We start from the raw sequence: 56,985 nt of genomic DNA, 5'->3' as shown, positions 1-56,985 counted from the left end.
ACGTCCGCGTGGCGTTCGCGACCAACGACGAGCGCACCGCCAAGCGGATTTCCGAAGCGCTCGGCACCGCAACCGAGATGCGGGCGATGAAGAACTATGCGGGCCACCGCCTTTCACCATGGCTTGGCCATCTCATGGTTTCGCGCAGCGAGACGGCGCGGCCGCTGCTGACGCCGGGGGAAATCATGCAGCTGCCCCCTGACGACGAGATCGTGATGGTGGCCGGACTGCCGCCCATTCGAGCCCGCAAGGCGCGCTATTATCAGGACCCACGCTTCTTGCAGCGGTTGCTGCCTCCGCCGAACTTCCCAGCCCCGGGGCCTGTCGTTCGGACGGCTCCCTGGAACACGTCTCTGATCCCTGCGCCGGAATCGGTCGATGACGCGTTGCTGCGTGATGCATCAGCGCTGGGTGAACCCGTCAGGGAAATGTCCGGCCGGGAAGGAAAGGCAGGTGTGGGGGCGGGGACGGAGGCTGACGCTGAGGCTGAGGCTGAGGGTGGCGAGTCCAGTCCGGACGCGGCGGCTGGTGGCACGGCTCAAGCCGAGGCTGCAGGTCAAGCGGATGGCGGACTGCGACGCGAGCCTGAGATTTTGTCGCCCGATGAAATAGCGCCTCCCGAGCGTCCCGTTCTGAACGAGTTCGACTTTCCTGAAAGCGACGACGATGACGACGCCGTCAGCCTCAGGCGTGCCAGCGATCGTCTGGCGCTGCGCAGTGCCCGCGTAGCCTCGCTCGATCCCGACGACGGCATCGCCTTGTGAAGAAGCCGGCGCTCAAGCGGAGCATCCGTCTTCCCGCCGATCTGGCGCGCCAGCTGGCGGACCATGCGGCCTCTCGCCGGGTTGCGCAGAGCGCGGTCATCGAGGCGGCGCTCGCCTCCCACTTGTCTCCGGACGGGCCTGAGCGGCTCGAGGCTGCCTTCGCGCGGCGGCTCGACCGGATCGGCCGTCAGCTCGACCGGTTGCAATGGCATGTCGAGCTGTCAAACGAGACGCTGGCGCTGTTCATCCGCTTCTGGCTCACGACGACGCCGCCGCTCTCCGAGGCCGCGCTCAAGGCGTCCCAGGCAAGCGGCAAGGAGCGTTGGGAGCGTTTCATCGAAACGCTTAACCGCCGCCTGGAGCTCGGTCCCCGGTTTCGGGACGATGTTGCGCTGGACAAGAATGTCGAACACCCCAAGCGTTGACCCCCGGCACGCAAAAGCAATGCAGAAAATGGTTAATGCGTGTTAACCGATATTGCCATCGTCTGTTGTAACGGTCAGACTTGGGATCTCGGCTGCGCAGCAAATTTACCGGCTTTTTTGGGGACTTGGAAAAGATCCGAGCCCCGAGCGAACACATGGTCGAACGCAGAGCGCTTCTCTGTTTCGTCTGCCAGAGCGTTTGCATTTGAGGCCAACAGGTGCGGCGCTTTCGTGACGGGAACGTGAGGTCGGAGGGGGCGTGCGTGGTGAGACGGTCAGGGGATAGGCGCTCACAAGAGCAAGCCGAGTGCCCTTTACGATTTGCAACGGATCGTTGGTCACGCCGCCAGGCCGCCCGCTTATCCTGGGCGACCCGCACGGTCATCACAGGCCTTGCCCTGCTTTGCTTCTCGACGCAGGTGCAGGCCACGTGCTGGTCGGGCGGCGACGCAGACGTGCAGAGGCTGCAGGCCTCGGTTGACACAAATCCCGGGAGCGCGCTGCCCAGGATCGATTTGGCCCTGACGCGACTGTCGCGAAAGGGGCCTGGCGTCGATCAACGCGCCTGGCTGCTCGCCACGCGGACAGCGGCCCTTGTCGGACTGGTTCGCTACGAGGACGCCGAAAAGACTGCCCGATCCGCTCTGGCCGAGCCGGGGCTCAATCCCACCGTGCGCGCCGAACTGCTCAATCAACTCGTGGCAGTGTCGTTTTCGAGACCCGGACCAGAGCTGAAGGGGCTCCTGGGTGAGATCTCGGCTCTTCGTGCGCGGCAGCCGGTAATGAGCCCGGCCTGGGTCTGCGCTACGAACACCATGTCTATCCTGCAGCGGGCTCTGGGATCGACCGAGGATGCGCTCCAGAGCGCGGGAAATGCCTATCGAGCTGCGAAGGCTGCGCGACTGGACAGCCAGGCGGCCTATATTGCAATCAACCTGTCCGCCTTGATCTTGCAGACAGGCGATCTCGAGCAGGCGGACGACCTCGCGCGCGAGGCCGAAACCTGGGCGGAGCGCAAAGGCTATACGCACCAGTTGTTGCTGGCAGCGTTTATGCGCGCGCAGGCCGCTGCCCACCACAACGCGCCCTTGGCTGCGGCGAGCTTTACCAAGGCGTCCGAACTTTCGCGGCAACTCGGCATTCCCTCCGGAGCGGCCGATCAGGGCGCCTGCGATGCCCTCCTTGCCATGGGCAAGGTCGATGCTGCCGAAGCCGCCTGTCTTCGTGCATCCCACAATTTTGACGCGTCGGATATAATTCCGCGGGTTCTGACGGATCGTCTGATGGGCGACATCGCCATGGCCCGGGGTGATCCCGCCAAAGCGTTGACGCACTATGACACTGCTCTCGCGCAAGCTTCCGTGCCGGCTTTGGGCAAAGTTGCCGACCTCGTGCGCCAGCGCCGGGCCGAGGCCTATGCCAAGCTCGGGCGGTACCAGGAGGCCTATGCCGATCTCAAGCTCGTGAACGCCAATGTCGCCGCGCGGACCGATGCCCAGCGCGCCCGCGACCTTGCCAATGCGCGCGCCCGCTTCGGCTGGGATCGCCAGCGCATTGCCAATGCCGAACTCGAGCGCGATCTGGCGAAAGCCGATGCGCGCGACGCGGCGCGGCGCCTGTGGCTGTGGACCGCCGGGGGGTGGGCAGGGCTGCTCGCCGCAACGCTTACCTGGGTCGTGGTCACCGGCAAACGGCATCGTCGCAAGCTCGAGGGCCTTGCAGAGGAGGCGAAAAGCCTGGCGCGCACCAAGGCGGATTTGCTCGCGAACATGAGCCACGAAATCCGCTCGCCCCTCGGCAGCCTGACGCTCGCCGCAAGCCGGCTGTCGCAATCGCCCGATATCCCACCCGACGGACGAGCGCGTGCCGAGCGCCTTGGGCAGGCTGGTGACCGTCTGATGGCCTTGCTTGACGACCTCCTGCTGTTCTCGCGCATCGATGCGAGGCAACTGCCGATCTCGCCGGCGCCTTTCGATCCCGCTGGGCTGGTTAGGGAAGTGGCAAGCCTCGCCGAACCGAAGGCACAGGCCGTCGGTGCTGTGCTGGCGGTCGAAGTGGGTGCAGCCATGCCAGCGACCGTGGTTGGAGACAGGAACCGGCTGGCGCAGATCCTGACCAACCTCCTCGACAACGCGGTTCGTCATGCCGAGGCCACTCGGATCATGGTATCGCTCGGACCTCTCGGGTCGGATCAGTATCGGATCACGGTTGTCGACGACGGCAAGGGCATCCCACCCGACCGGCGCGAATACATGTTCCAGCGCTTCTCGCAGATCGATGGTGCGACGGCGTCGGCCGAAGGCTCGGGGCTCGGCCTGGCGATTTGCAAGGGCCTTGCTGAACTGCAGGGCGGCAACATCACGATAGAGGACACCGAGCGTGGCGTTCGCGTCTGCCTGACGCTGCCGGTGACGCTGGCGCAACCGCAGTCCTTGGCAATCCTGGCGCAAGCGGCATGAGGAGGAACGAACCAGTGGCGCGCGACCGCGGAGGTCGTGATCGGCGAAGGAAACGCGCCGTTCTCGGAACGCCTGGGCGGATTCCCTGCGACGGGGAGCGCAAGCTTGGAGCGGCATGGGTATGATCCAATTGTCAGAACCCGGACAGACCTTGCCAGCTCCATCTCACTGGTCATCGCAGCCAGTGCTGGTGGTCGACGACGATGACCTCATGCGCGACGAGATTGTCGGCTTGCTAGGCGAGGTGGGTTACGCCGTGCTTGGCTTCGCTGGTGCCGATCAGCTCTTTGCGGCAATGCCCGAACCGACGGGTGTGCTCATTCTAGATCTTCGTCTCAAAGGGCCCAGCGGCCTCTTGCTCCAGCAGAAGCTCCAGCATCGCGCCGATATTCAGCTGATCTTTATCAGCGGTCACGCCGACGTCGAGGATGCGGTGGCGGCAATGAAAGCCGGTGCGTTCGAATTCCTGGTGAAACCTTTTCGACCCCAGGCCTTGATTGATGCTGTTGGCGGAGCTTTCGAGCGATTGGGCAGAGCCAGCGTCGAACGCCGAGAGATTGATGCCGTGCAGGCGGCGTTCGACAGTCTCACTGACACCGAACGCGAGATCGCGATCCTGGTGGCAGGCGGATTGCGAAACAAGCAGGTCGCCTACATTTCCGGCAAGGCCGAAAACACCGTCAAGGTTCACCGGGCCCGCGTATTGCAGAAGATGGGCGTGACCTCGGTCATCGAGCTGTCCCGGCAGCTGCAGCGGCTCGGGATCGCGATCGAAGCGGGCGCCTGACCTCTAACTTTCATATGACGATCTTATGACGAGCCTCCGCACGGGCCTTCCGTGGCGGCGGGAAGGGGCCTGCCCGTCTCTCCGATTGAGCAACATATGCTGCAATGCGTCATAAGTCGCTTGATCTTGGCGCGCGTATCATTTTCAACTGCAACTAACCGGATAGTTGTTCGTTCGGGGATGCAGAGCTTCAAACGCGCCCTATACAGGCAAATGTAAAATCAGGTCGGAGAAAAATAGCGATGTAGATCAAATGATTACAAGGATTTTCGTGAAACAGAATAACTAGTTCTGTTGCGGTGTGCAAGCATCATACCCGATTTCTCACCATTTTGCCTGTTTTATTTTCTGCGAAGCGCCTCGCCGTATTGCGCCATGTTACGCAAGCCCGGTGCGCGGCAACGGTTCGCTATTCCGCTGCAATCTGCGAATAATCCGGGAGTTTGAGGGCGTTTGCCCGCCACATGCGGCGCGCGATGTTCCGCTCTTCCGGACCCATGGCGCCGGCGTAGATCGCCGTGGTGCGCATATCGGCATGTCCAAGCCAACGCTGCACCAGATTGAGCGGGACCTGGCTCTGGATCGCTGAAACGCCAAAACAATGCCGCAGTCCCTTCGGCATTGCATGAAGTCCATTGAGGTGCGCCGACTCCATGACCTTGCGGATCCGCCGATAGGCGGTGACGCGCGAGAACGACCAAAGCTTTGCCGGCACCTTGCCTTGGCCGACATGGCCGCCAAGCTGGTGCACGTCAGTCAACAGATCGATCAGGGCTGCGGGGACCGGGATCGAGCGGTAGACCCCACGACGGCGCTTCTTGAGGCACTCTATAACGATCATGCGATCGTGCCGGTCTATACTGTTTTCCGTTAATGAAAGTGCCTCGGATATGCGGCATCCGGTCGCGGATATGACCCAGCACAAGGTCAATGTGTCGCGTTCGAAGTTCGCAGCTGCGGAAAGAAAGGCACGACGCTCAGCGCTCGTCAGGTATTTTCTCTGGCCATTGGTGCCGTAGATCATCTGTTGCATCGGAATGCGCCCTTGTTCTTGATGTCAACTGATTGGCAGGCTGGCGGCGTAAACCGCAATCGCCCGACGGTGTAACAGAACTAGTTATTCCGTCTCGGCAGGAGGGGGCGGAATCGCCCTCGCAGCCGGGGGCAGCAATGCGGATCGAACGGGTCCCGAACGGGGCATATGAGAGGGGCGGGGTGGCGGATCGGCTGTTCCGCGCCCCGCGTGCGTTCGCCACGCCGTTCATGGATTCCGATGACGCGGTCTTGCTGTTCGCGGTCAGGATCGACAATTTCGACGTGATCTGCGCCTGTTATGGCGCGCCCTTCGCGGCAACAGTTGCTGCTTCGGTCAGATCCTTTTTCGAGTGCCGCTTCGATGAGGCCGATGGCTTCATCGGTGGTGTCGTGCGCAGAGGTGTCGCGGAGTTCGATCTTGTCGCGCGGGGATCTGCTGAGCGCGGCCTGTCCGATATTCAGCCTGAATATGCGCAGATCAGCACATGGCTTGTCGCTTGTGCGCGTTTGCCGGTCTGCGTCGACGGGGCTTCGGTTCACGTTTCACTGTCCTGGGGCTGTGTCGAAACGGACCCTGATTACGGTGATGAAGAGGTTCTCGACCTTCTGCTGCACGAGGCACGGGGGCGCATTCCGGGTCGCGCCCAGTTGCCGCCTACCTGTTCTGACGTGCCGGATCTCGCTGCGCGGGACATGGCGGCGGCGGCGGCATTCTACGCCGAGTTGAATGCCGGAGAGCTGCAGTTTGCGTGGCAGCCGGTTCGCAGCCTCGACAGTGACGCCATTCTCTTTCTGCGGGCCAGGATTGCGGCTCCCGGACGGAGGGGGCAGATCGAGGCGCGGGAGTTGCCCTACCGCTCGCTCGAGCGTGCGGGCGTCGTCCAGGCGTTTGACCAGGCGCTCCTTTGCGAAGCTGTCGAGCATCTTGCGCACAGCGACGCGCCCGCAGTCTGCGTCGCGATTTCCGCGCTAAGCTTTCGCGCATCCGGCTGGTGGGATGGGCTACTGGCGCGGCTTGCCCAGGACAGGTTGCTGGCGGTCCGGCTCTTCATCGCGATCGACTGCGCACAGTCTTTCGTCGTTACCGGCGAAGCCGTCGCCTTTGCCGACCGTCTGCGGCGTCTGGGTTGCCGGGTCGTGCTCGAAGGGCTTGGTTCCGGGCAAGTGGCGATCGCGACCATGATGGCGTTGCGGCCGGACGTTGTCATGCTCGATGCTCTATTTCTGCGTCTGAGCGCGCGGCGCGAACCGGACGAGCAACTCTTCTGCCGTACCGTGAGCCTTGCCGGATCGCTGGCGCCTGTCGTGGTCGCCGACGGCGTCGGCGATCGCGAGCTTGCCACGTTGGCGTTGGATTCGGGCGTCCATTGGGGCGCGGGCGATTTCCTGGGTGAGCCAAGCTGGCGCGGGCATGCTCGTGCTGGCGAACGCTCCGCGCGCATTTCCAGCTTTGCGCCGTTCATCGACCCGCGTCAGCGCAGCGGCGGAGGGCAGTGATGCGCTCGGACCAGGAGTATCTGCTGGACCGGCAGGCAGCGCAGGATCCGGAGGCGTGGCCGGACGAAGAGCCGTTCGGTCTCGTGCGAGGGATCCTGTTCGCGCTTCCGCTGAGCGCGCTGCTGTGGGTCGGCATCTACTTCGCCGTGAAGGCGCTCTGGTGATGGGCGGCTTCCAGGACATCTTCGGGTCGCAATCCGAAGTGCGGTCTCCGGGCCGCGGTGGCGGGGGGAGGGCTGCGCCGCCTGGCAGCGCCAGCTTTTCCCCGTCACGTGCGCATCCTGGCCGGGCCGCCGCCGATGCGGGGCGCGCTGCTGCCGCTTTCAACTCTTCCAGATCTGAATGGAGTGCCTGCGTATGAGGCCTTTGCGCCGGTGGCATGCCCTGTGGCTGCTACCTCTTCTGACCATGTCTGCGGGCGCCATGGCGCAGGCAGGTGGTTCACCGTCGCGATCGGCGGCGGGCACTGGAACCGCTGTTGCGCCGGCGCAACCGGCAGCGGGGCCGGCTCGGCTTTCGGCCAACTACTTCATGGCGCAGGCTATCCAGGTGTCGGAGGCGGCTGCCGGTGGGCTGCTGGAGGGCCTCTACGAAAGTTCTTCGCCGGTCATGAAGGCGGCTCAGGCAAAGCAGGCATTTGTTGCGCAGGTTCGGGATGTCTTGAGCCAGACTGGCTCCGCGACGGGCCGCGATTGGGTCGCGGTCAGGCGAGAGGTCGTCAGCGCAGCACCCGCACCAGGGACGCCGCCTCCCGGTGAATACGTGGTGGTGGTTCTTGGTGTCGAGACCGGGCCGCAGCGGGGCCGGCTCGAAACTATCACCTTCCACCGCGACAGCGACAACCAGTGGCGTCTGTGCGGCTTCGTTGCCGCCGCTGTCGGTCAGCCGGCGCCCACCACCAATCCGAAGAAATAATCGCGCAGGCGCGAGGCCGGGTGCGCACCATCACGCAAGGGGAATCTCATGAACTACAAGACTTATGAGGAGCGCCGGCAGGCGCGGCAGAACAATCATGCGCATTTCGGCAATGCGGTGGGCATTCGGTCCGCGGGCAAGGGGATGCGGCGGCGGATCATGGCGATCCTGCGTATGTCGTCGATGTATGTCGTGTTCGGGAAGCGGGCGCGGGTTGGGGCGCTTGGGGTTGGGGCGGTCACTGCATCAATCGTGGGGATCGGCGGCCTATCAACCGAAGCTTCGGCGCAATTGTTTATCCAAGGAACAACGACTGCAGGCGATACAACCTGTGTAGCTTTACTAGAATCGACGAGTATAACAGTGCAGTCGTCCTCTTCAGCTTGTGATTCATCAAGTCCATCGACGAGAAGTGGCTCATCGTTATTTTATTCTACTAATTATAATAATTCCGTTGATTCTTTGGTTCTTGGTGGGCAGCTTTATGTAAACTCCGGTAAGATAGGTGCAACCGATGTCGTAGGCGGAACCTATTCGCTTCGGATGGGCAGCACTGCGACGCTGGCGGCGACTGCAGGTGCAAATGCAATTGCAATAGGTTCGTCCCAGACGTCGACGAGTAATGGCTCGAGCAGCACAGCGACAGTTGCTGCGGGGGCGAACAGCATTGCGCTCGGCAGTGGCGCCAATGTCGCAAGTACTGCAGCCAATGGTGTTGCGATCGGCAACTCAGCCAAGGCTACAGGCACAAGTGGGACTGCGCTCGGCGTAAACTCCCAGGCATACTCGGGGGCGTTCGCCGGTGGCGACCAGGCGACTGCGACCGCCCAAGGTTCCGTCGCAGTGGGCCAATCGGCAAATGCCTTGGGCGCCCAATCGATAGCGATTGGGCAGAGCGCCTCGATTTCGACGACTGCGTCGTCAGGCATTGGCATCGGTCGGGGAAGTGTGGTCAATGGCCAGTTCGGCGTTGCGCTGGGCGACGCGGCTACTGCAACCGGCAACTACGCCATTTCTATTGGCGCAAACGCAGGAACGCTGGGGTCGGGCGCGGGGTCGACTACCCTGGGTGTAAACTCTGCAGCAGTTGGCCAGAGTTCAGCCGCACTTGGCAATAGCGCCTATGCTGGGGGGGACAACGCGATCGCATTGGGCGTGAATTCAAAGACCGGTGCTGGTGGATACAACACGGCTTTGGGAAACCAAGCTAATGCGAGCGGGACCTCTGCAGTTGCAATAGGCAACACTGCAACTGCAAGTGGCCTGAATGCGACGGCTGTGGGCTACAATCTTACCGCTTCTGGTGATAACTCTTTTGCTGGGGGATCCCAAGCGCAAGCCTCCGGCGCAGGAGCGACTGCCCTCGGCGGCAATGCCACTGCAGGTGCCAAGGCTGGTGCTTCAGATTCCATCGCGATCGGTGGGCAGGCTTCCATCTCGACGACTGCGTCTTCGGGCATCGGCATTGGCCGGGGGAGTGTGGTCAATGGCCAGTTCGGCGTTGCGCTGGGCGACGCGGCTACCGCAACCGGCAACTACGCCATCTCCATTGGCGCGAACGCAGGATCGCTGGGGTCGGGCGCCGGGTCGACTACCCTGGGTGTAAACTCCGCAGCGGTAGGCCAGAGTTCAGCCGCACTTGGCAACAGCGCCTATGCCGGGGGGGACAACGCAATCGCGTTGGGCGTCAACTCAAAGACAGGCGCTGGCGGGTTTAATACGGCTCTGGGGAACCAGGCTAATGCGAGCGGGACCTCTGCCGTCGCAGTAGGCAACAATGCGACGGCAAGCGGCCTGAATGCGACGGCTTTGGGTTACAACCTTACCGCTTCTGGTGATTACTCTTTTGCTGGGGGATCCCAAGCGCAAGCCTCCGGTGCGGGAGCGACTGCCCTCGGCGGCAATTCCACTGCCGGTGCTAACGCTGGTACAGCAGACAGCATCGCGATCGGTGGGCAAGCGTCCGTATCCGGCACAGGAACATCAGGGATAGCTGTTGGCCGAGGAGCCCAAGTTGCCGCCTCCAAGGGAATAGCCTTGGGTGATGGTGCGAAAGTTGGCGCGTCCGCAACTTCAGGTTCTATTGCCCTCGGTAGCGGCAGTAGCGTCAACGCCGCTACCGCCGGTACAGCATATCTGACCAGTCAAGCTGCGCCGGCAAACGGCGAAGCCAACTTCGGTACGCGGCGTCTGACGGGTATTGCCGATGGCGCGGCGAACACCGATGCTGCCACCGTCGGCCAACTCTCTACTGGCCTCAGCACGGCGGGCAGCAGCTTGGCGGCACTGTCCTCGTCGACCTCGTCGGCGTTCGTGGCAACCAACAGCAATGTGACGTCGCTGTCGACCGCGACGGCGAACCTGGGCACGAGCCTAAGCACCACGAACGCGAACGTGGGCAACCTGTCGACGAGCGTGTCGACCGCCACGGCTGGTGTCACATCGCTGTCGACCGCAACCGCGAACTTGGGCACGAGCCTGAGCACGACGAACGCAAACGTCGGCAACCTGTCGACGAGCGTTTCGTCGGCGACTGCCGGTGTTACCTCGCTGTCGACTGCGACGGCGAACCTGGGCACAAGCCTCAGCACCACGAATGCGAACGTGGGCAACCTGTCGACGAGCGTATCGTCGGCGACTGCTGGTGTGACTTCGCTGTCGACGGGCGTGACCTCGCTGTCGACCGCGACCGCGAACTTGGGCACGAGCCTGAGCACGACGAACGCGAACGTTGGTAACTTGTCGACCAGCGTGTCATCGGCGACCGCTGGCGTGACCTCGTTGTCGACGGCGACAGCGAACCTGGGCACCAGCCTCAGCACCACAAATGCGAACGTGGGCAACCTGTCGACGAGTGTTTCGTCGGCGACCGCTGGTGTGACGTCGCTATCGACCGCGACCGCGAACTTGGGCACAAGCCTGAGCACGACGAATGCAAACGTCGGCAACCTGTCGACGAGCGTGTCGTCGGCGACCGCGGGTGTGTCTTCGCTCTCGACCGGTGTGAGTGGGCTCTCCACGGGCGTGACTTCGCTGTCGACCGCAACGGCGAACCTGGGCACGAGCCTGAGCACCACGAATGCGAACGTCGGTAACCTATCGACGAGCGTGTCGTCGGCGACCGCTGGTGTGACCTCGCTGTCGACCGCAACTGCGAATCTGGGCACAAGCCTGAGCACGACGAACGCAAACGTGGGTAACCTGTCGACGAGCGTGTCGACCGCCACGGCTGGCGTGACCTCGCTGTCGACTGCGACAGCGAACCTGGGGACGAGCCTCAGCACCACGAATGCGAACGTGGGTAACCTGTCGACGAGTGTGTCCTCGGCGACCTCGGGTGTTTCATCGCTCTCGACGGGCGTGAGTGGGCTCTCCACGGGCGTGACTTCGCTGTCGACCGCAACGGCAAATCTGGGCACGAGCCTGAGCACGACGAACGCAAACGTCGGTAACCTGTCGACGAGCGTGTCGTCGGCGACTGCTGGTGTTACCTCGCTGTCGACCGCGACGGCGAACCTGGGGACGAGCCTCAGCACCACGAACGCCAACGTGGGCAATCTGTCGACGAGCGTGTCTTCGGCGACCACGGGCGTGAACTCGCTGTCGACGGCGACGGCGAACCTGGGAACGAGCCTCAGCACCACGAACGCAAATGTCGGCAACTTGTCGACGAGCGTGTCTTCGGCGACCACGGGCGTGAACTCGCTTTCGACGGCGACGGCGAACCTCGGCAGCAGCCTGAGCACGACGAACGCGAACGTGGGCAATCTGTCGACGAGCGTGTCTTCGGCGACCGTGGGCGTGAATTCACTGTCGACCGCGACGGCGAACCTCGGCAACAGCCTGAGCACCACGAACGCGAACGTGGGCAATCTGTCGACGAGCGTGTCTTCGGCGACCGTGGGCGTAAACTCACTGTCGACCGCGACGGCGAACCTCGGCAACAGCCTGAGCACCACGAACGCGAACGTGGGCAATCTGTCGACGAGCGTGTCTTCGGCGACCGCGGGCGTGAACTCGCTGTCGACCGCGACGGCGAACCTCGGCAACAGCTTGAGCACGACGAACGCGAACGTCGGTAACCTGTCGACGAGCGTGTCGTCGGCAACTGCCGGTGTGGCCTCGCTCTCGACCGGCGTGAGCGGGCTCTCGACGGGTGTTACTTCGCTGTCGACCGCGACGGCGAACCTGGGCACGAGCCTCAGCACCACGAACGCAAACGTCAGCAATCTCGCGGCCAGCGTGTCGACCACGAACGACAGCGTAAGCTCACTGTCCACGGGGCTGGCGACCACCAACAGCCAGCTCACGTCCTTGTCCTCGACAGTGTCGTCGGCTGCGAGCGCTGCCGCTGGTGATCGTATCGCCATCGGTGCGAACTCTGCGGCGCCGACTGCCGCTGGAAACCAGGCCGTAGCTGCCGGTGACGCGGCCTCGGCCGGTGGCACGCAGTCGGTTGCTCTCGGGTCTGGCGCGACCGCTTCGAACACAAAGGCGATCGCGATTGGCGCTGGTGCCAAGGCATCCGGCGTGCAGTCGATCTCGATCGGCGACGGCGAGGTGACCGGGGACAACTCGGGCGCGTTTGGCGACCCCAGCACCGTTTCCGGCTCGGGCAGCTATTCGGTTGGCAACAACAACACCATCGAGGCTGACAACGCCGGTATCTTCGGCAACAGCGGCACGATACCGCTCGGCGCGAACGGTGCGCGGATTGTCGGCAATAACTCCTACGTGGGTGCCGCTGCCACCAATGCGATGGTTCTCGGCAACAACGCGAGCGTCAGCGTCGCGGATGGTGTGGCCATCGGGTCTAACAGCGTCGCCAACGTCGGAGCGGGTGCCTACGGGTGGGATCCGTCCACCGGGGCCATTACGACCACCGGCACTGGGCCGGCTTGGCAGAGCAGCTATGGCGCGGTTTCCGTTGGCAGCGATCTGACCGGCACCCGCCAGATCATCAACGTGGCGGCCGGCTCCAACCCGACCGACGCGGTCAATGTCGCCCAGTTGAGCACGTTGGCATCCGCTGGCGCGAGCAGCCTGGCCTCGCTTTCGACCGCTACGGCAGCGAGCCTGAGCACTGTGGGCAGTGACATTGCTTCGGTGTCTTCGGCAAGCTCGTCGGGTCTGGCCTCGCTCTCGACCAGCACGACGTCGCTGTCGACGGGTCTGACATCGCTTTCGACCGCTACGGATAGCGGGTTGGCGTCCGTTTCGAGCGCGACGTCCAGCGGCTTGGCCTCGCTCTCGACCAGCACAACTTCGCTGTCGACGGGCCTGACCTCGCTTTCGACCGCTACGGGCAGCGGCCTGGCGTCGGTGTCGAGCGCGACGTCCAGCGGTCTGTCGTCGCTGTCGACGAGCACGGCAGCGAGCCTGAGCACGGTGTCGAGCGATGTGGCTTCGGTGTCTTCGGCAAGCTCGTCGGGTCTGGCATCCTTGTCGACCAGCACGACGTCGCTTTCGACCGGCCTGACCTCGCTTTCGACCGCTACGGGCAGCGGCCTGGCATCGGTTTCGAGTGCGACGTCCAGCGGTCTGTCGTCGCTCTCGACGAGCACGGCAGCGAGCCTGAGCACGGTGTCGAGCGATGTGGCGTCGGTGTCTTCGGCAAGCTCGTCGGGTCTGGCGTCCTTGTCGACCAGCACGACGTCGCTGTCGACGGGTCTGACTTCGCTTTCGACTGCCACGGATAGCGGCCTGGCTTCGGTTTCGAGTGCGACGTCCAGCGGCTTGTCGTCGCTCTCGACCAGCACAACGTCGCTTTCCACGGGGCTGACCTCGCTTTCGACTGCCACGGACAGTGGCCTGGCGTCCGTTTCGAGCGCGACGTCCAGCGGTTTGTCGTCGCTCTCGACGAGCACGGCAGCGAGCTTGAGCACAGTGGCCAGCGATGTGGCGTCGGTTTCGACGGCGAGCTCGTCTGGTCTGGCCTCGCTCTCGACCAGCACGACGTCGCTTTCGACGGGTCTGACCTCGCTTTCGACTGCCACGGACAGTGGCCTGGCATCGGTTTCGAGCGCGACGTCCAGCGGTTTGTCGTCGCTTTCGACGACCACGGCAGCGAGCCTGAGCACGGTGTCGAGCGATGTGGCGTCGGTATCGTCCGCAAGCTCGTCTGGTCTGGCCTCGCTCTCGACCAGCACGACGTCGCTTTCCACGGGGCTGACCTCGCTTTCGACTGCCACGGATAGCGGCCTGGCGTCTGTTTCGAGCGCGACGTCCAGCGGTCTGTCGTCGCTGTCGACGAGCACGGCAGCGAGCTTGAGCACGGTGGCTAGTGACGTGGCGTCGGTTTCGACGGCAAGCTCTTCCGGCCTGGCCTCGCTTTCGACGACTACGGCAGCGAGCCTGAGCACGGTGGCAAGCGATGTTGCTTCGGTCTCGACCGCAAGCTCGTCGGGTCTGGCTTCGCTCTCGACCACCACAACGTCGCTGTCGACGGGTCTGACCTCGCTTTCGACTGCCACGGAGAGTGGCCTGGCGTCCGTTTCGACGGCGACGTCCAGCGGCTTGTCCTCGCTTTCGACCACGACAGCAGCGAGCCTGAGCACGATTGCGAGCGACGTGGCGTCGGTATCGACGGCAAGCTCGTCGGGCCTGGCCTCGCTTTCGACGAGCACGGCGGCGAGCCTGAGTACGGTTGCAAGCGATGTCGCGTCGGTGTCGACGGCAAGCTCGTCGGGTCTGGCCTCGCTCTCGACCACGACGGCGGCGAGCCTGAGCTCGGTTGCGAGCGATGTGGCTTCGGTGTCGACGGCGAGCTCGTCGGGTCTGGCCTCGCTCTCGACCACGACGGCGGCGAGCCTGAGCACGGTTGCGAGCGATGTGGCTTCGGTGTCGACCGCAAGCTCCTCGGGTCTGGCTTCGCTCTCGACCACGACGGCGGCGAGCCTGAGCACGATCACGAACGATGTCGCGTCGGTCTCGACGGCGACCTCGTCGGGTCTCGCATCGCTTTCGACCGGCGTAACAGCCGTGTCGACAGGGCTGACGTCGCTCTCGACGACTACGCAAAGCGGTCTGGCTTCCGTATCGACGGCGACGTCGAGTGGCTTGTCCTCGCTTTCGACCACGACGGCAGCAAGCCTGAGCACGGTGGTAAGCGATGTGGCTTCGGTGTCGACGGCTAGCTCTTCGGGTCTGGCATCGCTCTCGACCACGACGGCAGCGAGCCTGAGCACGATCACGAACGATGTTGCCTCGGTGTCGACGGCGACCTCGTCGGGTCTCGCATCGCTTTCGACCGGCGTAACTGCCGTGTCGACGGGTCTGACGTCGCTCTCGACGACCACGCAAAGCGGGCTGGCTTCCGTATCGACGGCGACCTCCAGCGGCTTGTCCTCGCTCTCGACCACGACGGCAGCGAGCCTGAGCACGGTCGCAAGTGAAGTGGCATCGGTCTCGTCGGCGACCTCGTCGGGCCTGGCCTCCCTATCGACTGGGGTGACCTCGCTTTCGACTGGCGTGACCTCGCTGTCGTCGGGCGTGAATTCGCTCTCGACGGGAGTGACCTCGCTCTCGACCGCAACGTCCAGCGGCTTGTCTTCGCTCTCGACCACGACCGCAGCGAGCCTGAGCACGGTTGCGAGCGAAGTGGCCTCCGTGTCGACGGCAACGTCGTCCGGTCTGGCTTCGCTCTCGACGACGACCGCGGCCAGCCTGAGCACCGTGGCAAGCGAAGTGGCATCGGTGTCCTCTGTGACCTCGTCGGGTCTTGCGTCGCTCTCGACGACCACGGCATCGGGCCTGGCGTCGCTCTCGACCACGACGTCGTCGACCCTGAGCAGCGTCGCCAGTTCGATGAGCACCCTGTCCACCGCTGTTGCACCGATCGTGCAGCAGGCAGCCGCAGCCGCGGCTAACGGGGGCGGGGCGGTTGCCACCAACATCGGTGGCGCCAATTCGGACGGTACGCTGCAGACCCAGGGCGGCATCACTGGTGGAAGCACCCAGGTCGCAGGCAACGTGAGTGGCTCTTGTACTTCCGCTTCCGCGATCGATGCCACGGCCACCGGCGTCTGCGCGCAGGCCAAGGCCAGCGGGGGAACGGCCTACGGTTCGAACGCCTTCGCGTCGCAGTCGAATGCAACCGCTGTTGGCTTCCGTGCTTCGGCGACCGGCGACTCGGCTACCTCGATCGGCTACGCCAACATCGCGTCGGGCGTCAGCACCGTTGCGATCGGCAATGCCAACCAGGTGTCGGGCACCCAGTCTATCGCGATTGGCTACAAGAACGTCGTCTCCGGCGCGAACTCGGGTGCCTTCGGCGACCCGAACGTGATCAGCGGCAACTCGAGCTACGCCGTGGGTAACAACAACACCATCGCCTCCAACAAGGTATTCGTGCTCGGCAACAACGTGAACGTTGCGGCCGGAAACGACGGGGCGGTTGTGCTGGGTGATGGCAGCACGGCGAGCGGCGCGAATACCGTGTCCGTGGGCTCTGCCGGCCAGACCCGCCGCATCACCAACGTGAGCGACGGCATCGCTGATACCGACGCGGCGACCGTGGGGCAGGTGAACCGGGCGACCACCGCGCTCGGCAACCAGATCGCGGGTGTCCAGACCCAGGTCTATGACCTGGCCCGGTCCACCTCCTTCGGTATCGCCGGAGCCACCGCGATCGGCATGATCCCGGACATCGATCCCGACCAGCGCTTCTCGATCGGCGGCGCAGTCGGCGGGTTCGATGGCTACCAGGCCTTCGCGGTCGGCTTCACCGGCCGGGTCAGCGACAACGTCAAGGTCCGGGCTGCTGCATCGATCTCGGGCGGCAAGTCCACCTACGGCGCCGGCGTCTCGTTCGGCTGGTAATCGAGGCCCCCTGTCGGTTCCCGGGGTGTACCCGCCCGGGAGCCGACACCCCGGGAGTTGCGGGCATAGCCTCCCGCGACTCCCACCCTTTTCCTTCCCCGTCTGCCTCCTGGGCGACCGCTTGCGAAGAGCTTCAGATGCGTATCGGCATTTCCATCATTACCCACGCCGGCCAGAACATCTGGAACAATGGCATTGGCCAGCATGTCTACCATCTCGCTACGCTCTTCCGGCATCTGCCCTTCGTCGAGGCGGTCTATCTCCTCAATTGCGGTGACCAGGATCAGCCCCCTGAGGGCGTCGGCGAATTCGGTCACAGCTTCCCGCTCATTCGCCTCAACGAAGCCACCGACCTGATCGATGTCGCCATCGAGATGTCAGGTGCGCTCGATGCGGAATGGATTGAGCGCTTTCGCGCCCGCGGTGGGCGCATCGCCTATCACAGCATCGGCCAGCCCTATGCGGGTCTCGTCGATCATACGACCTTCTCGAAGCCCGGCTGCTTCGCACGCCCCGATCGCTGCGATGAGGTCTGGCTGCTCGAAAAGGATGCCGCTTTCGCGCCGATGGTGCGCAGCATTCATCGCTGCCCGCTCCATGTCGTGCCGCTGATCTGGGCGCCCGATTTCCTCGATGAAACCGTCCGGCAACCCGACGGCGTCAACTTCGGCTACAAGCCCGGCTCGCTGGCTTCCGGACCTGCAACGGCGGCTATCTTCGAGCCCAATATCTCGCCGATCAAGATGGGCCTGATCCCGCTCTTCATCTGCGAGGAAGTGCAGCGCCGCCGTTCAGAGCACCTCGGCCACGTGCACGTGTTCAATTCTGCCCATTTGGCCGATCATCCGACCTTCTCCTTCATGCTCGATAACCTGGACCTGAAGGCGGCGGGGAAAGTGTCGATCCATCAGCGGGACTACTTCGCTTTTGTCATGGCGCGCGGTGCGAACATCGTGGTGAGCCACCAGATCGATTGCGGGCAGAACTACCTCTATCTGGATGCCTTGGCGGGCGGCTACCCGCTGGTCCACAACTCGCCCTTCTATCGCGACGTCGGCTACTACTACCCGGACTCCGATACGGAGGAGGGGGCCGCGCAGTTCCTGCGTGCCTGCCGCGAGCATGACCAGCAGCTTGGTGCCTACAAGGCTGCCGCCGGCGCTCTCATCCACCGTCTCGATCCCCGCCACCGGGACAATCTCTCGATCTTCGGACGCAGGCTCCTGGGCCTCGTCTCCGAACGGAAGCGCGCTGCATGAGCAAGACGATCACTCGCACCAAGGCGTCCGGACTCAAGGTCGGCGTTACGCTCTACGTCCGCGATGGCGCCCAGTCGCTCTGGGAGAACGGCATCTTCCAGAACTGCTATTTTCTCCTGATGCTGCTCGCGCGGTCACCGGCGATCGAGCAATGCTTCATCGTCAACGGTGGCCCGGGCAATCCCGCCGAAGCAGGCGACTTTCTCGACAGCGCGCCGGCGCCGGTCCTGTCGCTCGACGAAGCCATGAACGAGCTCGACATCGTCATCGAGCTCAGCGCGCAGCTGAACCCCGACTGGGGGCGCCAGTTTGCCGCGCGGGGCGGACGGATTGTCGGCATGCGTGTCGCCAACGACTTCGTCATCGATGCCGAACGCATGGCGTTTGGTCTCGATCACGCGCTACTGATGACGGCGGTTCCCTACGACGAAATCTGGACGCTGCCCGCGTTCGAGAAGACCTGCGGTCCCTACTACCAGACCGGCTTCCGCGCGCCCGTGCGCGTGATGCAGCATCTCTGGAATCCGACCCTGCTCAACCGCGCCATGGAAAAGCATGGCGTCACGCAGCCCTTTGCCTACCAGCCAGGCCGTAAGCGCTGGCGCCTCGCGGTGCTCGAACCCAACATCTGCACGGTCAAGACCTGCCATCTGCCGCTCCTGCTTTGCGACGTGGCCCATCGCGAAGACCCGCGAGCGATCGAGTATCTGCGGGTCTACAATGCTATGACGATCAAGGAGCATCCGGACTTCGTCGCCTACGCGCGGTCGATGGACCTGGTGCAGCAGGGCCTTGCCAGCTTCGAAGCCCGTTTCCCGATCTTTCACATCATGGGCACCAGCGCTGACGCGATCGTCTCGCACCATTGGGAAAACGCGCAGAACTATCTCTACTACGAAGCGCTCTACGGTGGCTTTCCGCTGATCCACAACTCGGACCTGCTCGACGGCTGTGGCTATCGTTACCGGTCCTTCGATCCCGAAGACGGCGCGCTCGCGCTGCGCCAAGCCCATGCCGAGCACGACCGCAACCTCGCCGCTTACCGTGCTGACGCCGACCGGCTGCTCCAGCGGCTTGATCCGGTGTCGGAGCGTAACGTCGCACTCTACACGCAGGTCCTGCAGGAGCTGGTGGCGCGGCGGGCCGCGGCATGAGGCAGCTGGGAGCCTGGGGGCGCCGAGCGCTGCTGGCAGGGCCACTCGTCGTGGCCGGGTTCCTCTGTGGTCATCTGTCGGCGGCAGGGCAGGGCGTTCGGGCGGTGAAGCCCGAACCGCTGGTCGTCTCGGCGGCGCGCACCCTCGGGGTTAAGCGGTGCCTTCCTATGATCTCCGGGATCGCCCAGCGCGCAACGAGCGGCGCCACGATGCAGGACATCATCGTCGATTGGGATCGCGGGGCGCCTGATGCCGCGCCCTTCTTCTCGCTCACCGGCCTTGGCAATGGCAGCCAGCGCGCGGCGCTGACGATCGCGGCGATCCCCACACCAGCGGGATGTGCCGTGCTGGTCGAGCGAGCTTCCTTTGCGCAGCAGGCATGCACGGCGGTCGCCACCAACGACCTGTCAGGCTTCCCGTCGGCGCGGCTGATCGACGGGATCATGGTCTACCAGAACCCGGCTCAGCCCGGTGAAACCTACACGCTCATCAACAACCCCGGCGGCTGCCTGATCCTGCGCCGCCAGGCATCTCTCAAGTGGCAGGGCAAATAATGGAACGGCGCGGACTGCGGATCGGCATCACCATCGGGCTTCATGCGCCCGACGAAAGCCTGTGGGTCAATGGCATCAAGCAAAATGCAATGTTCCTGGCGAAGCTGCTGCAGAACTCGCCGCTCGGCCACGACGTCGTCCTGCTCAACACTACGGACGTTCCCATCACTGATCGCCTGCCTTGGGACGTCACGCAGCTGCCGACGGCGCCTTTTGCGGACCGCTGCGACGGCCTCGACATCCTGATCGAGCTCGGCGGACAGATCGGTCCCGATCAATCTGCCCGGATCAAGGCCCAGGGCACCAAGCTCGTCAGCTACAGCTGCGGTTCGGAATATGTGCAGAACATGGAGGCGATGATCTTCCGCCGGCCGCTGTGGGACGGTCTGTTCATAAACCCGGACTATGATGAAATCTGGGTGATTCCGCAGAACGCGCCCACCACGTTGCCATTCCTCCAGACTTTCCGGCGCTGCCCGGCACGCGCCGTGCCCTTCATCTGGGACCCTTGTGCGATCGAGGCTGTCTCGAAGGACTTGCCCGAAGGCGGTGAGTATCGGCCGCGGGAAGGTGCGCGCCGGGTAACGGTCATCGAGCCCAATGTCGATGTCCTCAAGTTCTGCATGTACCCGATCCTGGCGACCGAGCAGGCCTTCCGCAAGGCGCCCGATGAGTTCGAGATCCTGCAGGTCGCGAACAGCGACCACATGGTCCACGACGATCGTGAATTCGCCGGCCTCATGCGCCACCTGGACATCGTGAAGGCGGGCAAGGCTTTCTTCCATGGCCGTGTCCGCACACCCGATTTCCTGAGCGCGCACACCGATATCGTCGTCTCGCACCAATGGGGCGTGCCGCTCAACTACTTCTATCTGGAGTGCTGTTGGCAGGGCTATCCTTTCGTCCACAACGCCGGACTGATCAAGGACCTGGGCTATTACTACCCCGAGAACGAGATCGACGTGGCGGCGGCGCACATCCTCTCGATCTGTGCGGACCATGACGCGGACTGGCTCGGCTATCGTGATCAGCAGCGCCGTCTGATCCAGCGCTTCCTCGCGAGCGATCCCGATCTGATCGCGACTTACGACGACCTCCTGTTTGGCCTTTTTGCCGATACTGCCGAGCCTGCACGAACACGAGCCGCCCATGCCTGCGCGTGAGCATCGGATACCATCTGCTGGATGGCCCGCGCGGAGCGCTGCGCCCTCTGGCGTGCGCTGGCGGGCTTTGACCGGCCTTTCCCGAAAGACCTCCTGCCATGTTCGATCCATCAACCCTCAGCCTGCGCACCCTGTTGTGGGTGGCCGCAGGGCTCTGCATTCTGCTGACCATGGTTGGCCCCGCCTTGCTGGAGCGGCGGCGGCGTCGCCGTCCCTTTCGGCGCAGCCTCTGGTCGCCCCAGCCCGAAACCCTGATGTTCGCGGGGCTGTTCGGAGCGTTCGCCCTGGCGTTTCTTGCCATGCGGGCGTGATCCTCACGGGCACTTGGTCGTGCATGCCGTTGTGTGCCTGGAGCGGGTTCTCATGAGCCTGGATTGCCCCGGCTGCGGCAGCGACAATGTCCGCCGGCTTTCCCTCGTGTACGAGGATGGACTGCATGCCTTTGCAGGCGATGGCCGGGACGCGGCGGTTGCACTTGGCACGCCAGGGCTTGGGGTTCAGCTCGGAAGCAGCAAGGCGAGGGGGACGATCCAGACCGCTGCTTCGGCAATTGCCACACCCCCGGCGCGACACTCGTATCGCCCCGGCCTGTTCCTCATGATCATCGCACTGGCGCTGGTGGGCCCTATACTTGGCAGCAGACTTGTTGCGCTTGCTCTTTTCCTGCTCGGGGCTGTCCTCTTGGGGCGGGCGGTCCGCTACAACCGGACGATCTGGCCGGACGACCTGCTGCGTTGGCGCGCGACCTTTCGCTGCCAGCGCTGCGGCCGCAGTTTCATTCCCGCCACCGATGGTGGCGGATCATTCGGAATCTCGTCGTGACGGCAGCCGATGTCGCCACGATGCCGCGGCTGCACGGGAACGGCACGCGGATGCGCGAGCCCAGGGGCTCGCGGACTTTCGCAGCGGCATATTCCTGCGGCGCGGCTCACATTTCCAGGACCAGGAACGACCTATGCTGATGCCAGCACTGCTGTTCGCGCAGACCTTGCCCTATCTGCCCATCGCTTCAAGTTCCGCCGAAGTGACGACGCAGGTCACCTTTGGCTGCGATGCGGGGGCGGGACATAGCTGCGGCTTCGCGATCTTTTCCGCCAACCAGGCCCGCTTTGCGATCAGGCTCGATAGTGGGCAGCGCGCGGTCTTGCGGCTCTCGCCCAATGTGGACCGCTACGTGGTCGTCATCGACGAACCGACACCTCTGCGGGCGGATGTGTGCCCGGGTCTCATCGCGAGGGGTAAATTCTGCAAGGCGGCGATTGTCAGCGCCGGCTACAACAACTGACCGCGCCATGGCTCGCGGTTCGGACAGCTTTGCGCAAACGTCGCCCGTGATCGACTATCGCCGGCTCGCCGCGCTTTTGACAGGCCTGGGGATCTCACCCGAGCGCCTCGAAGAAGCGGTAGAGCGCACGCTCTTCGAAGGCGATGTGCAGGGGCTCGCGCGCTTGAGCGCGGCCGAGAAGCGGCTCGTCTATTTTGCCCTCGGCGAGGGCATCGAAAAGCTGCGGCGCGACCAGGATTCCGCATTGCGGGCCGTGGGGCTCACGATGTCGATCTTTCGCAGCGAGGCACACCTCTTTCAGGATGCTTTCCTTGCGGCGTCCCGCCGCACCAGCTGGCTGCTCGCGACCGTCGCAATCCTCGCGCTCGCGGGACTGCTGATCCAGTGGGCCGGAAAGGGAGAGGGAGGGGCTGGTTTCAGCCGCGTGTGTCCGTCGCATGTCGCCGGGAGCGTGTCGGTCGAGGGGAGCCGAGCAGACGTGCGCAGCCTCGCACTGGGCTTTGGTGAACTGGCCGAGCGCCGGGTGTCTCCCGCGCGCGGGAGGAGCGGGTCGGAGCTAGCGCCCCTGCCACCTGGCAGGCCCGGCGGGTTGGCTACGCGCCCTGGGAGCCAGGGATATGTCGCGAACGCGGGAGAGACGCGTGCATAAGCTCCTGCGCGACTTTGAGGGATCGAACGTCGAGACGCCCACCGTCGATCCGGCGCGGATTCGCAGCGGGATCGACCGCATCCACGTCGAAGCAGCCCTCGCTCTCAATCTGCATGGAAGCTTCCGCAAGGCGGCAGACGCCCTCAACATGAAACCGGCCACCGTCAACCGCCGGATCCGCGATCTCGAATTCCTCGTCGGCGTGCCCTTGTTCGAGCGGCGGCATCGCCGCGCTGTGCCGACCCGCTTCGGCAAGATATTCCTGCGCCAGAGCGCCCGCATGTTCGTCGACTTTCATGCGATGGTCGAGGGTATGCGGCGCATTTCCAATGGGCAGGCGGGCGAAGTCGCCATCGGCTACTACGGACCGCTCGGCGCCGGCCCCCTGCATTCCCTCTTGCTCAACCGCGATCCCCAACTTGGCGAAATCCGCCCCGTACCTGTGGAGTTTGCCAGCGGATCGCTGTTCGATGCCTTGATCGCCGAGACGATCGACCTCGCAATCGTTTATGGCCCGACCAGCCAGTTCAGGGGAGAAAGCCAGGTCCTCTGGCACGAACGCGTCTTCGCCGTGATGCCCCAGGGGCACCCGCTGGCCGACCGGGTATCGCTGCGCTGGACCGATCTCGTGGGTGAAGCCTTCCTCCTCTCGCACAGCGAGCCATCCGACGAGGTCCGCAACTTCCTCTTCGATCGCATCCGGCCGCAAGGACGCGCTCCCGTCATCGTCGAGCACAACGTCAGCCTGCCGACCATTTTCCGCATGGTCCGCGCAGGCCAGGGGCTTTCCTTGTGCCTCGAGTCCGCGCTCGCCGATAGCGCGCAGGGCCTGGAATGCCGTGAAGTGATTGGTGCCCACGGACCCGAGCTCGTGCCTGCCAGCGCCTGCTGGCTCCCCGAACACCAAAATCCCGCGCTCGGCCGTCTCCTCAGCATCCTGCGGCGAAAACACGGTCTGGCGGTAGTCCGAGGGGTGGCTGCCGCCTGATTGGCGAGGGTTGGCTCACCCGTCGGCGGCAAAGTGCCCGATGGCCAGCAGAAGAGTTCCATTATGAAACCACCACCCCCGATCTTCGGGCTCGACGCCCGCGGCTACCGGCGTGGCCTGCAAGGGCAGGGCATCATCTGCCGCCATATTGCGCGCACTGGCCGAACGCTCGCCGGGACGGCGGTGTGGACCGCCCAGGAAATAGCCATTCTTCGCTATCACCATGCCGATCGCAAGGCCTTGCCTGCCATGCTTCCCGGCCGGACGGTCAAGGCGATCGAGACGAAGCTTGGCCGCTTGCGTCTTGTGCGCGACCAGCGGGTCTGGACGGCGCAGGAAACCAGTGCCTTGCGATCGCCCTACCGCACCGGTGTGCCGATCGATGAACTCCTGGTCCTGTTTCCTGGCAAGTCGAAGCGGCAGATCTGGGGCAAAGCCTTTGCGATCGGCGTCCGGCGACCCCGGCGTCCTCCCAAACCAACCGGTCTTGCGTTCGTCGACGATGTTCGCGCGCGCGCTTTTGCCTGCCGTCTGTCGATGACCGATCTCGACAGCTTCGTCGGCACGCGGGGCTATTTCTCCAGGCCCCGGCATTTGAACTGGTCGGCTCTGCAGCAGGCCATCGATCTTCTTGGCGGCACGCCTGCTATCGCCTGGCGGGACTCGCCGGTGTCGTGATTGCGCGCGAGCCCGGCTCGCCATGGATGGCGGAGGAAGACGATCTCATCCGAGCCATCTATCCCGCCTATGATCGCCTGGAGCGCGCACTGCCGCACCGCACGCGGTCCGCGCTCAAGAACCGCACCCGGCACCTTGGCGTCGCTCGCGTTCGCCACGTCTGGACCAATGTCGAGGTCGCCTTGCTTCGCGCGCTCTACGCGGCTGCCAGCCCCGATCGGATCCTGGCCGAGCGGTTTCCCCATCTGGAGCTGGGGCAGATCCACGCAAAGGCCTGCCACCTCGGGTTGAGGCGGCCAAGGCGGGCGCCGATCCTGCTCGGCGTGCCGGTCCTCGACGCGGTTCGCCAGCGCGCAGCACTCGCCGGATTGACCATGGTCGAGCTCGACCGGCGCGCCAGGACCGGGCGCTATTTCCAGACCTGCAGACGGAACCTGGACCTGCGCTGCATATCGAGGGCATCTCAGCTCCTCGGCGGCGAGATCGAGGTCCACTGGGACGACGCCGATATCTGAATGCGCCTCGCGCTCGATCGTTCAGTTTGGTTTGGGCGAGGTCGCGGGGGGAGGCCGCCGATAGATCCGGATGGCGCGCGCCGGACCGGCGCCGCCCGAGCCGCTCGCATGAAGCACATCGAGGGCGCGCTGGATCTGAAAATCGGCAGCGACCTCGGTATCGTCCGGCAGCGGCTTGGCGAACAGCGGCTTGTCCTGCACCCCGGGTTCTTCAGGGGGACCTTCCACCGCCTCCGGCTCGAGCCGGCGCAACTGCCTCTCGTTGTCCGGCGCGTTGAATACCGATGCTTCGGTAAAGGCAGGTCCGCCTTGCACGGCCGATTGCGCTTCGCGCGCCGTCCTGGCCACTAGCAGTTCCGGTGTCACGCCGATCCGCTGAATCGAGCGCCCCGTTGGCGTGTAGTAGCGCGCCGTTGTGACGCTGAGCGCGCCCTGCGCGCCTTGCGCGAGCGGAAAGATGTTCTGCACGAGACCTTTGCCGAAGGTCACGAGGCCAACGATGCTGGCGCGGTGATTGTCCTGCAGCGAGGAGGCGACGATCTCGGACGCACTCGCACTCCCGCCGTTGACGAGGACAACCATCGGGAGACTGCGCAGGGCATTCCCCTGGTCCGAGGCCAGGATCGGCGTGGTCGCGGTTTCATTCTTGCCCACCCGGACGACAACGGCTCCAGGCTGCAGGAAGCGCGAGGCAACATGCACGGCCGCATCGATGAAGCCGCCGGTGTTGTTGCGGAGGTCGAGGATCAGCCCCGAGAGGGGGCCCGCTTTCAGGAGCTCGGCCTGGGCCTCGGCGAACTCGCGATCGGTCACCTGGGCAAATCCGGTGATATGAACATAGCCGAACGTGCCGATCCGGCGCTGGTAGACGCTGTGGAGGTGGATGGTCTCCCGGGTCAGCACGAGCGGCACGTCGCGGCCGCCGGTGTCCGCAAACGTGATGGCAACCTTGGTCCCGGCTGCACCGCGAAGCCGCCGCGTCGCCTCGATGAGCGTGACCCGCTCGGCACTTTGACCGTCGATCGAGCGGATGAGCCATCCAGCACCGACGCCTGCGCGGGCCGCAGGGCCGCCATCTGTCGGGGCAATGACCCGCAGCTTCCCGTCGGCCACCTCGAGGACCGTGCCAATTCCGGCAAATTCCCCGGTGGCGCCCGCCTGAAAGTCCTTGAACTCCTGCGGCGTCATGTAGGCCGAGTGCCCGTCCAGCGAACTGGCCATGGCCTTGAGCGCCGTGCTGGTCAGTGCATCTGCATCCACGGTTCCATTGTAGTTCCGGCGGACGATGTCGAGTGCCTCGCCAAACAGCGCGACCTGGCTCTTCTCGTCTTTGGACGCGGCCGGGGCCTGGGCCGGCGCTGGCACTGGGGAGGAAGCAGTCTGGGCAACGGCGCTGGCGGGTGATGTCACCAGCAGCATGGCGGCAAGCAGGGCCGCGCCTCGAGAAACGGGCATGGACGTTCGGATTCTCCGAGAAGGGCGCCAGATCCTGCGCGGATACGCGATATTGATCGAGCGCCTCCGGACGCGCCGTACGCGCGTCGAGAGTAGCTTTTCCGATCGTCTGGCGGGCTTCCCGATCGCCAGGGGCAGGGCTGCCTGCTGTGTCGACGCCAAGTGCCATGGCGAGGGTCTTGCAGCGCTTGTGTCAAAATGGATCTTGTACGCGTTCAATTGTCGGGACAGTCTGTCAGTATTCCCGCGATGTAATCGTCCTGCCACGCTGAAGCGCTATTTTCGCGTCGAGGGGGCTCTTCAATGAAACTGACCGACATCGATCTTGCGCGGTTCGTTCCGGAAGTACCTGAACCGGTGGCGGCTGCTGAGCTTTCCGCAAGCCTGGTTGCCAGGCGGTTCAAATTCTTGACCGCCGATGGACAGTCCGCGACGCCCCTCGAACAGGAGGCGTTGCTCGGCACCAACGATCTCCTCGATGTCAATTTTCTGGACCGCTGCAGTCTGGCACGGCGCTGCGTCGGGCGAATACGAATCCTGGGTGGCGGTCGACAGGGCTGGGCTACCGGATTTCTCATCGCGCCCGGGGTGATCCTGACCAATCATCACGTCTTTCCCGATGCGGCATCGGTGGCAAGTTCGCGTATCGGCTTCGATTACTGGTTCGACGTGGCGGGCCAGCGTCCTGCCGATCCCGACGAATTCGATCTGCAGCCGGAGCGGCTTTTCGTGACCAACGCCGAACTCGACTATAGCGTGGTTGCGGTCGCACCGCTCTCTGCCGGGCGCGCCGCCATTGTCGATCGCCGGTATCTTCGGCTGTTTCAGGAAAGCGGCAAGGCGAAGCAAGGCGACTTCGTCACCATCATCCAGCACCCGGATGGCGTGCCGATGCAGATCGCCCTGCGGGAAAACCAAGTAATCCGCGCAGCCGAGGATGAACCTTCGATCTGGTACCACGCCGACACGGCCCACGGCTCGTCGGGTTCGCCGGTTTTCAACGACAGCCTGCAGGTCGTGGCGCTCCATTCAAGCGGACGCATAAAGCGTGAAGCCGGGCGCTATGTCCTCGCCGCCGGCGGCACCACGGACAATCTGGACGGCCTTTCGGAAAGCGACGTCCTCTGGGAGGCCAATGTCGGCTTCCGGATCAGCCGGATCAGCCAGGACCTGCTGGCCTCTGTCGGGTCGAACTGGCCGGCACGTCTGCCAGAGATCGAAGCGGCAATGCGGGCTGGGGATATCATGTCCTCGACCATCCAGGCGCTGGCCGCCAACGAGCCGCCCGTTGCGGCTGCCGGACCGTCGCGCGACCTGGAAACCGAGATTTTGACGCAGGAGGCCGAACCCGTGAACGTGCCATCGAACTCGAGCAGTGTCGTCATCCCGCTACAATTGCGCATCAGCCTCGAACTCGGCCAAGCGGCGGCGGCGGTCCAAATCGCGAGCGGGGCAACCGCGCTTCTCGAAACCGAAGCCTTTGAAATGCGCACGCCTGTCATCTACGACGGGCTGGACCAACGCCGCGGTTTCGACCCGCATTTTCTCGACGAGGTCACACCCGTGCCGGGTCCTGTGGTCACGCCTGCGGGCAGGAACGTGCTGGCGCCCCTGCTCGAGGGCGATGACCCCGAACTGCGCTACCGGCACTTTTCCGTCTGGATGCACAAGGAACGGCGGCTCGCGCTTTACACCGCGTCGAACGTCGACTGGCGCAAGCGGGCAAAGACGGTCGATGGCAAGTCAACCTCGCGCGACGGACTTGCCGGATGGCCGCAAGGTTCGAAATATGCCGAACTCTGGGTCGAAGACCCCCGCATCGCCTCCCGCTATCAGCTGCCCGACGTCTTCTACAGCGAGGACCGGGGCGCATTCGACAAGGGCCATATCGTCCGACGTGACGATGTCTGCTGGGGCGATCACTTCGAGGAAATCCAGATGGCGAATGGCGACACGTTCCATGTCACCAATTGCTCGCCCCAGACCAAGGCGTTCAACCAGGGGGCTGCGGGCCAGGACAACTGGGGGGATCTCGAATCCGCGATCGCGGAGGCGACCAAGAAGGACGCAGAGGCGGCCTGCATCTTCGCGGGGCCGATCTTTGGGGCGGACGACCGCTGGTTTCATGGCAAGGACGCGTCAGGCGCAGCGCGCATCCAGATCCCCAATCGCTTCTGGAAAATCGTGGTGGTGAAGGATGAGGCAGCCTTCCAGGCCTACGGGTTTATCCTCGAGCAGGACGTGCGGGCCGTGACCGAAGAGGAATTCTACGTCACCGACAACTGGCGTACCGCATGGACGCCGATCGCCACCATTGAAAAGACCCTTCGAGGGTGGCTCGACCTGTCGCAACTTGCCGCGATCGACCAGCATGCCGGGGCCTGACGCTGCGAAGCGTCGATGGTGCTTGCCGGGGTGGAGGACTACCGATCCGGTGCGTCGCGCGCCCTCCGTCGCAACTATCTTAGGGGCATGACGACGATCACGACACGGCACGATCAGCGCCACGCGGCTGCCGCCGCGAAGCGCGTCGGAGGTTATTCCGAGCTCATCCGGCTCTCGCGCGAGCGCGCACGCAGCGGTTCGGCGACAGTTGTCGCGCGCAATCCGGTCACGGGGCGCTGGTCTATCAAGTCCTCCTCGAACGCCTGACCCGTTAGGTGAGGGCGTTCATATTGCACTCCGGCGCGACCCTCGAGCGGCGTTCAGGTATCGCCAGGGTTTGCCAGCGGTATCGATCCCGGCCGTATAGGCGGGCTCGGAGCCGAGAGCCCGGAGCCGGACGAGCATCTGCCATTGTTACGTCGTCGAAACGACCACTCCTGTTTCCAGGTGGCTGGCCTCGTGGCAAAGATAACCGTGCACTGCCCGGCTTACCCGCCGGACAAGGTCTTCGGGGTCCTGCTCGCCGCGTTCGCCCGCTCCGTCGATCATTCCCTTGATGATCGACAAGACATCGTACGCCGCCAGGGGAACAGTGTTCTGTGGCGGCAGGTCAGGGCGGGCAATCGCCTCGGCAAGCAGCGCATGAAGGCGGCTCGTGACGCTGCGCGTGCTTGCGTCAAACGGCAGTCGTGCTTCCTCGATGTCGAGCAGCCGGGCCAAGCTTGGCCGCTGGAGCTGGTGACGGACTGCGGCGTGAATCATCGCTGACAGAGCTTCTAAGCCCGTCGGCTGCTGGAGCGCCCTTGCGGCCTCTTCGATCAGAACGGAGGTCTCGCGGACGATCAGCGCCCCGACAAGTGCGTCCTTGCACGGAAAATACTGGTAGAGCGACCCGATACTGACACCGGCACGCGCCGCCACCGCATTGGTGGTGAACCCGCCCAATCCGGCCTGCTCCAAAACGCGAGCGGCCGCCTCCACTATCACATTTACGGTGTCGATGGACCGTGCCTGGCGCGGCGCTTTTCTGGGGCGCGGGCGCTGATCGGAGAGCGTCTTGGACATGACCGGAACGCGAGTAGCCAATTGTGAGGAATTGCTCGCATTCTAGCGGCGTCAACCAACGACGCAAGGCAATCCAATGACTGAAACTTCCCTTCCTTTCGAACCCGCGCTCACCGTCTTCATGCTGGTCAAGACCTCGCCGGAATGGCTCGGCTTCTCCGTCGATCGCCGCTTCGAACTGCTCGCCGAACAGTTCACGCCGATCCTGAAGAAGCATGCCGCAGGGATCGCGTTGCGGTTCTTCGATGTCGAATTTTACGCGACCCGGGTGACCGACGTCTGGATGTGGGATGCCAAGGACCACCACGCCTATGAACTGCTGGTCGAGGATCTTCGGGAAACCGCGTTCTGGGATCGCTACTTCGACATTGTCGAAATCCTGCCAGGCGTCGAGAACGCCTATGCAAGAAACTACGATCGCCCCGCGATCAACGCGTGAACTGGAGTGGGGCAGCTTCGGCTGTCCCGCCAGACGCACCGATGGCCACGTAATGGCTCCGTTGTCTTGCCGTGCCGGCGGTTCTTCTAGGGCGCAGGTTCGGCCGCAGACGCCAGCAAGGTGCAGCGAGCGCCAGGCACCGGTCTTAGAATGACAGGCCGGCGAAGCGGTTGTTGCCCTTGCCCGAGGTAGCGCAAGTTTCGGGTTCCGGTCTGCCGTACGATCCGAACCTGCAGGCTCTCCGGCCCCCGCCAGTCAAGAATGAACAGGGTCGCGTCCTCGTCGTTCTTCCAGCCGCGCTCGGTGTTGAGCTCTCCACGGGTCAGGGTCTTGCCTCTCTGCAGCATATAGCCTGTCCCGTGATCCTCGAAGGTGATCGCAAGACCGGCTTTGTCCGTTCCCTTGAACACCTGGCAAGACTGGTGGTGCGCAGCCTGCGCGAAACCTGGAGGCGCCAGCGCGAGACCGGCAAGCAGCGCCACGCCGGTCATCCCTGCGCGTCGGGTTGAAGTCTTTTGCATTGGCTTCCTCGTACGTCGTTGACACCGGTGATGGGTTGCGAGCTCAGGATACTTCGGGTGCAGGCGGGCTGGCCCGCTCCAGACGCTCGGTAACCTCTGCGTCGCTAGCTGCCTTGTGCAGCGCCGCCCAGTCATCCGGAGGATTTCCGTCGTCGAGCATTCCCTTGAAAACCCGATAAGCGTCGGTCTTCGAACCATACGTGCGCAGACTGGTGTCGTCGTTGACCCAGGCATAAATGATCACTCGGGCGGTCTTGTCATAGCGGAAGAACAAGCGGAACCGGCCGTTGCCGAACTTCGCACGGAACCAATGGCGGTAACTGTCGCCAAGGGTCGAACCCTGCCGGTAGGCGGTCGCCGTGGGGTCGGACGGTATCACGTCAAAGACCAGCCTGTTCAGCATCGCCAACAGCTTGGTATTGGCATGCCCGGCGTAATCGTCAGGCCTTTTTGCCCTGAGCGCCTCGACCGCAGCGGTCAATTTTTCCAACTGATCCAGAAACAAGGGGTGCGCAAGAACCGTCCAGCCATTGATCGTCAGCATGGCTAGAGGGCAACGTCGCCATCAATCTCGGCATCGAGCGAGACATCCACTCCCTCGACGAGCGCAGCCATCCGATCGCGCAGCGACACGGGTAGCGGCACGATGGATGTCCCAGGGTTGCTTGCCATATCGCGGGCGAGAAACTGCAGAAACCCGTAGATGACCGGGTCGCTGGCCTCCTCTGCCGCCTTCTCGACATAGACCCGCCGCGCATCATCAACATAGAAGGTGATACGTCCGCCGTAGTCGACGCCCAAGGCCTGGCGCACGGCCTTAGGAACCGTCGTCTGGCCTTTCGAAGTGATCCTGCAATCTTCCTTGAGAAGCGTGCCCATCGTCGGCTCCCGTGCGGGTACAATGCGAGGTATGTAAGGAAATTTCATTACTTTGTCAATCGCGGGCCGATGCAGCGCTGGGCGCGAGGAGCCGTCTTCGTGCTGGTGGCACAGCGTGCGCCTACGCTACTGCCTGTCGTTCTGCGCCTGCCTACGATGCTCGTACACGCCTGTTGAAGCGTAGCGATTTCTGCGTCTCTTAATCGTCCCCAGCGTGCCGCGAGCTTTTCTTGCGGTGCCTCGGGAAGGGCGAATGAACCCGCAGTCTGCACAATCCGAAGCCAGCGCCCGCGGCGCGCGCATGCTGCGCACCGCGCTGGGCGGCGCCATCGCCGATTGGCTTGCGGACCCGGCGGTCATCGAGATCATGCTCAATCCCGATGGCCGGCTCTGGGTCGACCGCCTGGGGGAGGGCATCACGGAGTCCGGCGTCCGCCTGGCCCCGGCCGACGGCGAGCGCATTATCCGTCTCGTCGCGCATCATGTCGGTGCCGAGGCCCATTCCCGGGCACCGCGGATTTCCGCGGAACTGCCGGAAGGCGGTGAGCGGTTCGAGGGCCTGCTGCCGCCGGTCGTGGCGGCACCGACCTTTGCCATCCGCAAGCCCGCGATCGCTGTCTTCAGCCTCGCCGACTATGTCGATGCCGCGATCATGAGCCGGGAGCAGGCGGCATTCCTCGAGCGCGCGGTTGCCGAACGGCGCAATATCCTCGTCGCCGGCGGCACCGGGACCGGCAAGACGACGCTCGTCAATGCCCTCCTTGCGCAAGTTGCCGGGACCGACGACCGTATCGTGCTCATCGAAGACACGCGCGAACTGCAGTGCGCCGCGCCCAACCTCGTATCCCTGCGCACGAAAGACGGGGTGGCCTCCCTGACCGACCTGGTGCGCTCTTCCCTGCGCCTGCGGCCCGATCGCATTCCCATCGGCGAAGTCCGTGGACCCGAAGCGCTCGACCTCCTGAAAGCCTGGGGAACCGGCCATCCCGGAGGCATCGGCACGATCCATGCCGGCACGGCGCTGGGTGCGCTGCGCCGCCTCGAGCAACTCATCCAGGAAGCGGTGGTCACCGTGCCGCGCACCGCCATCGCCGAAACCATCGACGTGATCGCGGTCTTGGTCCGCGATGCCGGCACGCGCCGGCTCGTCGAACTCGCGCGCGTGGACGGCCTCGATCCCCGCACCGCCGACTACCGCCTGCTTCCCGCCTGTGGAGTTCTGCCATGATTGTACCATCCCGGCGCGCCCGGCGCGCGCGTCCCGTGTTTCTCTCGCCCCTCGTTCTCGCTGTTGCATTCGCAGCGAATGCGCCCGCCTATGCCTCGGGCTCATCCATGCCATGGGAAGCGCCGCTCCAGTCGATCCTCCAGTCGATCGAAGGGCCGGTCGCCAAGATCGTCGCGGTAATCATCATCATCGCCACAGGCCTGGGTCTGGCTTTCGGTGACACCTCGGGCGGCTTCCGGCGCCTGATCCAGATCGTCTTCGGACTGTCGATCGCCTTTGCCGCATCGAGCTTCTTCCTCTCCTTCTTCTCCTTCGGCGGCGGGGCGCTGATCTGATGTCCGGCAGCGATGTTTCAGGCTTCCATGCGCCGGTGCACCGCTCGCTGAGCGAGCCCATCCTGCTCGGCGGGGCGCCCCGCGCGATGGCCATCGTCAATGGCACGCTGGCCGGCGCGATCGGGCTTGGCCTGCGCCTCTGGCTCGCAGGTCTCGCGCTCTGGGCGATCGGCCACGGCCTCTCGGTCTGGGCGGCGCGCCGCGATCCCCAGTTCCTCGAAGTCGCCCGCCGTCACCTGCGCTACCCGGTCTGGATGCGGCCATGATGTCGCTTCGCGAATACCGCTCGCGCGCCGTCGCCTTGCCGGACTTCCTGCCGTGGGCCGCCCTCGTTGCACCCGGCGTGGTCCTGAACAAGGACGGCGCATTCCAGCGAACCCTGCGTTTCCGTGGGCCCGATCTCGACAGCGCCACCCCCGCCGAACTTGTCGCGGTGACTGCACGGCTGAACAATGTCCTGCGCCGCCTGGGCTCGGGCTGGGCAATCTTCGTCGAAGCGCAACGTGTTCCCGCGCTCGCCTATCCCGGCTCCAGCTTCCCCGACCCGGTCTCAGCCCTCGTCGACCGTGAGCGCGCCGAACAGTTTCGCGAAGCGGGCGCCCATTTCGAGAGCGGCTATTTCCTGACCCTGGTGTGGCTGCCGCCCGCGCAATCCGCCACGCGCGCCGAGAGCTGGCTATTCGAAGGCAAGGCCGAGCAACAGACCGGGGCGGTTGAGCTGCTGCGCAGCTTCATCGACCGCACCAATCGCCTGCTGGCCCTGATCGAGGGGTTGATGCCCGAGGCAGCCTGGCTCGATGACAGCGAGACGCTGACCTATCTCCATGCCTGCATCTCGACCCGGCGGCATCGTGTCCGCGTCCCAGAAACTCCGGCCTATCTGGATGCGATCCTGCCCGACGAAAGCCTGACCGGTGGCCTCGAGCCGCGTCTTGGCGAACACCATCTGCGCACCCTCACGATCAACGGCTTTCCAACCGCCACCTTTCCGGGATTGCTGGACGAGCTCAACCGTCAGGCTTTCGCCTATCGCTGGTGTTGCCGGGCCATCATGCTCGACAAGACCGACGCCACGCGGGTCCTCTCCCGCATCCGCCGCCAATGGTTCGCCAAGCGCAAATCGGTCGCCGCCATCGTCAAGGAGGTCATGACCAACGAGGCCTCTGTCCTCCTGGACAGCGACGCGGCCAACAAGGCCGCCGATGCCGACCTCGCGCTCCAGGAACTCGGCGCCGACCATGCCGGGCTTTGCTACGTCACCACGACCGTCACTGTCTGGGACCGCGATCCCGGCCTTGCCGCAGACCGGCTGCGCCAGGTCGAGAAGATCATTCAGGGCCGCGATTTCACGTGCACGAGCGAGCGCATGAACGCGCTTGAGGCATGGTTCGGCAGTCTGCCGGGGCACGTCTATGCCAATGTCCGCCAGCCCCCGGTCTCGACCCTCAACCTGGCCCACATGCTGCCACTGTCTGCGGTCTGGGCGGGACCGCCCGACGATGCCCATTTCCGGGACGCGCCGCTCTTCCTCGCCAAGACCGAGGGCTCGACGCCCTTTCGCTTCGCACTCCACGTCGGCGATGTCGGCCACAGCCTCGTGGTCGGGCCAACCGGCGCGGGAAAGTCCGTCCTGCTCGCGCTGATGGCGCTGCAGTTCCGGCGCTATCGCGGCAACCAGATCTTCGCGTTCGACTTTGGCGGATCGATCCGCGCGGCCACGCTGGCGATGGGCGGGGACTGGCAGGACCTCGGCGGCGCGCTTCATGCCGATCAAGCCGGGGTCGCCCTGCAGCCGCTGCGCAAAATCGACGACCCGGCCGAGCGCGCCTGGGCCGCCGAGTGGCTGGCTGCAATCCTCGCCGGCGAAGTGGTCGCCCTTGATCCCGCCGCGAAGGACCATCTCTGGTCTGCGCTGTCTTCGCTCGCATCCGCGCCGCCCGCGGAGCGAACCCTCACCGGGCTTGCCGTCCTGCTCCAGTCGCAGACCCTCAAGCAAGCGCTCGCCCCGTATTGCGTGGGTGGCGCCTGGGGGCGGTTGCTCGATGCGGAAGACGAACACCTGGGTAGCGCAAGCATCCAGGCTTTCGAAATCGAGGGCCTGATCGGCGCCGGCGCAGCAGCGGCGGTGCTTTCCTATCTCTTTCACCGGATCGAGGGACGTCTCGACGGTCGTCCGACGCTGATCATCATCGACGAGGGATGGCTGGTACTCGACCATCCCGCGTTCGCCGGGCAGCTCAGGGAATGGCTGAAGACGTTGCGCAAGAAGAACGCGAGTGTCGTCTTCGCAACCCAGAGCCTCGCCGACATCGAGCGATCCTCGATCGCCCCGGCGATCATCGAAAGTTGCCCGACCCGCATTTTCCTGCCGAACGAGCGTGCGGCCGAGCCGCAGATCCAGGCCGTCTACGAGCGGTTCGGTCTCAACGCACGGCAGATCGAAATCCTCAGCCGGGCTGTCCCCAAGCGTGACTATTACTGCCAGTCTCGTCGAGGCAACCGGCTGTTCGAACTGGGTCTGGGCGAGGTCGCCCTGGCGTTCACCGCCGCCTCTTCCAAAGCCGACCAGGCCAGGATCACGCAGATCGTCGCCGAGCATGGACGCGCGCATTTCGCCGCTGCCTGGCTCGCGCAGCGCAGCCTTGGCTGGGCTGCCGAGCTCCTTCCCACCATCCCCACGGAGGTCTGATCATGCCCATGCCCTGTCCGCGTTTCGCCCGCTGGTCCCTGGCCGCCGCCAGCCTGGCGATGGCGCTGGTGACGACAAGTCCGGCCCATGCCCAGTTCGGCTTTGGCGGCATTGTCTATGACCCCACGAACTACGCGCAGAATGTCCTGACGGCTGCCCGGTCGCTCCAGCAGATCAACAACCAGATCCAGCAAATCCAGAACCAGGCGCAGAGCCTGATCAACGAGGCCAAAAACCTCGCGAGCCTGCCGGTCTCGACGCTCTCGACACTGGAAGCGCAAGTCCAGCAGACCCGTCAGCTCATCGGCCAGGCGCAGCGGATCGCTTACAGCGTCAAGGATATCGAAAGCGCCTTCGGCTCCCGCTATTCCGGAACAGCGCTCACCGGTCCGGCGCGCGACATGGTGGCCAACGCCAATGCCCGCTGGCAGGACAGCGTCGCCGCCTTCGAGGATGCCCTGAAAGTGCAGGCGGGTGTCGTCGGCAACATCGACGGTGCCAGGTCCTCGCTTTCGGCCCTGGTCACCGCCAGCCAGAGCGCGAGCGGCGCGCTCCAGGCAGCCCAGGCCGGAAACCAGCTTCTCGCTCTCCAGAGCCAGCAACTGGCCGACCTCACCGCCACCCTTGCAGCGCAGGGCCGGGCTCAAACCCTGGAAGCGGCGCGCAACGCCGCGGCGGAGGCGGAAGGGCGCGCACGCTTCGCCCGGTTCCGGGGGCATAACTGAGATGCGGCCGGGAAGAAAAGGATTGCGCCTGTTGGGCGTGGCGGCCTGTCTGGCGCTTGTCCTGGGTCTGGGCCTTGCTGCGCTGCGCGCGCCCGCTGGGCCTTTGGCGCACGCACCAGCGCGTCCCGATCCCTCCCGGCCAGACCTTGCACCCTCGTCGTGCCGCACCGCGACGGCCGCGGATCCCGTCTGCGATGCCTATTGGGCGGACCGCCGCCGCCACTTCTTCACGCGGCCATCCAAGCCATGAACGACACCAGCGTCATCGACACCTTCCTGGGCGTCTTCACCCGCTACATCGAATCCGGCTTCGGCCTGCTTGGGGGCGAGGTCGGCTTTCTCTCCTCGACCCTCATTGGCATCGATGTGACGCTCGCCGCCCTGTTCTGGGCCTGGGGCGCCGACGAGGACGTGATCCAGCGCCTCGTGCGCAAGACACTCTACATCGGCACGTTCGCCTTCATCATCGGCAACTTCAGCCATCTCGCGTCCGTGCTGTTCGAGAGCTTCGCGGGCCTTGGCCTCAAGGCCTCGGGCAGCGGAATGGCGATCGGCGACTTCATGCGTCCAGGCGCGGTTGCGGGAACCGGGCTCGATGCCGGCGCACCGTTGCTCGATGCCACCGCCGATCTCCTGGGGCCGGTCGGCCTGTTTACGAACTTCGTCCAGATCGCGATCCTCCTCATTGCCTGGCTGATCGTCGTGCTCGCCTTCTTCGTGCTCGCGATCCAGGTCTTCGTCACGATCATCGAGTTCAAGCTCGTGACGCTCGCAGGCTTTGTCCTTCTCCCCTTCGCCTTCTTCGGGCGCACTGCCTTCATGGCCGAGCGCGTGCTCGGGCACATCATTTCCTCTGGCATCAAGGTGCTGGTGCTCGCCGTCATTACCGGCATCGGGACGACGCTGTTCAGTCAGTTCACCGCTTCAGGCCTCGGGCAGGATCCGACGGTCGAACAGGTCATGGCGATCGCGCTTGCCGCATTGACGATGCTCGGGCTCGGCATATTCGGTCCCGGCATCGCCAATGGCATCGTCTCGGGGGGACCCCAGCTTGGTGCTGGTGCCGCAGCCGGCGCGGCAGTGGCGGCCGGCGCCACGCTCGCAGGCGGCGCTGCCGCCGCTCGCATGGCGGGCGGCGCGGCAATCGGTGCGGCGAGCTCCGCCGCGTCCGGCATGGCACGGGGACTGGGCAGCGCCAGCGAGGCCTATTCGGCAGGAGCTGCCGGCAAGACCGGCGCCGGTGCCGTGGCCGCTGGGCTCGCCAATGTCGCCCAGGCCGCCGCTTCTCCGGCGACCTCACCGCTTCGCCGCGCGGCCGACGCCCTCAAGAGCGAGTTCGCCAAAGGCAAGGAAGCCGATCCGGCGGAGGCTTCTCCCGGGGGAGGCGCCGAGCAGCCGCCCGCATGGGTTGGCGCGATGAAGCGGCGCCAGGCGCTGGGGCAGGGGGCAACCCTGACCAGTCACACGCTCAAGGGCGGCGACAGCCATGGCGGCGGTGCCGGCCCCGATCTCAGCGAAAAGGAGTAACCGCGCGATGTTTCGACGCCCATCGGTCCGCTATGGCGACACCCCGCGCCCGGAAACCCCCTATCAGCGTGCCGCGCAGGTCTGGGATGACCGCATCGGTTCGGCACGCGTCCAGGCCAGAAACTGGAGGCTCGCCTTCTTCGGGAGCCTCTCGCTGTCGACGCTGCTTTGCGCCGGCCTCGTCTGGCAATCGGCACGCGGAACGGTCGTTCCCTGGGTGGTCCAGGTCGACAAGTTCGGCGCCGCCGAAGCGGTGGCGCCCGCCGACGCGAACTATCGGCCGACCGACCCGCAGGTCGCCTTCCATCTCGCGCGCTTCATCGAGGAGGTGCGCAGCATCCCGGCCGACCCGGTGATCCTGCGCCAGAACTGGCTGCGCGCCTATGATTTCGCGAGCGAGCGCGGTGCCGTCGCGCTCAGCGACTATGCCCGCGCCAATGACCCTTTCGCGCAAGTGGGCAAAGCACAGGTCGCGGTCGATGTCTCGAGCGTCATCCGCGCTTCGCCCGACAGCTTCCGGATCGCATGGACCGAGCGGCGCTACGTGGATGGCGCACTGGCTGAAACATCGCGCTGGTCGGCAATCGCCACCATCCTGACCCAGACCCCCAGAACGCCCGATGCCCTGCGGAAGAATCCGCTCGGGATCTACGTCAACGCGCTCAACTGGTCGAAGGAGCTTAGCCAATGACCAAGTTACCCTTTGGCCTCTGGCCGCTCACCGCCGCAGCCTTACTGGGCTCGTCCATCTTGACCACTGGAGGACTGGCGCAGGCGGTTCCTTCCCCCGCAGCCGGCAAAGTCCCGCAAGCCCAAGCCAGGCCTGGCATTCGCACGGCAAAGCCCGCACCAACGTCCCGCGAGCGGTCGAGCCTGCGCGCCAGGGGCGCACGGAAAACCGATCTTTCCGACCCGCAGCGCCAGGTCGGCGCGGCCAACGCCGCCGCTCGCATTCAGCCGAGCAAGGGCGGCTACTTCAACGCGATCCAGCAATATGCCTATGCTGACGGCGCGCTCTACCAGGTCTATTCCGCCCCCGGCCAGATCACCGACATTGCGCTCCAGGAGGGCGAGGAACTGGTGGGCTTGGGGCCGGTAGCGGCCGGGGATACCGCGCGCTGGATCATCGGCGACACGGTGAGCGGCGCAGGTGCCGCCAAACGGGTCCATATTCTGGTGAAGCCGACCCGCGGCGATATCGCGACCAACCTCATCATCAACACCGACCGGCGAACCTACCATCTCGAGCTCAAGGCGACGCCATCGACCTACATGGCGTCGGTCTCCTGGACCTATCCGCAGGATGCGCTCATCGCGCTGCGTCGGGCCGATGCGGAACGCGCGCGCACGGCGCCGGCTGCCACGGGACTTCAACTCGATGGCCTGAATTTCCGCTATCGCATCACCGGCGACCGTCCGGACTGGCGCCCCCTTCGCGTCTTCGACGATGGCCGTCAGGTCATGATCGAGTTTCCCGAAGCCGTGAGTACGACGGCCATGCCACCCCTGTTCGTGATCGGCGATGACGGCGCTGCCGAGCTCGTGAACTACCGCGTGTCCGGCCGCTACATGGTCGTCGATCGCCTCTTTGGTGCAGCAGAGCTGCGCATCGCCTCGCGTAGGGCCGAGCAGCGGGTGCGGATCGAGCGCGACAAGGCCAAGCCGCGGAGGGCATCATGAGCGAGCAGGATCTCTCGCGTGACGATGGCATCCTTGCGACGCCGACGGCGGAGGGGGCGCATTCCGGGCAACTGGCGGATCCGGCGCCATTCCGCCTTGGCGGCGAGCCGCCGCGGGTCATGCGTCTTTCGCGCAAGGTGCTCGCACTTGGCGGCGGGGTGGTCGCCTGCGCGATAGCCGGCGCCCTGTTCTATGCACTGCAGCCACGCGGCGCCTTGCCCCCTGCCAACCTTTACGAGCCGCAGGCGAGCGCAAAACCGGATGTCCTTGCCGGAGCACCCGCGAGCTACGACAAAGTCCCCCGGCTCGGACCGCCCCTGCCAGGCGATCTCGGCCGGCCGATCCTTGCCGCACAGCAGGAAGGGACACCCGTTCCGGTGCCCCCGATGGGCGCTCCGCCTGCGCCACCGCAGACCGCTGCGGCTGAAGCCGCCCGGCGACAGGCCGAAGCGCGCCAGGCTGCGATCGCGAGCAAGCTCTTCCTCACATCGGGAAGCACCGCTGCTTCGGAGCAGCGATTGGCTGCGCCCGCAGATACCGCACAAGCGCCCGCGCAGCCCGGTGCCTCAACCGCGCGCGAAGCCGATGAGCAGCAAGCGGCACGCCGTGCCTTTCTCTCGCCGGACACCCGCCGGGTGACGGCAAGCGTGCAGCGCATCGTCGCCGCGTCGTCGTCGCACACGCTGCTGGCGGGCAGCGTCATTCCCGCTGCACTTATCACCGGGATACGCTCCGATCTTCCGGGTCAGATCACCGCGCAGGTCACCGAGAATGTCTACGACAGCGCAACCGGCAGGCTCCTGCTTATCCCGCAGGGGAGCCGACTCATCGGTGAGTATGACAGTGCTATCGCCGCCGGCCAGACCCGCGTCCTCTTTGCGTGGGACCGCCTTATCCTGCCAGGTGGACGCTCGATCCTGCTCGACCGGCAGCCCGGCGCGGATGCGGCCGGCAATGCCGGGCTTCAGGACCGTACCAACTATCATTGGGGGAACATGCTCAAGGCGGCATTCGTCTCGACCATGCTTGGGGCAGGCACGCAGCTGGTTGCGCAAGGCGACGATGAACTGACCCGCGCGCTGCGCTACGGTCTTCAGGACACGATCAACCAGACCGGCCGCCAACTCGTACAGCGCGAGATCGCCGTGCCGCCAACGCTGACGATCCGACCCGGCTTTGCCCTGCGGGTCCTTGTCACCCGCGACATCGTTCTCGAGCCACTGGATGGGGAGGACGGCCAATGAGAAAGCTGCGCCTGGGGCCGGTCCTGGAAGACAAGCCGGTAAAGGTATCGGTCGAATTGTCGGCCGAGCTTGCCCGAACCCTCGCCGCTTATGCCGAAGCGCATGCCCGGGAAACGGGGCTGTCCGGGCCATTGCCCCCTGAACGGCTGATCCCGCCCATGCTCGAGCGCTTCATGGCGACCGATCGAGGCTTCAGGCGCGCCGGGGGAAGCTGAACCTGCATCTGCCTCGCGGGTGTCGTCTGTCAGCTCGTCAAGGTGCCTCTGACGAGCCATTCGCACGCCACGGGTGGCTGGACCGGCTCCGCAACGTCTGAGCACCAGGCCAGGACATGCATTGCGATCGATGCCAGCGAGAGGGGTATTCATGCCTGAACACGCAGCGCCCATGTGGGAGCAGCACCACCGGTTTGCCGCATTCTTTCAGGGGCAGTTGAATACGATCCAGCAAGGCGCCATCGCGGCGCAAGCGGGTATCCCGATCATCTTCCTCGTCCTCGACCGCGCTTGCGTCGCAGCAGCGCAGCCACAGACATGGGCGATAGTGTGGATCGGCGTGCTGGCCTGGCTGCTTCTCGGACTGCAACTGTTCCGCACATTCCAAACGGATGCCCACCGCGTGCTGGCGACCTATGAGGCGGAGTGGGACCTCGCGTTTCCGGGCATTCCAGCGCAACGGCTCGCGAGCTTCCTTCTCAACACGACATACCGCCAACGGGCGCGCAAGCGCTGACCGATCGGCATACGACTGCCCGGTTGTAGGACGCCCATGCGCTTTTGGTGCGTGATCGCGCCCATCGGGACGGGAGCCCGCTACGCGCCGCGGTTCCGCTCGGAGCGCGGATATCGATATCGGCAGTCGCGACCGCTCCGCGCAAAGTCCCGTCCGCAGGCGCTCGATCAACGTTGCGTCACTCTGCCGGCGTTGCCCGCATCAGCAGCCCTCATCCGGCTTGGGGTGCGGCTCGGTTTCCTGGAGCGTTGCGGCGCCCCCGATCTGGACCTCAGCGCCGCTGACCTGGCCGGGGGAAATGCCCGACCAGGTCAGCGGCGCTCGCGCAGCGCAAGGACATGGATAAGGCGCCGACCGGGATGATGAAGCCCCGTCAAAGCGTGCGGGTATTGTCGGCAATCAACTTTAGCGCGGCCGTGGTGGCCTTCGCCGTGCTCGTCTTGCCCGTCCGGATATTGTCAGCAAGCTCCATGAGCCGAGCGCTGATCACGGTACCGGTCTCCGCCTCCTCCTGCAGGCCGATCCCCCCTTTCTCCTTTGCCACTCGGTCCCATTCGGCGCGCACGGCGGCCCAATAGTCCCTTGTTGCGGCCCAGTAGTCGTCGGCGGCCTTCACGTTATAGCCATCGAACTTCGTATAGGTGTTGAGGACATATTCCTGGACGATTGGTACAAGCTTGCCATCTTTCCGTCCGAGCTTGGTATTGTCCTGCCAGTGGATCCAGCCATCGGGTGTGATCTGGTGTCGGTTGATCGCGTAGTAGCGGTCATAGACCGGGTGGCGCACGGCATCACGGCGGGCGAGCGGACGCCAGGTCCAGTTCGACCGCCAGCGGCGGACACCACCCTGTGTCTCGAACTGACCCCATCCGCCATAGCGCGGGCTGTCATCGACCTGATAGACGGTCTGCGACCAGCGGCCGGTACGCATCTTCTCCGGCACGTCTTCCCATTTCCAGGTGTTGGTGTCGGCATAGACCAGCACGCGCGTCGGCTCATATTCCCAGTCCTGGCGCCAGTGCTTGATGACCATGTCCTTGCCCTCGGCATTGACGACAAGGAGGTGCTGGAGGACTATTCTGCGCCCCGTATCCTCGATAACCCGGACGGATTCGAAACCGCCGGAGGTCTTCTTGTCGATGGGGGTGTAGCCAGCATCCCAACGGGTGGATTCCTGCATGTCGAAGCGCACCTTGTAATTGCCCGCCATGGCGAGAATGTCGGCGCGGTCCTGTTCGAATGTCGCGTCAGCCTGTGCGGCGGCGATCGGAGGATGGGCAAGCGCGGGGGCAGCGGTGCAGGCAAGGGCAAGCAGGCTGGCGCCCAGGAACGTCTTCAAGCGGTTCATTGGGGGGTCCTCCCTTTTGATCAGAAACGGTAGCTGAGCGAGACGCTCGCGTTGCGGCCGGGCTGGGTATAGGCGTCGGTCACGGTCGAGCTGGCGGCGAGCCCGCGCACGTCGCTCCACCAGGCGTATTTCTTGTCGAGGATGTTGAAGATGCCGGCGCGCAGCGTCAGGTTTCGAGCCGGCTTCACGAAGGCCGTGGCATCGAGGATAGTGAAGCCATCGGGCCGGTAGGCGCCCGCAGGAGCGCGGTCATTTTCCTTTTGCGCCGCGTGGGTCAGCATCAGTTGACCGCCAAAGCGCTCGGCACGGTCACGCCACCCGACTCCCATGACCAGTTTCAGCGGATCGATCGACACCAGCGGACTGGAGATGCCGCTACGAATGCTGTCGCCCTTCGCCCAGGACAGGGCAAGCTGGCCGGTCAGGCCATTGCCCGCAGAGAGGTCGAGTTTGCCTTCCAGGCCCTTGATCTTCACCTGCGCGAGATTGATGTACTGATAGATGATCGGATCAGCGACCGTGCCGGTGCCGCTGACGATTTCCTGGCTGATGAAGTTGTCGTAGTGGCCACTGAACCCGGTGACGCTTGCTACCACATGCGTGCTCGACAAGCGCAGGCCACCCTCGATCGTCTTGCTGGTTTCGGGCTTGAGACCGGGGTTGGGGATCGTACGATAGGCGCCAAAGGGCGAGGTCGGGTTCTCGAAGAACTGGTTCACTTGGGAAGGCGCGGGCGCCTTGAAGCCATGGGCGTAGTTGGCAAAGAGACTCACAGTCTCCGCCAGTTTCACCACGGCGCCGATCTTGGGCGACACGCGCGAGCCACTTTGCCTGACGGCGGCAAAGCGGGGCAGCAGCGGGTCGGCCTGCGGGCGCAGCGCATAATGATCGAAGCGCAGCGCAGGGTAGAGCTGTACGCGGCCGCCCGCGATCTGGATGCGGTCGGATAGATAGCCGCCCGCCAGTGTGAAGTCGGTGACGGGGAAAGCGCGCGTCGGGAAGACGTCGGGGGCGGTCGGCACGGTGCCGTCGCGCAAGCCCGTCTGCCGGGTGATCGAACCATCCGCGCCCCAGGCCAACTGGTGCAGAAGTGGCCCGGTCGCAAAGTCGCTGCGGAACTCGGCCGAACCGCCAAACACCCGGTTGCGGAACACATTGAGCCGGGTGCGGTCGGCAGCGGTATTGCGATCCTCGGCAGTGAACTGGCGGTTCTCGCCGTCCTGCCAGTACGCAGTCAGCTGTATGAAGTCGATCGCGCCTTCGGCCTCCCGCCGCCAGTCGAGGGCCACGCGCTTGCGTTCGGTTGTGTCATGGGCCTTGAGAGCGAGGACGCTGGTCGCGGCCGAAACGACTGGCGCCACGCCGCTCAGCACATTGGTGTTGACGATACCCTTCTCATACTCGCCCGTCAGGCGCAGGCGGCTTGAGGGGCCAGTTTCAAGCGCGAGTTTGCCGAGGATGGCGTTCGATCGTGTATCTTGCGGGTTTGGCGTAGTCCGGGTTGCATTGGGAGCATCATTCGTGCCCTGGTTATCGAGTTCGTGGCCATCCCGGCGGGTGTAGGCGATCATGCCCGACAGCTCGCCACTGCGTGCCGCGAATATCGCGGTCTCGCTGAATTCCCGGTCCGCCGAATCGTAGCTGGTGCGCAGCCGGCCACCGACCTTGGCATCGCCGCGCAGCAGGTCGGCGGGATCGGTCGTGGTGAAGCTGACCGCACCGGCCAGGCCGTCGCTGCCATACAGCGCCGACGCCGGGCCGCGCAGGATCTCGACCGACTTGATCAGGCCGAGATCGACATAGTTTCCTCGGCCCGCCGATTGTGCCCCGAACTCGAAGCCATCTGGAACCCGAACGCCGTCGACCTGGATCAGCACGCGGTTGCCTTCAAGCCCGCGGATGTTGAAGCTGGAGGCGCCGTCGCGCCCGGTTGCGCCAAGCGCCGCGCCAAAGCGGGCAGGGGATCGGCGGACGCTCACCCCGGGTTCGAACCGCACCAGGTCCTTGATGTCCGAGACCATTTCGTCAGCCATCTGCTCGTCGGTCTTGACGGTCACAAGGCCTGGCAGATCCTGCAGTCTGACCGGTGCCCGCGTGGCGGTGACGACAATCTGGTTCATGCGCTCAAGCCAGTAGTACCCATCATTGTCCTGCGCGCGGGCGGGGCCGGCTAGCAGCGCGAATGCAAGCGCCAGCGACGCACAGGCCGGGCGAGCCTGCAAACCGGCGAAGACTGCGGGCCTTGACCGACGTGCGTTACGACTTGTGTTCGAACAGATGTATCCCGAGGCTGCCCCCATCACTTCAATACCCCCTTTAGCTAATGCAAGTGATTCGCATTAGCTAAACTAGCGACGGTCGATTGTCGCGGTCAAGCGCGATCTTTCCAGCGCCTGGCCTTGGAGCAACCGTTCGAGCTCAGCTGACCTGAGCGTGGCAGGGAGCAATTGGCCAAAGCGGTAATTGCTGGATTACGAAGCGTTGCGGAGCTGACAGGCGCCTGTTTGACTGATGCTCGCGCCGCCGATTCGGCACGGCAATCAGAGCCAGCCGCGTTTCCACCGCGCTGGGCGAACTCACTGCCTACGCTGCAACCTGTCTTTGCACGCCAGTCTGCGACAGCCGCGAACGGCTGTTGCTCACGCCGGGAATATGCGTCTCTTGCTCGTCCTCGACAGCCGGGCGCCTCTCGTCCCGGCGAGGGGACGAACTTATGCCCAAGCCATTCTTCCAAGCAGGCATCGCGGCCATCCTGATCGCGCAGCCACTTCCCGCAGCAGCCAACAATCTTGGTGAGAACGGCGCATGGCAGTTCCGTTCGCCGACCGACCTTGCCAATCTGACTCTTGTCCTCGACGCGATCGAACGCAAACGGGCTGGTGGCTACGCCGCTCCGGCCTACACGACCACGATTGAGCGCCAGTTCAACTGCGGCATAACCGTGACCGCGCTCGGCAATTCATCGGCACAGACCGCGCTCGCCAACTCGCCGACCCTCGGCGGCCCGACCTCATCTTCCCAAGGCAACGCCAACGACGCCCAAAACGGCCGCGGCGGAACCACATCGAACGGCCAGACAAACAGCGGAACAGTCAACGCCTCGGCGAGCGGCGATGTCGGAGCCGTGATCCAGGGCAGCCCCTATCAGGCCATCAATGCGACCCAGACCAATACCGGTGTGCAGACGGCCACCGTCACCGGTTCAACCGGGTGCGCCTTTGGGGCGCTCAACTGATGCGCCGCGACGCCGCGCGCAATTCAACGCGCAAGAGCCCTGCGGTTCTGACGGTGCTGGCAAGTGCTGCTCTCGGGGGTTGCGCCAGCATGCATGGACTCTCCCTCGCGCCGGGCGAGGCAAAGGTCCTTGTCGGCCCCGCGGTTCGAGAGAACCGGACACCGATGGACCCCGTGCTGTCTTGCGTAGCTGGACAGCTTCCAGGCTTACCCACCAAGCCCTTGGTGATCGCGGTGGGTGACGTCCGCGATTACACCGGCAAATACTCCGTCAGCGAGGGCAACGCCGTCACCCAGGGCGGTGCGCTCATGGTCGCCTCAGCGCTCGGCAAGCTCGAAGGCCGCGTCCGCATTGCCGAGCGGTTCGATCCCACGATTGCCGAGCGGGAGCTTGGCTACACGGATCGGCGTCAGCTCGGTGACGGTACGGTGCATGATCTCCCTGGTCCATCGGGGAAACAGACGGTGCCCTGGCTGCCTTACTATGGCGGCAGCATCGCCGCCTCCGACTACTACATCGTCGGCGGCATCACCGAACTGAACTACGACATCCGATCGGGCGGCCTGCAGACCGGCGTGGGATCGATCGGCCCCAAGCACCGGACCTATACACAGTCGGTCGCCGTGGACCTCCGGATCGTCGACACACGATCCTTGCTGGTGGTCCGCACCGTCAGCCTCACCAAGCAGTTTACCGGCTACGAGACGGGCTTTGGCATCTTCCGCTTCTTCGGCTCCGATCTCTTCGACATCAACATCGGCGCCAAAGGCCAGGAGCCGCTGCAGCTTGGCATTCGCGCCGCTCTGGAAGAGGCGACTGTCCGGCTCCTCGGTGCGGTTGCCCGGATCGACGTGGGACCGTGCCTCGCCAACGCGGGCTGGGGTGAGACCGGAGCGGCAGCGCTTTCGGACCTTGGGCCGCTGGTGGCTTTGAGATCGCCCGCGATCGGCGATCCATTCAACGGATTGCCATCCGCAGCCGCGCCACTCGGGGCCGACGTCCAGATCGTCTTCGAGGTCGGGTCCGACACGCTGAGCGGCGCAGCTTCGGCACTTGTCGAGCGCATCGCGGCTGACGCAGCGCGTGGACCGGTTTCCGTGACGCTGTTGGCGCGTGACACGGAAACGATCGAGCCGGCGAAGCGGACCGCTCTGACCGACCGACGGCTCGCCGCGCTGTCTGCCGCGCTCGCGCGTCGGGGCATCGATCCCGCCTCGATCTCGATCATCTGGCGTCCCGCTCCGGCCGACACATCGCTTCCGTCCGCTGGCGCGGGGCTGCTGCGCCTGGCCCAGTTGCGGATCAGCTGAAGCTTCGCCCGTCACCTGCAACTTCACCCGACCAAGTTCCCCCACCTGAAAGGACCACTGCCATGACACCTCGAAACCACGCCCGGATTTTCCGCCGCCGTCAGCTTCTGCTCGGTGCCGCAGCGGCGGCTCTGAATATCTGCGCCGCCGCGACCGTCGCCGCGCAGCCCACCCCGCCTGTGGTCCAGGCTGGCGGGAACACGATCCTCGCGAGCGACCAGCATCAGTCCTATGCCTTGGTAACATCGACCGTTGCCGATTCCACGGCCGAGCTTCGGGGTGCAGCAGACGGCAGCGCGCTGCAGGTTACCGATAATGTGCTGAGCGCAAATGCGCGTGCCAATGTCGCGGCTGCGACCTGGGAGCCCGACGCCACGGGTTCGCTCCGGTCGGAGGCAGCCACACTCTCGACCGGATGGTCGGGCACCAGTGCCAGTAGCGGGATCGTCATCGCGTCCCGCCAGCAGGCGCAAGGCACTGCCGTCGCCGGCAAGATTGGCGGTGCCGGTTCGCCGTCCCGCCTTGGCGCGGCCTTGACCAATGTCTCGGACAGTTCGGTCCATATGGATGCCAACACCCTGGAGGCTGGCGGCACCGGCAACGAAGCGTCGTCCGCGCTCTCGCTCACCAATCTGTCCTCCGGCCTCAGCGCCGGGATCGTCAACGACCAGTCGATCACCGATGCATCGACGGTGAAAGCCGCGCAGTTTGGTGACCTTCGCATCTCGGCGAATGCTCTCTCGGGTTCGAGCGTCGAGCTTTCCGGCAACAGCACGCGAGCGCTCGCTCATGGCAGCAACGCCGCGAACGCCCTGACGGTGGATGCGGTCGCTGTGGAGGGTGTCGGCGCAGGCGGTGCGCCTTCGACGGTCGATACTGGTTCGAATGAAGGGGAAGTGCACGCGCAGTTCGGCGTCCTCTCGAACCAGCGGCTGGACGGAACAGTTGCGGCGAAGAATGCCGGAATCGCCTTGGTGCAGATCGGCGGCGCTGCGAGTGGTTCGTCGATCGTGAATGACGCGAACCAGATGGCTGCCGGCAGCTACGGAAACCGTGTCGATAACAGCCTCTCCCTCAATGCCCCGACGATCGCGACGGACAACATCGGGGCAGGGACCGCCAATGTCACCAACATGCAATTGGTGAATGCCGTTGCGGTGAGCGCGCGGGCCGGACAGGGGCCGCGTTCGGTGGTCCAATCCGATCTCACCGGATCGACGGCCTCGCTCTCCGAAAACTTGGTCACCGCTGCAGCCACGGGCAATCAGGCAGATGCCAACCGGCTGACCGTGACCGCCGCATCCCTGATGTCCGGCCAGAGCAGCGGCGGGGAAGGGGGCGGCCCCGGAATTCCGCCGGTGATCGGCACAGCGGCAGTTACTGAGGACGGTAACATGACCGTCACGGCGCCCCTCAGCGTTCAGAACGTGCAGATCAATCAGGGCCTGATTGCCGCGTCGCAGGAACAGTCGCTGAACAGCCTTTCCATTGGCAGTGCGCTTTCAGGATCGGCGCTCGATCTCTCGCGCAATGCGGTCGCCGTCAGTGCGAGCGGAAGTCGCGCAACGAATGAACTCGGTATCTCGGGTTCGAACGTTGGCTCGGCGGCGGACCTCAACAATCTGCAGATCGGGCGTGGATCCATCTCGGCCACGATCGGATCGATGACAAACCGCAGCGGCTTTACCGCTTGGACGAGAGGGGCGATCGACGACAGCACGGTCGCCGTTCTGGGCAATCAGCTCACGGCAAGCGCGAACCAGAACAGTGCGACGAACGCGCTCAGCGTCGAGGGCGCGCGCCTGGTCAGCACCAGTGGCCATTCGAACGCACAGGCCGGCAGCCTTGTCGAGGGGATCGGCGCCGCCGGCGACTTCGCGCTCGCCAGCACGCAGGAAATCCTGGGAGGCTATCAGTTGCCGGTTGCCAACGGCGCTGAGGTCCATGGCGCATTCGGGGCAACGTCTGGTGGGTCGATTACGGGCTCGTCGTTCGCGGTAAGTGATAACGGCCAGACTGCATCGGCGACCGGCAACACCGTGTCGAACGCGCTTGCGCTCAAGTCGGCATGGCTTGGCGCTCCGGGCGAGCGGGCGACGGGTTCGGCTCTCGCTTCCACGCAGAGCGCGCAGGCTCAAATCACCGCCGTCTCGGATATGATCCTTTCAGTGCCGGCGGGACTGACCAGCTCCTCGGCGGAAATCGCTGGCAACAGCAGCATCGCCTTCGCGCGCATGAACAGCGCATCGAACGCGCTTTCCATCGATGCGGCGCTCATCGGACCGCTCAGCAATCAGCCGGCGTTCGTCGAGCACAGCGTCGGGGCGCCGCCCCAGGCCATGGGTGACCATGTCCTCGCCAACACCCAATCGGCTACCGGCAGCGTATCGGGTGCGTCGTCCATTGGCGCCCTTGGCACCAACGGACCGCTCGACGGCGCATCTCTGGCGCTGAACGGAAACACCGCACAGGCCTCGGCCGCCGCCAACTCGGCCTCGAGCTCGCTGGCCATGGTCAGTGCAGTCGCGCCTGCTGCCTCCGTGGCTCTGGCGAATTCCCAGTCGAGCTTCGCCGCCGTTGGGGCCGCTGCTGGTCTCGATGCCGGAAGCACTGGCCGGCTTTCGGGCTCGCAGAGCGGCATATCGGCCAACTCGGCGATCGCACAGGCGACCGGCAATGGCTCGTCCAATGCCATGACGCTGTCCGGTGCCACTGGCTACGATTGCGTGCCTGACCTTGCATCCGTCACCACCGGGCCACTGAACAGCGGGGTGGGGCCAGCGATCCTCTCGAATGCGCAACTGAACGCTGGCGCCGTGTCCGCATCCGCCCTGGTTCGCAATGCCTCGCTCACCATGCCGACCGGCAATCTCACGGGGAGCGCTGCGGACGTGACCGGCAACGTCGCCACGGCGACTGCTTATGGCAACTCGGCCGCCAACAGCATCATGCTGGCTTCGGCAAACGCGTTCCCAGCGGTCGGGATCGTCAACAGTCAGCTCAATACCGCAGCGGTGACCGCCGTTTCCGGTGCAGTTCTGACGCTCACGCCCGCCGCTATGACCGGTTCGCGCGCCTCATATGCGGGCAATGTCGTGACCGCGCAGGCGGTGGGCAACTATGCCAGCAGCACGATCAGCTTTGGGCGTTGAATAGCGGGGGTCTGCCCTGGCCCCCGGTCAGGCCCCTGCGGGCCGCCGCGTGTCCCCTGGCGCGGCGGCCCACTCCCTTTCAGATCAGGGGGCTAAACCCGGGCTCGCCCATTCTCGCCGAGGTCATCAGGTGTCCGGCCTGAGGACCAGTCCTCGTCTGACGGTTCGAGATAATAGGCCTGTTCCTCGAAGCGCGCGGGCATCGCGTGCCCGGGTTCACCCGCCAGCCAGCTGGCCCAGCTCGCCCGGGGCAGGAAATACGGCATGTTCCCGGCGGCTTGCGTGACCAGCCCGGTGGCAGGAACGAGAAGGCTCGCGCAGTGGAGTTGACCTGCGGACCCCGTGCAGACCCCGGCCCAGGCGAGATAGGGTTCGTCCCATGCGCCAACCCAGGTTCGCGTAACTCCGCCCCGGTCCCGCGATGGATAGGCGACGTCTTCCACGATGAGGAGGCAGCGGGCGAGGCCGTCGGCGTCGAGCAGGCGACCGGCCCCTGGCACGAGATCGCGCGCGAACAGATTGCTTCGTCGATCAGCGGGTTCAGCGCTGTTGAAACAAGACGCCGGAAGCGACCATTGAGCCAGTTCGATCTGTGGTCCGCTCGCAGCGTTGATCGCAACGAGGACATTTTCGCCCGGCCAGATGGTCGGCGTCCACTTGAGCGCACCAGACGGGCGCGCGGAGAAGTGTTTGGCGATCTCTGACAGTGCGCCACGGCACCGAATCAGTTTGGTCATGTACCTTGCCTAGCAGCGCTGCGGATCGGGTGCCGATAGCCAAAGTGCGAAGCAGTGAGGCCGCCGAAAGGACCCCAGTGATTACGTGGCGAATTACGCCGGGAAACTCAAACCCCGGGTGATCCAGAGAATGGTGTCGGATCATCAAACCGGTGGATTCTCGCTATGACCGCGGGACTAGCGGGGGCACTTGCTGAAAAGCCAGAACTGGATTGTGCACCAGCGCGAACCGTAAGGCGAAGGTCGATTCGCGGGCAAGCATCGCTGGGTGTGGTGCAAATACCCGGATCTTGTGTGCAGATTTTCAGCCTTAAATACGCGTATGATCAAATAAATATATGGAAAAACCGTCTCAACGTACCCGAGGGATTGCGTCCGTCGTCTTCTCTACTCTTCTGTATCCGTTTTTATCCCTTCGCAAGTTATTCTATCCTATCTTGCGACGTATATGCCAGAGGCAGATAATTCTGTTGCGCTTGACGCCTCATGGCGAAATTATTGGGTCAGGGGGTGCCAGTAACTGCCAACGAATGGAAGCAAGTCCCATGTCCAACACCGACAAGATCATCCGCCTGAAGACAGTTCTCGCCAGGACCGGCTTGTCCCGCTCCACCATGTACCGCAAGATCGCCGAGGGGACTTTCCCCTCGCAAATGAAGATTAGCGCTCACGGCGCGGGCTGGCGGGAATCCGCTGTTAATCGCTGGATCGAAGATCCGGTGTCATATCGTGATGAGGGGGCCGCGCAGTGAAGTCGCCGCCCCCCGTCGAGCCGCTCTGCGTGAAGGTCAATGACGCTACGCGTATGATCGGCGTCGGTCGCACCAAGCTCTACGAACTGATTGCGTCCGGCGAGATTGAGGCCATCAAGCTCGGTAAGTCGACTCGCATCATGACTGCCAGTCTGCACGAACTGGTCATGCGGCAGCGCGAGCCGGAGTAGGCTCGCCTGCCGCCCGATCTGCGGCCGGGGCGCGATTACCCAGAAAATCTGCCCATTGCTTCATCAAGCTCCGGCGCTTTTCAAAGAAGTCGGTTCGGCGGTAGGCGGCTTCGACCTTGTTGGGCAGCTTGTGGGCCAACGCCTTGTCAGCGACTTCCTTGGGAAAGTCCGTGCATTCAGCGGCCCAGTCGGTGAAGGTCGAGCGAAAGCCATGCACCGTGATGGTGGCGAAACCATCGTTGCGGAGCAGTTTGGTCATGGTCATGTCGCTGATCGGCTTCTTGCCATCCTTGGAAAAGATGAGGCCAGTATCACTGGTCCGTTCATTCCAGCGCTTGCGCAGCAGTGCGACAGCGGGCGCCGAAAGGGGCACGACATGGGTTTCGCCAGCTTTCATCCGTTCGGCGGGAATGGTCCAGACCGCATTTTCGAGGTCGAACTCGGTCCATACCGCGAGGCGCGTTTCGTTGGATCGTACGGCGTTGTAGATCGTGAAGCGCAAGGCGTCGCGCCCCGTCGTCGGGGCGGCGCTCGCAAGCTTCTTCATCAGTGCCGGAACATCGGAATAGGGCATGGCCTCCATGTGCCCGCGTTTGTCGTTCTGGCGCGGCAAGCCCTTGCGCACCGAACGCAACGACACCTCTTCCGGCACCCAGCCTTTCACATGCGCGAAATCCAGCACTACGCCGATGCGCTGGAGCAATCGCCGCGCCGTTTCCGGTATCTCCAGCCAAATCGGAGAGAGCGCCTCGACGACGCAAGCGCTGTCCACCTTATCGACCGGTTTCTTGCCGATGCGGGGAAAGAGGTGGCGCTCGAAGCCGGACAACCACCGGGTATGATGCCCGCCCTTCCAGCCGTCGCCCAGGGTTTCATGGCAGGTGCGTGTTGCGGCTTCGAAGGTCGGTATGACCTTGCGCGCCTTGCGCCGCTCGGCAACCGGATCGAAGCCGTCACGAACCCGGCGGCGCAGTTCTGCAGCGGCTGTTCTGGCATCGCCCAGCGAAACATCATGCGCCGATCCCAGACCATAGTCGCGGCGATGGCCTTTCAACTGCATCCGCAACACCCAGGTGCGCGCGCCGCTGGGCTTCACGACCAGGCACAAGCCCCTCCCATCGACGTGGCGACCAGGCTTCGCGTTCTTTACCTTCAATACCGTCAGCGCCATCAAGTTATAGTCCCTGTCAGGGATTCATACCGCCAAAAACAGGGGTATTTGGTCCCACAATCGTTCCCACATTTCAGAGGGAATTCAGGCGATTCAGGGCGACCGACCGCGAACACGTTACAAGATAAATTACTGATTTTACAGAGTAGTTGGAGACGCTCTGAAACTGCCTGAGACGAAAATTATAGCGCCTCCTCCGCTACCAATTTTTCAAGCACTTATCCCTGAAAATTCGGCGGCGCCGGCGCCTTTTTACAACGCGCTGTAAAAAATCTGGCGGGCTTCGTGGTTTGTTATGGCCGCGATCAGGCGCTTAAGCGTTCCACCAAGTTGATGATCACCCGTTCTTCGTCCACGTAGCGGGCGCGGATTTCGGCGATGCGTTGGGCGGTCCATCCGATGATGCGGGCGATTTCTTCGTCGGTCAGGCGCTGCTGCGCCAGGAAGGTGACGTAGCTGCCGCGCAGATCGTAGATGACGCGATCGAAGCCCTTGGGTTTGGCCTTTCGCCAGACGGATTCCACGCCGCTTTCAATCCAGCCCTGGCCGCGGCTGTTGCGCAGGATGGGGCCGGTCTTGTGGCGCTTGCCCTGGTCATCGGGCTTGATGTCGGCGGCGAGCTGGTCGAGCAGGTGGCTCAGATCGGGCAGGATCGGGATGATGGCGCAGCCCTGGCGCTTGCGCTCCACCACGATAGCCTTTTGCCCTACCTGTTCCCATGACAGGCGCACGAGATCGCCCAGGCGCAGGCCGGTGAGGCGCGCCAGGTGCAGCACGGCCAGGACGTGGGGCTTGATCGCCGGATTTCCGTCCTTGTCCTTGTGCGCCTCGATCGCGGCCCAGTGGCGCGCCTCCAGATCTGATCGGACTTGTTGACCTGGTGGAGTTGCGGGATCCGCGCGGCCACGTTGATGGACAGGTGCGCGCGTTCCTGGGCCCAGCCCAGCAGGGTGCCCATCATGACGCTGGCCTTGTCGGCCGTGCGCGGCTGATCGGCCCATGTGTCGCGCCATTCGATCACGTCGGCGCCCAGGCGTGCGCGCACGAGCCGTGATGCGCGATGGCACGCTGGTCCATGAGTTCCTGATCCGGGAATCGCGGCGCTGCCTGCATGTATGCAATGCCCCCCTCCCCCGCCGCGACTTCGGCCATCCCCATGGGCCAACATCTGGCTCGGGCGTTTATGGCCTTCACCGCCTAGGCTGGCAAAAAAGCCCCGCCCTGCCTGTGGGCGGGCCGGGGCATAGTCAGGCTCACGCCAAGGGCGCGATGGGTCTAGTAACTGAAGCGGACACCGCCCGTCACACGAGCGCCGACCAGATCATAGAAGCTGCCCGAGTTGGCGATGGGATTGATGCCACCCTGAACGACAATCGGGGGCGCCTTGTCCAGAATGTTGTCGCCGCGCAGGAACAGTTCCACCTTCTTGCTGCCCGTCGCGATCACCTTGTACGACACTGCCAGATCGAAATAGGACACCGAGGCGATGCGGTTGTTTTCAATGTAATTCGCCACCCCTGGCGTGGTCGATTGCGCGGTCACGTCATAAACGCCCGCCCCCACGTAACGCCATTGCCCGAATACATCCAGCGGCCCCCGCGAATAGGTGACGTTGAACGTGTGGCGCCACTTGGGACTGCCATTGGGTACGCGATTAAAGCCGTTTTGGGAAACCTCGCCCGCACGGTTCACCACCGCACTGGCCAGCCCGGTGCCCTGATCGATGATCAAGGCACCCAAGGCATTGCCCAAGAAGCGCAAACCGATCCGCCCGCTGCCCAGAGAGCGGCTATAGGCAACCTCCAGATCGAGGCCCCTTGTCTTCAGGCTTTGCAGGTTGAAATTGGTGGCGACGACATTCTTCAATGAACCATCCGCATTACGGTTCACAAAGTTGCAGTAGCTGGCATCCTTGTTGAACCCGGCCTGACCATAGCAGAAGTTCAGGATTTGCTGCGCGGTCAGCGAACCGATCACCCCCCCGACCTTGATGTTGTAATAATCAACTGCAATGCGCAGCCCCGGCACCACCGCCGGCTGAAGCGTGACGCCGGCGGTAAAAGTATCGGCCCGCTCCGGCTTCAGCGTGGGATTGCCCTGCACCAACCGCACTGCCTGCACCGAGGCGTTGCCATTGCCATAATCCGTCACGCCCTCAACAAAAGTCTGCGTCGAGAGGAACAATTCGTTGATATTGGGCGCGCGAATGTCACGCGAGCGGGTCACGCGGAGCATCACCCCGTCGATCGGCTTGACGGTGCCGCCCACCTTCCACGTGGTGACGGTGCCGCTGGTGCTGTAATCGGTCAAGCGGGCAGCGCCATTCAGGGCGATGGCATCCGTGCCATGCGATTCCAGCAAAGGCACCGCCGCTTCGATATAGCCCTCCTTCACGTTGTAATGGCCATTGATGGGCTTGGGGTTGCCATAGTTGAACCCGCCCGAAGGAAAGGCCAGGGTTGACCGGTTCGAAATCGGATCGCTGTTGCCCACCAGCGATTCACGGCGGAACTCAATGCCGCTCGACACCGCCACCGGCCCCGCCCAAGTCGAAAATGGCTCGCCGCTCAGCGAGGCGTCAGCAAATGTTTGCCCGGTATGGAAATCAAAGGTCTGCGTACCCATCACATAGGCCGCCGCCGCGCTGGAGATCGAATTTGGCCCGAACACATTGACCGGAACGCATCCGGCGCTAGCGCCAAAGCCCGCATAAGAGGGGTTCGAGGTGATGGCCACATCCGCCGGGTTGGTCGAATTGATTCGGCAAATGATAGAGTTGTTCGGCCCCACCACAGCATCCTGCGCGGCCTTCCAGTTGGCGGAGATAAGGTGATTGACGATCTGCGAATGGTTGTTGGTGCGCCCGTAACCGGCGGCCACGTTCCATTTCCAGCTATCGCCAAACTTGCCGCTAAAGCTGAGGTGGTGCCGTTTTTCTGGACAGGATGATAAGCTCAGCCTGACCTGAGGAACGGACTGGAATGAAGACGACGAGAAAGCGCTACAGCGCGGATTTCAAGGCGAAGGTCGCGATGGAGGCGATCCGGGGCGATCTGACGCTGGCGGAATTGGCACGCCAAGCATGGCGTGCACCATACGATGATTGGCGCTTGGAAGCGACAGGCTATGGACGGCATGGCCAGCCTGTTTGACGGCGGCGATCAGGCGGCCAAGGTGTCCAGCGAAGCCGAGATCGAGAAACTGCACGCCAAGATCGGCCAACTGTTGGTGGAGCGGG

At 64.4% G+C, this 56,985-nt stretch carries 52 protein-coding genes and 3 pseudogenes (1 of these 55 only partly in view); 41 read left to right on the top strand and 14 right to left on the bottom strand.

Going from position 1 to position 56,985, the window contains the following annotated elements; all coding sequences use genetic code 11:
* The 4 genes from IE191_RS13905 to IE191_RS13890 form a co-directional block, all read left to right on the top strand.
* A protein-coding gene (locus IE191_RS13905; protein ID WP_191324984.1) for a conjugal transfer protein TraG crosses the window boundary here: on the top strand, positions 1–764 show its final stretch. 1,375 nt of this gene lie to the left of the window's left edge; only the last 764 of its 2,139 coding nucleotides appear in the window; the start codon falls outside the window, past its left edge; it ends in the stop codon at positions 762–764.
* Entirely contained in the window at positions 761–1,189 is a 429-nt protein-coding gene (locus IE191_RS13900; protein WP_191324983.1) for a CopG family transcriptional regulator, read from the top strand. The genes IE191_RS13905 and IE191_RS13900 overlap by 4 nt, the downstream gene beginning before the upstream one ends.
* Positions 1,190–1,704: 515 nt before the next feature.
* A complete protein-coding gene (locus IE191_RS13895) occupies positions 1,705–3,648 on the top strand; it encodes a sensor histidine kinase (protein ID WP_191324982.1) in 1,944 nt (647 codons plus the stop codon).
* 190 nt (positions 3,649–3,838) lie between these two features.
* Entirely contained in the window at positions 3,839–4,435 is a 597-nt protein-coding gene (locus IE191_RS13890; protein ID WP_191324981.1) for a response regulator transcription factor, read from the top strand.
* A 409-nt stretch (positions 4,436–4,844) separates the two neighbouring features.
* On the opposite strand, the gene IE191_RS13885 is transcribed toward IE191_RS13890, so the two are convergent.
* Entirely contained in the window at positions 4,845–5,468 is a 624-nt protein-coding gene (locus IE191_RS13885) for a tyrosine-type recombinase/integrase (protein WP_229815381.1), read from the bottom strand.
* Positions 5,469–5,698: 230 nt separating this feature from the next.
* Here IE191_RS13885 and IE191_RS13880 point away from each other — a divergent pair, with 230 nt between their 5' ends.
* From IE191_RS13880 to IE191_RS21365, 4 genes and pseudogenes are all read left to right on the top strand, one after another.
* Positions 5,699–6,967 (top strand): EAL domain-containing protein, encoded by a 1,269-nt coding sequence (locus IE191_RS13880; protein ID WP_191324980.1) that lies wholly within the window; start codon positions 5,699–5,701, stop codon positions 6,965–6,967.
* Complete coding sequence (locus IE191_RS13875) at positions 6,967–7,131, top strand: hypothetical protein (RefSeq protein ID WP_191324979.1); 165 nt, start codon at positions 6,967–6,969, stop codon at positions 7,129–7,131. The genes IE191_RS13880 and IE191_RS13875 overlap by 1 nt, the downstream gene beginning before the upstream one ends.
* 244 nt (positions 7,132–7,375) lie before the next feature.
* Positions 7,376–7,882: a DUF4019 domain-containing protein gene (locus IE191_RS13870; protein ID WP_191324978.1), complete on the top strand. Its 507-nt coding sequence runs from the start codon at positions 7,376–7,378 to the stop codon at positions 7,880–7,882.
* Positions 7,883–7,930: 48 nt separating this feature from the next.
* A pseudogene (locus tag IE191_RS21365) lies at positions 7,931–9,778 on the top strand (YadA family autotransporter adhesin); the annotation flags it as partial.
* 248 nt (positions 9,779–10,026) lie between these two features.
* Here IE191_RS21365 and IE191_RS13860 read toward each other — a convergent pair.
* Complete coding sequence (locus tag IE191_RS13860) at positions 10,027–12,252, bottom strand: hypothetical protein (protein WP_191324977.1); 2,226 nt, start codon at positions 12,250–12,252, stop codon at positions 10,027–10,029.
* Here IE191_RS13860 and IE191_RS21360 point away from each other — a divergent pair.
* Positions 12,209–12,427, top strand: a pseudogene (locus tag IE191_RS21360) (hypothetical protein); the annotation flags it as partial. The gene IE191_RS13860 and the pseudogene IE191_RS21360 sit on opposite strands and share 44 nt — an antisense overlap.
* 365 nt (positions 12,428–12,792) lie before the next feature.
* Here the strand turns inward: IE191_RS21360 and IE191_RS21065 are convergent.
* Positions 12,793–15,696 carry an amino acid adenylation domain-containing protein gene (locus IE191_RS21065; protein WP_229815380.1) on the bottom strand — a complete coding sequence of 968 codons (2,904 nt, stop codon included), beginning with the start codon at positions 15,694–15,696 and terminating at the stop codon, positions 12,793–12,795.
* On the opposite strand from IE191_RS21065, the gene IE191_RS21060 reads away from it, so the two are divergent.
* The 12 genes from IE191_RS21060 (at position 15,689) to IE191_RS13800 (ending at position 24,947) form a co-directional block, all read left to right on the top strand.
* A complete protein-coding gene (locus IE191_RS21060; RefSeq protein WP_229815378.1) occupies positions 15,689–16,702 on the top strand; it encodes a YadA family autotransporter adhesin in 1,014 nt (337 codons plus the stop codon). The genes IE191_RS21065 and IE191_RS21060 overlap by 8 nt on opposite strands.
* A gap of 137 nt (positions 16,703–16,839) precedes the next feature.
* Positions 16,840–17,961, top strand: coding sequence for a DUF2827 family protein (locus IE191_RS13850; RefSeq protein ID WP_191324976.1), 1,122 nt, complete (start codon positions 16,840–16,842; stop codon positions 17,959–17,961).
* Complete coding sequence (locus tag IE191_RS13845; protein ID WP_191324975.1) at positions 17,958–19,115, top strand: DUF2827 domain-containing protein; 1,158 nt, start codon at positions 17,958–17,960, stop codon at positions 19,113–19,115. Before IE191_RS13850 ends, IE191_RS13845 begins: the two co-directional genes overlap by 4 nt.
* Positions 19,112–19,669 (top strand): hypothetical protein, encoded by a 558-nt coding sequence (locus tag IE191_RS13840; RefSeq protein WP_229815375.1) that lies wholly within the window; start codon positions 19,112–19,114, stop codon positions 19,667–19,669. Before IE191_RS13845 ends, IE191_RS13840 begins: the two co-directional genes overlap by 4 nt.
* Positions 19,669–20,832, top strand: a complete 1,164-nt coding sequence (locus tag IE191_RS13835) for a DUF2827 domain-containing protein (protein WP_191324973.1) — start codon at positions 19,669–19,671, stop codon at positions 20,830–20,832. The genes IE191_RS13840 and IE191_RS13835 overlap by 1 nt, the downstream gene beginning before the upstream one ends.
* A gap of 98 nt (positions 20,833–20,930) precedes the next feature.
* Positions 20,931–21,143 (top strand): hypothetical protein, encoded by a 213-nt coding sequence (locus IE191_RS13830; protein ID WP_191324972.1) that lies wholly within the window; start codon positions 20,931–20,933, stop codon positions 21,141–21,143.
* Positions 21,144–21,156: 13 nt separating this feature from the next.
* A complete protein-coding gene (locus IE191_RS13825) occupies positions 21,157–21,654 on the top strand; it encodes a hypothetical protein (protein ID WP_191324971.1) in 498 nt (165 codons plus the stop codon).
* A 139-nt stretch (positions 21,655–21,793) separates the two neighbouring features.
* A complete protein-coding gene (locus IE191_RS13820; RefSeq protein WP_191324970.1) occupies positions 21,794–22,117 on the top strand; it encodes a hypothetical protein in 324 nt (107 codons plus the stop codon).
* A 46-nt stretch (positions 22,118–22,163) separates the two neighbouring features.
* Positions 22,164–22,766 (top strand): hypothetical protein, encoded by a 603-nt coding sequence (locus IE191_RS13815; RefSeq protein ID WP_191324969.1) that lies wholly within the window; start codon positions 22,164–22,166, stop codon positions 22,764–22,766.
* Positions 22,759–23,754, top strand: coding sequence for a LysR family transcriptional regulator (locus IE191_RS13810; RefSeq protein ID WP_191324968.1), 996 nt, complete (start codon positions 22,759–22,761; stop codon positions 23,752–23,754). Before IE191_RS13815 ends, IE191_RS13810 begins: the two co-directional genes overlap by 8 nt.
* A gap of 63 nt (positions 23,755–23,817) precedes the next feature.
* Positions 23,818–24,432, top strand: coding sequence for a hypothetical protein (locus IE191_RS13805; RefSeq protein WP_191324967.1), 615 nt, complete (start codon positions 23,818–23,820; stop codon positions 24,430–24,432).
* A 26-nt stretch (positions 24,433–24,458) separates the two neighbouring features.
* The gene (locus IE191_RS13800; protein ID WP_191324966.1) at positions 24,459–24,947 is read left to right on the top strand and encodes a hypothetical protein; all 489 of its coding nucleotides are present in this window, start codon (positions 24,459–24,461) and stop codon (positions 24,945–24,947) included.
* Between the two features lie 21 nt (positions 24,948–24,968).
* Here the strand turns inward: IE191_RS13800 and IE191_RS13795 are convergent, their stop codons facing one another.
* A complete protein-coding gene (locus IE191_RS13795; protein ID WP_191324965.1) occupies positions 24,969–26,366 on the bottom strand; it encodes a S41 family peptidase in 1,398 nt (465 codons plus the stop codon).
* A gap of 339 nt (positions 26,367–26,705) precedes the next feature.
* On the opposite strand from IE191_RS13795, the gene IE191_RS13790 reads away from it, so the two are divergent.
* Both IE191_RS13790 and IE191_RS13785 read left to right on the top strand, forming a co-directional pair.
* The gene (locus IE191_RS13790) at positions 26,706–28,787 is read left to right on the top strand and encodes a DNA/RNA non-specific endonuclease (protein ID WP_191324964.1); all 2,082 of its coding nucleotides are present in this window, start codon (positions 26,706–26,708) and stop codon (positions 28,785–28,787) included.
* Between the two features lie 87 nt (positions 28,788–28,874).
* Positions 28,875–29,054, top strand: coding sequence for a hypothetical protein (locus IE191_RS13785; RefSeq protein ID WP_191324963.1), 180 nt, complete (start codon positions 28,875–28,877; stop codon positions 29,052–29,054).
* A gap of 147 nt (positions 29,055–29,201) precedes the next feature.
* On the opposite strand, the gene IE191_RS13780 is transcribed toward IE191_RS13785, so the two are convergent.
* The gene (locus tag IE191_RS13780) at positions 29,202–29,852 is read right to left on the bottom strand and encodes a TetR/AcrR family transcriptional regulator (protein ID WP_191324962.1); all 651 of its coding nucleotides are present in this window, start codon (positions 29,850–29,852) and stop codon (positions 29,202–29,204) included.
* A 76-nt stretch (positions 29,853–29,928) separates the two neighbouring features.
* On the opposite strand from IE191_RS13780, the gene IE191_RS13775 reads away from it, so the two are divergent.
* Positions 29,929–30,291, top strand: a complete 363-nt coding sequence (locus IE191_RS13775) for a darcynin family protein (RefSeq protein WP_191324960.1) — start codon at positions 29,929–29,931, stop codon at positions 30,289–30,291.
* An 86-nt stretch (positions 30,292–30,377) separates the two neighbouring features.
* Here the strand turns inward: IE191_RS13775 and IE191_RS13770 are convergent, their stop codons facing one another.
* The 3 genes from IE191_RS13770 to IE191_RS13760 form a co-directional block, all read right to left on the bottom strand.
* Positions 30,378–30,782, bottom strand: a complete 405-nt coding sequence (locus IE191_RS13770) for a hypothetical protein (protein ID WP_191324958.1) — start codon at positions 30,780–30,782, stop codon at positions 30,378–30,380.
* A gap of 73 nt (positions 30,783–30,855) precedes the next feature.
* A complete protein-coding gene (locus IE191_RS13765; RefSeq protein ID WP_191324957.1) occupies positions 30,856–31,356 on the bottom strand; it encodes a type II toxin-antitoxin system YhaV family toxin in 501 nt (166 codons plus the stop codon).
* Between the two features lie 2 nt (positions 31,357–31,358).
* Positions 31,359–31,691 carry a type II toxin-antitoxin system PrlF family antitoxin gene (locus IE191_RS13760; protein ID WP_191324955.1) on the bottom strand — a complete coding sequence of 111 codons (333 nt, stop codon included), beginning with the start codon at positions 31,689–31,691 and terminating at the stop codon, positions 31,359–31,361.
* Positions 31,692–31,944: 253 nt separating this feature from the next.
* On the opposite strand from IE191_RS13760, the gene trbB reads away from it, so the two are divergent.
* From trbB to IE191_RS13705, 11 genes are all read left to right on the top strand, one after another.
* Entirely contained in the window at positions 31,945–32,919 is a 975-nt protein-coding gene (trbB, locus tag IE191_RS13755; RefSeq protein WP_191324954.1) for a P-type conjugative transfer ATPase TrbB, read from the top strand.
* Entirely contained in the window at positions 32,916–33,254 is a 339-nt protein-coding gene (locus IE191_RS13750) for a TrbC/VirB2 family type IV secretion system protein (protein ID WP_191324953.1), read from the top strand. Before trbB ends, IE191_RS13750 begins: the two co-directional genes overlap by 4 nt.
* Positions 33,254–33,520, top strand: a complete 267-nt coding sequence (locus IE191_RS13745; protein ID WP_191324952.1) for a VirB3 family type IV secretion system protein — start codon at positions 33,254–33,256, stop codon at positions 33,518–33,520. Before IE191_RS13750 ends, IE191_RS13745 begins: the two co-directional genes overlap by 1 nt.
* A complete protein-coding gene (trbE, locus tag IE191_RS13740; RefSeq protein ID WP_191324951.1) occupies positions 33,517–35,943 on the top strand; it encodes a conjugal transfer protein TrbE in 2,427 nt (808 codons plus the stop codon). The genes IE191_RS13745 and trbE overlap by 4 nt, the downstream gene beginning before the upstream one ends.
* A gap of 59 nt (positions 35,944–36,002) precedes the next feature.
* Positions 36,003–36,668: a P-type conjugative transfer protein TrbJ gene (gene trbJ, locus IE191_RS13735; RefSeq protein ID WP_229815374.1), complete on the top strand. Its 666-nt coding sequence runs from the start codon at positions 36,003–36,005 to the stop codon at positions 36,666–36,668.
* Between the two features lie 246 nt (positions 36,669–36,914).
* Positions 36,915–38,195 carry a P-type conjugative transfer protein TrbL gene (gene trbL, locus IE191_RS13730; RefSeq protein WP_191324949.1) on the top strand — a complete coding sequence of 427 codons (1,281 nt, stop codon included), beginning with the start codon at positions 36,915–36,917 and terminating at the stop codon, positions 38,193–38,195.
* 7 nt (positions 38,196–38,202) lie between these two features.
* Positions 38,203–38,886: a conjugal transfer protein TrbF gene (trbF, locus tag IE191_RS13725; RefSeq protein ID WP_191324948.1), complete on the top strand. Its 684-nt coding sequence runs from the start codon at positions 38,203–38,205 to the stop codon at positions 38,884–38,886.
* Positions 38,883–39,875: a P-type conjugative transfer protein TrbG gene (gene trbG, locus IE191_RS13720; protein ID WP_191324947.1), complete on the top strand. Its 993-nt coding sequence runs from the start codon at positions 38,883–38,885 to the stop codon at positions 39,873–39,875. Before trbF ends, trbG begins: the two co-directional genes overlap by 4 nt.
* Positions 39,872–41,119, top strand: a complete 1,248-nt coding sequence (locus IE191_RS13715; protein ID WP_191324946.1) for a TraB/TrbI/VirB10 family type IV secretion system protein — start codon at positions 39,872–39,874, stop codon at positions 41,117–41,119. Before trbG ends, IE191_RS13715 begins: the two co-directional genes overlap by 4 nt.
* Entirely contained in the window at positions 41,116–41,334 is a 219-nt protein-coding gene (locus IE191_RS13710) for a DUF2274 domain-containing protein (protein WP_191324945.1), read from the top strand. Before IE191_RS13715 ends, IE191_RS13710 begins: the two co-directional genes overlap by 4 nt.
* A 151-nt stretch (positions 41,335–41,485) precedes the next feature.
* Positions 41,486–41,851 carry a hypothetical protein gene (locus IE191_RS13705; RefSeq protein ID WP_191324944.1) on the top strand — a complete coding sequence of 122 codons (366 nt, stop codon included), beginning with the start codon at positions 41,486–41,488 and terminating at the stop codon, positions 41,849–41,851.
* Between the two features lie 373 nt (positions 41,852–42,224).
* Here the strand turns inward: IE191_RS13705 and IE191_RS13700 are convergent, their stop codons facing one another.
* Both IE191_RS13700 and IE191_RS13695 read right to left on the bottom strand, forming a co-directional pair.
* On the bottom strand, positions 42,225–43,199 hold the full coding sequence (locus IE191_RS13700; RefSeq protein WP_191324943.1) for a DUF6607 family protein: 975 nt from the start codon (positions 43,197–43,199) through the stop codon (positions 42,225–42,227).
* Between the two features lie 20 nt (positions 43,200–43,219).
* Positions 43,220–45,319: a TonB-dependent hemoglobin/transferrin/lactoferrin family receptor gene (locus IE191_RS13695; RefSeq protein ID WP_229815372.1), complete on the bottom strand. Its 2,100-nt coding sequence runs from the start codon at positions 45,317–45,319 to the stop codon at positions 43,220–43,222.
* A gap of 593 nt (positions 45,320–45,912) precedes the next feature.
* On the opposite strand from IE191_RS13695, the gene IE191_RS13690 reads away from it, so the two are divergent.
* The 3 genes from IE191_RS13690 (at position 45,913) to IE191_RS13680 (ending at position 50,896) form a co-directional block, all read left to right on the top strand.
* Entirely contained in the window at positions 45,913–46,434 is a 522-nt protein-coding gene (locus IE191_RS13690) for a hypothetical protein (RefSeq protein WP_191324941.1), read from the top strand.
* Positions 46,434–47,744: a CsgG/HfaB family protein gene (locus IE191_RS13685; protein WP_191324939.1), complete on the top strand. Its 1,311-nt coding sequence runs from the start codon at positions 46,434–46,436 to the stop codon at positions 47,742–47,744. The genes IE191_RS13690 and IE191_RS13685 overlap by 1 nt, the downstream gene beginning before the upstream one ends.
* Before the next feature lie 62 nt (positions 47,745–47,806).
* A complete protein-coding gene (locus IE191_RS13680; protein ID WP_191324938.1) occupies positions 47,807–50,896 on the top strand; it encodes a beta strand repeat-containing protein in 3,090 nt (1,029 codons plus the stop codon).
* 92 nt (positions 50,897–50,988) lie between these two features.
* Here the strand turns inward: IE191_RS13680 and IE191_RS13675 are convergent, their stop codons facing one another.
* Positions 50,989–51,633 (bottom strand): SOS response-associated peptidase family protein, encoded by a 645-nt coding sequence (locus IE191_RS13675; RefSeq protein ID WP_191324936.1) that lies wholly within the window; start codon positions 51,631–51,633, stop codon positions 50,989–50,991.
* Positions 51,634–52,178: 545 nt separating this feature from the next.
* Here IE191_RS13675 and IE191_RS13670 point away from each other — a divergent pair.
* Together IE191_RS13670 and IE191_RS13665 are read left to right on the top strand one after the other, a co-directional pair.
* Positions 52,179–52,385, top strand: coding sequence for a helix-turn-helix transcriptional regulator (locus IE191_RS13670; protein ID WP_191324935.1), 207 nt, complete (start codon positions 52,179–52,181; stop codon positions 52,383–52,385).
* On the top strand, positions 52,382–52,576 hold the full coding sequence (locus tag IE191_RS13665) for a helix-turn-helix domain-containing protein (protein ID WP_191324934.1): 195 nt from the start codon (positions 52,382–52,384) through the stop codon (positions 52,574–52,576). The genes IE191_RS13670 and IE191_RS13665 overlap by 4 nt, the downstream gene beginning before the upstream one ends.
* On the opposite strand, the gene IE191_RS13660 is transcribed toward IE191_RS13665, so the two are convergent.
* From IE191_RS13660 to IE191_RS13650, 3 genes are all read right to left on the bottom strand, one after another.
* Positions 52,551–53,747: a tyrosine-type recombinase/integrase gene (locus tag IE191_RS13660; RefSeq protein WP_191324933.1), complete on the bottom strand. Its 1,197-nt coding sequence runs from the start codon at positions 53,745–53,747 to the stop codon at positions 52,551–52,553. The genes IE191_RS13665 and IE191_RS13660 overlap by 26 nt on opposite strands.
* Before the next feature lie 305 nt (positions 53,748–54,052).
* Positions 54,053–54,814, bottom strand: coding sequence for a site-specific integrase (locus IE191_RS13655; RefSeq protein ID WP_191324932.1), 762 nt, complete (start codon positions 54,812–54,814; stop codon positions 54,053–54,055).
* Positions 54,815–55,022: 208 nt separating this feature from the next.
* Positions 55,023–56,705: a TonB-dependent receptor domain-containing protein gene (locus IE191_RS13650; protein ID WP_191325044.1), complete on the bottom strand. Its 1,683-nt coding sequence runs from the start codon at positions 56,703–56,705 to the stop codon at positions 55,023–55,025.
* Positions 56,706–56,728: 23 nt separating this feature from the next.
* On the opposite strand from IE191_RS13650, the pseudogene IE191_RS13645 reads away from it, so the two are divergent.
* Positions 56,729–56,985, top strand: a pseudogene (locus IE191_RS13645) (transposase); the annotation flags it as partial.

The sequence above is a fragment of the Novosphingobium pokkalii genome, from assembly GCF_014652855.1.
Classification (GTDB): Bacteria; Pseudomonadota; Alphaproteobacteria; order Sphingomonadales; family Sphingomonadaceae; genus Novosphingobium; species Novosphingobium pokkalii.
Note: the sequence above shows the minus strand (reverse complement) of the source record. Positions and strands in the feature narration are given on the sequence as shown.

What these genes read in the sequence shown, in the direction of transcription:
- IE191_RS13675 (WP_191324936.1), bottom strand. Translation starts at nt 51,633, where the DNA reads ATGACCAAACTGATTCGGTGCCGTGGCGCACTGTCAGAGATCGCCAAA.
- IE191_RS13685 (WP_191324939.1), top strand. Translation starts at nt 46,434, where the DNA reads ATGCGCCGCGACGCCGCGCGCAATTCAACGCGCAAGAGCCCTGCGGTT.
- trbB (WP_191324954.1), top strand. Translation starts at nt 31,945, where the DNA reads ATGAACCCGCAGTCTGCACAATCCGAAGCCAGCGCCCGCGGCGCGCGC.
- IE191_RS13715 (WP_191324946.1), top strand. Translation starts at nt 39,872, where the DNA reads ATGAGCGAGCAGGATCTCTCGCGTGACGATGGCATCCTTGCGACGCCG.
- IE191_RS13800 (WP_191324966.1), top strand. Translation starts at nt 24,459, where the DNA reads ATGGCGGAGGAAGACGATCTCATCCGAGCCATCTATCCCGCCTATGAT.
- IE191_RS13820 (WP_191324970.1), top strand. Translation starts at nt 21,794, where the DNA reads ATGCCAGCACTGCTGTTCGCGCAGACCTTGCCCTATCTGCCCATCGCT.
- IE191_RS13770 (WP_191324958.1), bottom strand. Translation starts at nt 30,782, where the DNA reads ATGACCGGCGTGGCGCTGCTTGCCGGTCTCGCGCTGGCGCCTCCAGGT.
- IE191_RS13660 (WP_191324933.1), bottom strand. Translation starts at nt 53,747, where the DNA reads ATGGCGCTGACGGTATTGAAGGTAAAGAACGCGAAGCCTGGTCGCCAC.
- trbF (WP_191324948.1), top strand. Translation starts at nt 38,203, where the DNA reads ATGTTTCGACGCCCATCGGTCCGCTATGGCGACACCCCGCGCCCGGAA.
- IE191_RS13705 (WP_191324944.1), top strand. Translation starts at nt 41,486, where the DNA reads ATGCCTGAACACGCAGCGCCCATGTGGGAGCAGCACCACCGGTTTGCC.
- IE191_RS13880 (WP_191324980.1), top strand. Translation starts at nt 5,699, where the DNA reads ATGGATTCCGATGACGCGGTCTTGCTGTTCGCGGTCAGGATCGACAAT.
- IE191_RS13840 (WP_229815375.1), top strand. Translation starts at nt 19,112, where the DNA reads ATGAGGCAGCTGGGAGCCTGGGGGCGCCGAGCGCTGCTGGCAGGGCCA.
- IE191_RS13695 (WP_229815372.1), bottom strand. Translation starts at nt 45,319, where the DNA reads ATGAACCAGATTGTCGTCACCGCCACGCGGGCACCGGTCAGACTGCAG.
- IE191_RS13710 (WP_191324945.1), top strand. Translation starts at nt 41,116, where the DNA reads ATGAGAAAGCTGCGCCTGGGGCCGGTCCTGGAAGACAAGCCGGTAAAG.
- IE191_RS13835 (WP_191324973.1), top strand. Translation starts at nt 19,669, where the DNA reads ATGGAACGGCGCGGACTGCGGATCGGCATCACCATCGGGCTTCATGCG.
- IE191_RS13870 (WP_191324978.1), top strand. Translation starts at nt 7,376, where the DNA reads ATGTCTGCGGGCGCCATGGCGCAGGCAGGTGGTTCACCGTCGCGATCG.
- IE191_RS13845 (WP_191324975.1), top strand. Translation starts at nt 17,958, where the DNA reads ATGAGCAAGACGATCACTCGCACCAAGGCGTCCGGACTCAAGGTCGGC.
- IE191_RS13780 (WP_191324962.1), bottom strand. Translation starts at nt 29,852, where the DNA reads ATGTCCAAGACGCTCTCCGATCAGCGCCCGCGCCCCAGAAAAGCGCCG.
- IE191_RS13760 (WP_191324955.1), bottom strand. Translation starts at nt 31,691, where the DNA reads ATGGGCACGCTTCTCAAGGAAGATTGCAGGATCACTTCGAAAGGCCAG.
- IE191_RS13700 (WP_191324943.1), bottom strand. Translation starts at nt 43,199, where the DNA reads ATGAACCGCTTGAAGACGTTCCTGGGCGCCAGCCTGCTTGCCCTTGCC.
- IE191_RS13795 (WP_191324965.1), bottom strand. Translation starts at nt 26,366, where the DNA reads ATGCTGCTGGTGACATCACCCGCCAGCGCCGTTGCCCAGACTGCTTCC.
- IE191_RS13830 (WP_191324972.1), top strand. Translation starts at nt 20,931, where the DNA reads ATGTTCGATCCATCAACCCTCAGCCTGCGCACCCTGTTGTGGGTGGCC.
- trbJ (WP_229815374.1), top strand. Translation starts at nt 36,003, where the DNA reads ATGGCGCTGGTGACGACAAGTCCGGCCCATGCCCAGTTCGGCTTTGGC.
- IE191_RS13875 (WP_191324979.1), top strand. Translation starts at nt 6,967, where the DNA reads ATGCGCTCGGACCAGGAGTATCTGCTGGACCGGCAGGCAGCGCAGGAT.
- trbL (WP_191324949.1), top strand. Translation starts at nt 36,915, where the DNA reads ATGAACGACACCAGCGTCATCGACACCTTCCTGGGCGTCTTCACCCGC.
- IE191_RS13745 (WP_191324952.1), top strand. Translation starts at nt 33,254, where the DNA reads ATGTCCGGCAGCGATGTTTCAGGCTTCCATGCGCCGGTGCACCGCTCG.
- IE191_RS13750 (WP_191324953.1), top strand. Translation starts at nt 32,916, where the DNA reads ATGATTGTACCATCCCGGCGCGCCCGGCGCGCGCGTCCCGTGTTTCTC.
- IE191_RS13680 (WP_191324938.1), top strand. Translation starts at nt 47,807, where the DNA reads ATGACACCTCGAAACCACGCCCGGATTTTCCGCCGCCGTCAGCTTCTG.
- trbG (WP_191324947.1), top strand. Translation starts at nt 38,883, where the DNA reads ATGACCAAGTTACCCTTTGGCCTCTGGCCGCTCACCGCCGCAGCCTTA.
- IE191_RS13765 (WP_191324957.1), bottom strand. Translation starts at nt 31,356, where the DNA reads ATGCTGACGATCAATGGCTGGACGGTTCTTGCGCACCCCTTGTTTCTG.
- trbE (WP_191324951.1), top strand. Translation starts at nt 33,517, where the DNA reads ATGATGTCGCTTCGCGAATACCGCTCGCGCGCCGTCGCCTTGCCGGAC.
- IE191_RS13785 (WP_191324963.1), top strand. Translation starts at nt 28,875, where the DNA reads ATGACGACGATCACGACACGGCACGATCAGCGCCACGCGGCTGCCGCC.
- IE191_RS13690 (WP_191324941.1), top strand. Translation starts at nt 45,913, where the DNA reads ATGCCCAAGCCATTCTTCCAAGCAGGCATCGCGGCCATCCTGATCGCG.
- IE191_RS13790 (WP_191324964.1), top strand. Translation starts at nt 26,706, where the DNA reads ATGAAACTGACCGACATCGATCTTGCGCGGTTCGTTCCGGAAGTACCT.
- IE191_RS13670 (WP_191324935.1), top strand. Translation starts at nt 52,179, where the DNA reads ATGTCCAACACCGACAAGATCATCCGCCTGAAGACAGTTCTCGCCAGG.
- IE191_RS13805 (WP_191324967.1), top strand. Translation starts at nt 23,818, where the DNA reads ATGAAACCACCACCCCCGATCTTCGGGCTCGACGCCCGCGGCTACCGG.
- IE191_RS13860 (WP_191324977.1), bottom strand. Translation starts at nt 12,252, where the DNA reads ATGGCGATACGATCACCAGCGGCAGCGCTCGCAGCCGACGACACTGTC.
- IE191_RS21060 (WP_229815378.1), top strand. Translation starts at nt 15,689, where the DNA reads ATGAGCACCCTGTCCACCGCTGTTGCACCGATCGTGCAGCAGGCAGCC.
- IE191_RS13775 (WP_191324960.1), top strand. Translation starts at nt 29,929, where the DNA reads ATGACTGAAACTTCCCTTCCTTTCGAACCCGCGCTCACCGTCTTCATG.
- IE191_RS13885 (WP_229815381.1), bottom strand. Translation starts at nt 5,468, where the DNA reads ATGCAACAGATGATCTACGGCACCAATGGCCAGAGAAAATACCTGACG.
- IE191_RS13850 (WP_191324976.1), top strand. Translation starts at nt 16,840, where the DNA reads ATGCGTATCGGCATTTCCATCATTACCCACGCCGGCCAGAACATCTGG.